The organism is Rhodovulum marinum, from assembly GCF_004343075.1.
Lineage (GTDB): Bacteria > Pseudomonadota > Alphaproteobacteria > Rhodobacterales > Rhodobacteraceae > Rhodovulum > Rhodovulum marinum.
Genome location: NZ_SLXP01000008.1, coordinates 111,832 through 168,256 on the forward strand (window position 1 = coordinate 111,832; position 56,425 = coordinate 168,256).

A 56,425-nucleotide genomic window follows, 5' to 3' on the forward strand; every position below is an offset into this window, starting at 1 on the left:
TCAACTGGTCGACGAACCCGGCCCGGCGGATCACCAGCTGCGCTGCGGGTGTCTCGAGATAGGCCAGGAACTCGCGCGCGAACAGCGGCAGCCGGCGCGCCGGCGTATACAGGAAAAGCGGCGCGACGAACGGGTAATCCTCGGTCTTGACCGACTGCCGCGTGGCGATCAGGCGCATGCCGCAGCCGCCGATCAACGGCAGCTGCTGCGCCGCGCCCAAGGCCGAAAGCCGGGTGAGACCCAAGCCCAGCGGGTCGCGCGCCACCGCTTGGGAAAGGTCGGTGGCATCTGCGTGGCGGCGGGCCGCCGGGCTGGGCGGCACGCCCCGCAGGACGCGCGCCGCCACCGCCTGTTGCAGCCCGTCGCGCCGGTCAAGAAGGTGCACGGAAACGGGCGCCTGCGGGCCGCCGAGCACCGACCAGTCGCCGATCTGGCCGATCAGGATCGCCACCATGTCATCGATCGCAAGAGCCTGCACCGGCTGCCCCGGCGCGACCACCGGAACGATCGCGTCCAGCGCGACCACGTGGCGTCGTGCCGGGTCGCCCAGATCGCCGAAGCCCGCATCGCGGACGCGCCGCACCTCGTCGGGCAGCGGTTCGCGCGCGGCCATGACGATATCGGTCTCGTCGGCCAGAAGGTCGGCGAACCCCTCGTCGGTGCTGCCGATCCGCAAGGCGATCTCGGCCGCGACGTGACCGGTATCACGATCACTCAGCACGAAAATCCGGTCCACGCCGTCGGCTTGCCGCACCACCTCGAACCCACGCTTGTCGGCATAGGCTTCGATCAGCGCCGGGATCAGAAGCCGCCCAAGGGCCGGTGCCCCCGACAGCCGAAAGCGCGCGACATAGGCCTCCATTTCCGGACAGCCGGGCCCCGTGCATATCACGCCCTGGCCGTCGAGCGTCAGCGGCCCGTAAACCGTTTCGACCCGGTAAAACTCGCCATCGAAACTGATAAGAGTGCCGCTGATCTCGACCGATCCGTCTCGCGAGGTCAGCGTGACATCCTGCGCGCGGGCGGGCAGGGGCACAGCCATGAGAAACAGCGCGGCGAGGAGCGCCGCGCATCCAAAAAACCGCATCTGTGCAAAGCCCGGACCACCTTAGTTCGTGGCGAGTTTCCGGTCTTGGGGCAGGTTTTTCAACACCAGAAATTCGCCCACGGCATCACAGCCCGGCAAGACAAAGCTGACGACTCCCGACGTCATGCTGCCGGCCCTGTCGGGCAGTACGGTCTGCGCCTCGATCTCGCGGCCGCAGTTGGCCGGCGTCACCTGGGCCTCAACCGACAGGCGCAGATCCTGCGCCCCGGCCGGTGCGGTATAGACCTGCGCAATTCGGCCCCCGGGCAGCCCGGGATCGCCCAGAACACGCAGTGTTCCCCGTGCGCCGATCCCCTGCGGCGCCGCAGCCCAGACATGGCCAGCCCCGCCAAAGCGCGCGCCGGCCTCATAGGCGTGCAGTTGCATTCCGCCTGCGCCCACGGTGACCAGCGCGGCATGGCGGCGTCCCGCGGCCGCGGGCAGGGACAGGGCATGGGCCACGGTCGCACCATCGTCGAATTCGGCCACGAAGGCGGCGGCGGGCACCATGACCGGCACCTCGACACTCAGCAGGCCAAGCTGGTCGGTCACCTCGGTGAAGCTGATAAGGTCATGGTGCAGCGTGACGCGCCGACCCGGCCGGCAAGGCGCCGAGAGGATCAGACGCACCGTCGCCTCATCCGTGGCTTCGGCGGTCATCTCGGGGCCGCAGGGCAAGCCGGACACACCAAGGGCGGGCATTTTCAGCCCGCGGATGGCCGGGCCATCGGCGGGCCGCTGGGCCGGGGTGGCCACCAGGCGAACCGGGCCGGGATGCAAACCTTCGGGGGTGGCAGGATCATCGGGCAAGGCGGGTATCGCCGAGACACCACCGGAAGCGGGCGCCACCGGCCCGCGGGCGGCCAACAGCGTGATGTCGGCCAGGGCGATTTCGGCCATCTCGGCTTGGTGGTGCGGCTGGCTGCGTTCCATGTACTGGCCCGAGGCCACCACGGTTGCAACGCTCAGCCCAATCGCCAACAATCGCTGTTTTCGTTTCTTCATGCCACCCTCTTGGCACACCAAGCCTGCAACTTGGTTAAAGGCCAAAAGCGGCGAAGACGTGGCATGTCTGCGGGCATTTGGCGACCGGCATCGGACCGAATCCGGTCATCCGTTCACACGATCTGGCCGTGGCAATGCTTGAATTTGCGCCCAGACCCGCACGGGCAGGGATCGTTCCGCCCCGGGCTGCCCCAGGTTTCGGGGCGCGTCTCGTCAAAGCCCTCGGTCGCGCCCGCGTTGGGCTGCGGCGCCTGTCCGGGCGCGGCGGCATGCTGGGCGGTGCTTTGGGCCGCGGCGGCGGCCATCCGATCCTGCTGTTCGGCCAGTTGACGCAACATGGCGCCGCGCTCTTCCTCGGTCAGCGGGCGGATCTGGCCAAGCTTCTTGCTGACATCTTCGCGCAGCGCGTTCAGCATCGACTCGAACAAAGTGAACGATTCCGTCTTGTACTCGTTCAGCGGGTCGCGCTGCGCATAGCCGCGGAATGCCACGACCGACCGCAGATGTTCCAGCGTCAACAGATGTTCGCGCCACTTTGCATCGATGGTCTGCAACAGCACCTGCTTTTCGATGCCACGCATCGCCTCGGGGCCGAATTGCGCGGCCTTGACGGCCATCGCCTCGTCGGAGGCATCGCAGATCCGCTCGCGGATATCCTCGTCGTCGACACCCTCTTCGTCTGCCCAGGCCGCGACCGGCACGTCAAGGTTGAGTTCCTCGATCAGCGCCTCGCGCAGGCCGTCGGTGTCCCACTGGTCGGCATAGGATTTGGGCGGCATGTAGGTTTCCACCAGGTCGTCGATCACCTGGTGGCGCATGTCCTGAACGATCTCGGAAAGGTCGTCGGACTCCATGATTTCCATGCGCTGGCCAAAGATGACCTTGCGCTGGTCGTTCATCACGTCGTCGAACTTCAGCAACTGCTTGCGGATGTCGAAGTTGCGGCCCTCGACCTTGGCCTGGGCCTTTTCAAGGCTCTTGTTCACCCAGGGATGGACGATCGCCTCGCCCTCTTTCATCCCCAGCGTCGACAGCACCTTGTCCAGCCGGTCGGACCCGAAGATGCGCATCAGGTCATCTTCCAGCGACAGGAAGAACGCCGACCGCCCCGGGTCGCCCTGGCGGCCGGAACGGCCACGCAACTGGTTGTCGATACGGCGGGATTCGTGGCGTTCGGTGCCCAGAACGAACAGGCCACCGGCATCGAGAACCTTCTGTTTCTCGTCGGCGTGCTCGGCCTCGATACGGGCGCGGATTTCGTCGGGATGGGCCTCGGGGTCGGCGGCCAGCGCCTCCATCACCTGCATCTCGACATTGCCGCCCAGCTGGATGTCGGTGCCGCGGCCGGCCATGTTGGTGGCGATGGTCACCGCGCCCAGCCGGCCCGCATCTGCCACGATCTTGGCCTCTTGCTCGTGGTGGCGCGCGTTCAGCACGTTGTGCGGAACCTTCGCCTTCTTGAGCATCTCGGACAGCATCTCGGACTTTTCGATCGAGGTGGTACCGACAAGAACCGGTTGGCCCTTGGCATTCGCCTCCTTGATCGTTTCGACGATGGCCGCGTATTTCTCGGCCGCGGTTCGATAGACGGCGTCGTGTTCGTCCTGGCGGGCGATGGGGCGGTTGGTCGGGATCTCGACCACACCCAACCCGTAGATCTGCATGAACTCTTCGGCCTCGGTGGCCGCGGTGCCGGTCATGCCCGCCAGCTTGTCGTACAGACGGAAATAGTTCTGGAAGGTGACCGAGGCCAGCGTCACGTTCTCGGGCTGGATCTTGACGCCCTCCTTGGCCTCGATGGCCTGGTGCAGACCCTCGGACAGGCGCCGACCGCGCATCATGCGCCCGGTGAATTCGTCGATCAGCATCACCTCGCCGTCGCGGACGATGTAATCCTTGTCCTTGAGGAACAGCTTGTGCGCCTTGAGCGCCTGCGTCGCGTGGTGGACGATGGTCGTGCTTTCGGGGTCATACATCGACTGACCCTCGGGGAGGATGCCCAACTCATGCAGGCGCTCCTCCATGAACTCGTTGCCTTCCTCGGTGAAGGTGACGTTCCGGGTCTTTTCGTCCAGCTTGTAATGCTCTTCCGACAGGTCGGGCACCACCTTGTCGAGCGTCGTGTACAGCTCTGACCGATCCTGGGACGGGCCGGAGATGATCAGCGGCGTCCGCGCCTCGTCGATCAGGATCGAGTCGACCTCGTCGACGATGGCGAAGTGGTGGCCGCGCTGCGACATGTCGGCCAGTTCCGACTTCATGTTGTCGCGCAGATAATCGAAACCCAACTCGTTGTTGGTGGCATAGGTGATGTCGGCGCGATACGCGGCGCGCTTTTCGTCGTCGGGCTGCCACGGATAGACGACGCCGCAGGTCATACCCAACGCGCCATAGACCTTGCCCATCCATTCCGAGTCGCGCTTGGCCAGGTAGTCGTTGACGGTGACGATATGCACGCCCTTGCCGGTCAGCGCGTTCAGATAGGCCGGGAAGGTCGCGACCAGCGTCTTGCCCTCGCCGGTCTTCATCTCGGCGATGTTGCCACGGTGCAGGAAGATACCCCCCACCAGCTGCACGTCGAACGCCCGCAGGCCCAGCGCCCGGCGCGCGCCCTCACGGCAGTTGGCAAAGGCTTCGGGCAGCAGATCATCAAGGCTTTCACCCCCGGCGATGCGGCGGCGGAATTCCTCGGTCTTGGCGATCAGGCCCTCGTCGCTCAGCGCCTGGAACTCGGGTTCCAACTCGTTGATACGCGCCACAAGGGGGCGGACCTTCTTGACCTGACGGTCGTTCTTGGTGCCGAAGACCTTACGGCTGACTGTTCCGATGCCCAGCATGTTCACTCCGCGGCGGCTGCGTGTCTCAAGGGATGTTGTTCGACGGACGCCTTGCCCGCCTGACGATGCGGCAATAGAAGTGGCCTGAGACTGGAGACCGACCCCAAGGACCACAAGCGATGTAAGGGGCGGTCAGAATGGTGTCAACGTCGCCCACGCACGCGGCATTAAAGGAGTTGCCCCTATGCCCAAAGCCTCCATGCCGCTTTTTACAGGCGTATTCGTCGCGGGGCTTATGGTCCTACCCGCGCTGGCGCAGGACCAACCGGTGCCGCCCGCGACCGCCCAGACCGTGGTCGCCACGGTAAATGGCACCGATATCACCATGGGCCACATGATCCTGCTGCACAGCCGGCTGCCCGAGGAATATCGCCAGTTGCCCAAACCGGTGCTGTTCCGGGCCATGCTGGACCAGATGGTGCAGCAGACGCTCTTGGCGCAAAGCTTTGACGGAGAGATACCAGCCTTTGTCGAGATGTCTCTGGAAAACGAAAAGCGCGGAATGATCGCCAGCCAAGCCATGCAGCTTGTCATCGAAGAGGCCGTGTCCGAGGACGCGATCGCGGCGCGCTATGCCGCGTTCGTCGCCGGGATAGAGGGACAGCGCGAATTCAACGCCTCGCATATCCTCGTGGACAGCGAACAGGCCGCGCGCGAGGCGATCGCCGAACTGGAAGGCGGCAAGGAATTCGCCGACGTGGCGCGCGAACGGTCCACCGGCCCTTCGGCGCCCAATGGCGGCAATCTCGGCTGGTTCACAACCGGCCAGATGGTGGCGCCCTTCGAGGCGGCGGTTCTGGAGATGGAACCCGGCAAGGTATCCGCACCGGTCGAAACACAATTCGGCTGGCACGTTATCCGCCTGAACGAGGTTCGGACCGCAACAGCACCCACCCTTGACGAGGCGCGCGGGCAAATCGTCGACGAATTGCGATCAAACGCAATCGAGACGCGGCTGCGCGATTTGACCGAATCCGCCCAGATCACCCGCGTGGAACCTGACGAGATCGACACCGACGCCATCGCGGATACCTCACTGCTTCTGGAGTGACGTCCGGCACGCCATGTCCGATGCCGAAGATTCACCTATCCCGAAAGGAGTTTCCATGACCTCATTCGCCCCCAAGGCCATCCTGGCCCTGGCCCTGGCCGCAACCCTTGCCGCCCCGATCTCGGCCGAGGAAGTCGGCCCGGATACCGTCGTGGCGCGGGTCGGCGAAACCGAGATCACGTTGGGCCACATGATCGTGATGCGCGCGCAGTTGCCCCCGGAATACCAGCAACTGGATGACGAGGTGCTGTATCGTGCGGTGCTGGATCAGCTGATCCGGCAAAGCGCGGTGGCCGAAAGCCTTGGCGACAGGCTGTCGCTGGGCGCCCGGCTTGCGCTTGAGAACGAACGGCGGTCCTACGTGGCCGGAGAGGCGTTGGCCCGCATCGCCGAAGAGGCGGTAACCGACGAGGCCGTGCAAAGCGCCTATGAGGCCGCTTATGCCAATGCCGAACCGACCACCGAATATCACGCGGCGCACATCCTGGTCGAAAGCGAGGAAGAGGCGCAGACCATTCTTGCGGAACTGGAGGACGGTGCCGATTTCGCAGAGCTGGCCAAGGAACGGTCGATCGGGCCATCCGGGCCGAATGGCGGCGATCTGGGCTGGTTCTCGACCGGCATGATGGTCAAGCCGTTCGAAGACGTTGTCGTCGGGATGGAGCCCGGCGAGATTTCGGGACCGGTCGAGACCGGGTTCGGCTGGCATGTCATCAAGTTGCACGAAGCTCGGCTGAAGGGGGCGCCGCCGCTTGGGGACGTACGCGACGATCTGGTGCAGCAAATCCAGCGCGACGCGATGGAACAAGCCTTGACGAAATACACAGAAGAGGCCGAGGTCACCGAAACAGAGGTCGAGATCGACCCCGCGATCCTCAAGAATATCGACATGCTCGGGGACTAGGGCACAAGCGGCGGAGTGGCGGATGGCCAAGGCGAAGAAACAGAAGAAGATCGAGAAAAAGGTCGTCAAGGCCCAGGTCAAACCGCTAAAGCGCGAGGTCGCGCGTCTACAGCGGGAACTGGACGCGGCGTCCGCCCTCCTGCCCGACACGCCCGTGAAACCCGTCGGTCCCGCTATCTCGCCGCTGGCGCCGGCAGGCGGGTTCCCGGACCTTCCGGTGATCGCCGGGGCCGAGTTCGCCGCCGCGCAGGCCGGCGTGCGCTACAAGGGCCGGACCGACGTGATGATGGCCCGCCTTGCGCCCGGCAGCGTGGTCGCGGGGGTGTTCACCCGGTCGGCCACTCGATCGGCGCCGGTCCTGGACTGCGAGGCCAAGATCGGGGCCGAGGCCGGGCCACAGCAGGGCGCCGCGATCGTGGTCAATTCGGGCAATTCCAACGCCTTTACCGGCACCGCCGGCGCCGAGGCCGTCGCCGCGATCTGCGCGGCCACCGCCAAGGCCGCGGGCGTGCCCGAGGCGCGGGTCTTTACCAGTTCGACCGGGGTGATCGGGGAACCCTTGCCGCATGAGCGGATCACCGCGGTTCTGGGCGACCTGGCCGCCGATCTGTCGGCCAACGCATTGCCGCAGGCGGCGCGGGCGATCATGACGACCGACACCTTTCCCAAGGGCGCCGGCGCCACGATCGAGATCGACGGCCAGCCGATCCGCATCGCCGGCATCGCCAAGGGCTCGGGGATGATCGCGCCCGACATGGCGACGATGCTGGTCTACATCTTCACCGATGCAAGGATTGCCCGTGCGCCGCTGCAACGCATGCTGGCGCGGCTGACCGACGAAACGTTCAACTGCATCACCGTCGACGGCGATACCTCAACATCGGACACGCTTCTGATCGCCGCCACCGGCAAGTCGAAGGCGCCCGAGATCGCCGATCTGCGCAGCGCCCCGGCCAAGGCGTTCCAGGATGCGCTGCGCGGCGTGATGCTGAACCTCGCCCACCAGGTCGTCCGCGACGGCGAGGGCGCGACGAAATTCGTCGAGATCCGGGTGACCGGCGCGGCAAGCAAGGCCGACGCGCGGACCGTGGCCATGGCCATCGCGAATTCGCCGCTGGTCAAAACGGCCATCGCGGGCGAGGATCCGAACTGGGGCCGGATCGTGATGGCGGTCGGCAAGTCCGGGGCCAAGGCCGACCGTGACACGCTGTCGATCCGGTTCGGCGATATCCTGGTGGCGGAAAAGGGCTGGGTCGCCGAAAGCTATGCCGAGGAAGCGGGCGCGGCCTATATGCGGCGCGACGAACTGGTGATCGGGGTCGACCTGGGCCTGGGTCGGGATGCGGCGACGGTCTGGACCTGTGATCTGACCCACCGCTACATCGACATCAACGCCGATTACCGCTCATGAAGATCGTCCTGGTCGCGGCGGTCGCGCTGGTCGACCCGGACGGGCGTGTGCTGTTGGCCCAGCGCCCCGAGGGCAAGTCGATGGCCGGTCTGTGGGAGTTTCCCGGTGGCAAGGTCGAGCCCGGCGAGACGCCCGAAATCGCGTTGATGCGCGAGCTGAAGGAAGAGCTGGGAATCGACACGTGGTCCAGTTGCCTCGCCCCGCTGACCTTTGCCAGCCATACCTACGACGACTTTCACCTGTTGATGCCGCTGTTCGCCTGCCGCAAATGGCAGGGCCAGCCGCATGGCCACGAAGGACAGGCGCTGAGCTGGGTGCATGTGCGGGAGCTGCGCAAATACCCGATGCCGCCCGCCGATCTGCCGCTGATTCCGGTCCTGCAGGACTGGCTGTAACGGCGGCCGGCGGGGCGGAATTTCGCTTCGGGCATCAGCATTAGGCAAGCTTCCGCTCATGAGTACCCCCTACGGCGAAATTAAATTTCGCGTTGAGCCCTGTGCGCATTACAAAGCCACTGTTTCCAAGCGAGGTACAAACCGATGATCCAGACCATCGTCCTGGGATCCTGCGTATCAGTCCAAGGCGCCTTCGTCGGGCGCCGGCCGGACGGCCGGATCGTCGTGCGCGTGGGCGACCGGCTTTACGAAGGGCTTCCGGTCAATCGGGCTGCCTGACCGGACGACCGGCACTGAAGACTTCAGCCCCCCACCCCGGAAAGACAAAGGGGCGCCAAAAGGGCGCCCCTTGCATTTTTTCACTGGACCCAGCGATCAGTCGAGCGTGCGCTCGACCTCCTGGCGTTCGAAAATCTCGATCACATCGCCCGGGCGAATGTCGTCGTAGTTTTCGAAGGCCATGCCGCATTCCTGGCCCGACTGGACCTCGGCGACCTCGTCCTTGAAGCGTTTCAGTGTCTTCAGGGTGCCCTCGTGGATCACCACGTCGTCGCGCAGCAGACGCACACCCGCCGACCGGCGTGCCACACCTTCGGTGACCAGGCAGCCCGCGACCTTGCCGACACCCGAGACCTTGAAGACCTCCTTGATCTGAGCGTAGCCGATGAAGGTTTCGCGAATTTCCGCCGACAGCAGGCCCGAAGCCGCCGCCTTCACGTCATCCACCAAGTCATAGATCACGCTGTAATAGCGAATCTCGACGCCCTTCTGGTTGGCCGCGTTCCGCGCCGGCGCGTTGGCCCGCACGTTGAAGCCCATGATCGGCGCGCCCGATGCCTCGGCCAGGCCCACGTCGGTTTCGGTAATCGCACCGACACCGGCATGCAGCACGCGCACGCGCACCTCTTCGTTGCCGATCTTTTCCATGGCCTGAACGATCGCCTCGGCAGAACCCTGCACGTCGGCCTTGACCAGGATCGGAAGCTCGGCGACGTTCTCGTCCTCCTTGGCCTTGGCCATCAGCTGTTCCAGCGTGGTGGCGGCGCCGGCGGCGGCACGTTTCTCTTTCGCCTTCGCCTCGCGGTATTCGGCGATCTCGCGGGCCTGCGCCTCGGTCTCGACCACGTTCAGAACGTCGCCCGCTTCGGGCGTGCCATTCAGGCCCAGCACTTCGACCGGGACGGAGGGTCCCGCCTCGTCGACACGGTCGCCCTTGTCGTTGATCAGCGCGCGGACCTTGCCCCACTGTTCGCCGACGACGAAGATGTCGCCCTTTTTCAGGGTGCCCTTCTGCACGAGGACGGTGGCGACGGGGCCGCGGCCCACGTCAAGCTGTGCCTCGATCACCGCGCCTTCGGCGGCCCGGTTCGGGTTCGTCTTGAGTTCCAGGATCTCGGCCTGAAGCGCGATCGCCTCCAGCAACTCGTCCAGGCCCTGGCCGGTGACGGCCGACACCTCGACATCCTGCACATCGCCGGACATCTTCTCGACGACGATCTCGTGGTGCAGCAGGTCGGTGCGCACCTTGTCGGGATTCGCCGCCGGCTTGTCGATCTTGTTGATCGCCACGATCATCGGCACGCCGGCCGCCTTGGCATGGTTGATCGCCTCGACCGTCTGCGGCATCACAGCGTCGTCCGCGGCCACCACAAGCACCACGATGTCAGTGACATGGGCACCGCGCGCCCGCATCGAAGTAAAGGCCGCGTGGCCCGGCGTGTCCAGGAAGGTCAGCGTCGTACCACTATCGGTTCTGACCTGGTAGGCGCCGATATGCTGGGTGATACCGCCGGCTTCGCCCGCGACGACCTTGGCGTCTCGGATCGCATCCAGCAACGAGGTCTTGCCGTGGTCGACATGGCCCATGATCGTGATGACCGGCGGGCGCGGTTCCAAGTCTTCGGCCTTGTCCTCGACGGTGGCGATCACGTCCTCGACATCGGCATCGGACACGCGCTGCACGCGGTGACCGAATTCCTCGATGATCAGTTCCGCGGTGTCGGCATCGATGGTCTGGTTCTGGGTGACCATCATGCCGTTCTGCATAAGCGCCTTGACCACGTCGGCCACGCGCTCGGCCATCCGGTTGGCGAGTTCGGACACGACGATCTGTTCCGGCAGCTGCACGTCACGTACGACCTTTTCGCGCGCTTCGCCCCCGCCCATCGCCTTTTGGCGCATGCGCTCCTGCTTGCGCTTCATCGCGGCAAGCGAACGCTGCCGGCCACCTTCGCCGCCGGTCAGCGCCTGGCTGACGGTCAGCTTGCCGGACCGGCGGTTGTCGGTCTTTCCCTTGCTCCGGGTCTGGCGCTCTTCGGGGCGATCACGCTCGCGGTCGACCTTGCGCGGCGCCGGCTTGGCACCGCCCTTGGCGGCCTCGGGGTCCGCCGGCGCGGCGGGCGCCTCGGCGGCCTTGTCGGCCTCGGCGGCTTCCTTGCGCTTGCGCTCTTCCTCGGCGGCCTTGCGCTTGGCGGCCTCCTCGATCTCGCGCTGCTCGCGCTCCTTGGCCTCGGCTTCCTCGCGGCGGCGCTGGCGCTCTTCCTCGCGCTGGCGTTCCTCGGCCTCGCGCTGCGCAGCCTCGTCGGCCTCACGTGCCTTGGCGGCCTGCAAAGCCTTGAGGCGGCGTTCCATCTCGGCATCGGAAATCCCGGCCGGACGTCTGGACGGATCGCCGCCCGACACGCCTGCAGAGGCGCCCCCGCCGGATTTCGCGGCACCGGGTTTGGGCACGACGACGCGCTTGCGCTTCGTCTCGACCACGACGTTCTTGGTACGGCCATGGCTGAAGCTCTGCTTCACCTGGCCGGACCGAGAGCCGCCACGCAAACCCAGTGTCTTCTTGCCGTCAGTATCGCTCATTCGGTCTTCAACCCTTTCCGGGGGTCTCTCCCCCGATCTTCTTGCGGACGCCCGAAAGCTTGGCGGCATCCTCTACTACACGTTCCGTGAGTCCGCCAGCCGCAAGCGCGCCATGTATCACATGTTCCCGGCCGAAAGCCAAACCCAATTCCCGGGCGGTCAGAAAGCCGATATAGGCATCCGGTTCATCCGGCGGGCGCAGCTTGGTCTTGCCCCGCGCCGACCCGTCGACAGCCTGAATCAAAACCCGGGCCTCGCCGCTGTCCAGCCAGCCCCGCACCTTTTCATAGCCCGCGACGGCCTGACCCGCCTTACGGGCCAGCGAAAGCCCCTCGACCACCCGGCGCAAAAGCCCCGCCTCGACCTGGTCCACCAGGTCCGCGGGCACCGTCACCGCGCGTTTCGCAGCGCGAGCGAACAACCTCTTGCGAACCGCCAGCTCCAGCGCGTCACGATCGGCGGCCACCCAGATGCCGCGGCCCGGCAGCTTGCCCAGCAGGTCGGGCACGATCCGGTCGTCCGGCCCGACCACGAAACGGATCAGGCCCGCCTTGGGCTGCACCTCCCCCGTGGCGATGCAGCGCCGCTCGGGGTCGGTCGCGGGGTTTCGGGCTCCACCTCGGGCCATGACCATCGCCCGGGCCTGGCGATCAGGCCCCGGCCTCCTCTTCACCCTCGGCGGCGTCTTCGGCCTCGTCTTTCGCCGCTTCATCCTCCAGCTCCGACGGGTCGACCCAGCCCAACAACACACGCGCGGTCATCACCAGGGTCTGCGCCTCTTCCAGCGAGACGTCGAACTTCTCGAGAATGCCCTCGTCCTTGACGCGCTCGCCGTCGACCGTGGTCCAGCCGCCAGCCAGCTCCCAGTCGGCGCAGGTGGCGAAGTCTTCCAGCGTCTTGACGCCATCCTCGGCCAGCGCCTCGATCATTTGGGGCGTCAGACCCTCGAATTCAACCAGGCTGTCCTCGACACCCAGTTCGCGGGCATGTTCCAGGGCCTTGCGGTTCATCTCTTCAAGGCAATCGCGGGCACGCGCCTGAAGTTCGTTCGCGGTGTCCTCGTCCACCCCGTCGATCACCAAAAGCTCGTCGACGTCGACATAGGCGACCTCTTCGAGATTGGTGAAGCCTTCGGACACCAGCAGCTGGGCGAAGAACTCGTCCAGGTCCAGCGTGTCCATGAACAGCTTGGTGCGTTCCTCGAACTCGGCCTGGCGGCGCGCGCTTTCCTCGGCCTCTGTCATGATGTCGATATCGAGCCCGGTCAACTGGCTGGCCAACCGCACGTTCTGCCCGCGCCGCCCGATTGCCAGAGAAAGCTGATCGTCTGGCACAACCACCTCGATCTTGCCGGCCTCTTCGTCGATGACGACCTTGGACACCTCGGCGGGTTGCAGCGCATTGACCAGGAAGGTGGCCTGATCCTCGTTCCACGGGATGATGTCGATCTTTTCGCCCTGCAGTTCGTTCACCACGGCCTGCACGCGGCTGCCGCGCATGCCGACGCAGGCGCCGACGGGGTCGATCGAATTGTCATAGGAAATGACCCCGATCTTGGCGCGCGAGCCCGGGTCGCGGGCCACGGCCTTGATCTCGATGATGCCGTCGTAGATTTCCGGCACTTCCATCTTGAAGAGTTCCGCCATGAACTCGGGCGCGGTGCGCGACAGGAACACCTGCGGGCCGCGCGTCTCGCGGCGGACATCCTTGATATAACAGCGGATGCGGTCGTTCGGGCGATAGCTTTCGCGGCCGATCTTCTCGTTGCGGCGCAGGATGCCCTCGCCCCGGCCGATATCGACGATGACGTTGCCGTATTCCTCGCGCTTGACCTGGCCGTTGATGATCGTGCCGACGCGGTCCTTGAATTCCTCGAACTGGCGGTCGCGCTCGGCCTCGCGGACCTTCTGCAGGATCACCTGCTTGGCCGATTGCGCGGCGATCCGGCCCATCTCGACGGGCGGCACCTCGTCGACGATGGTATCGCCGACCTTGGGTTCGGCCAGATACTGTTTCGCCTGCTCGACGGTCAGTTCGGCCTGATAGTTTTCCAGTTCGTCATCCGGCACGACCGTGCGCACGCGGGTAAAGGTGGCCCGCCCCGTCTTGCGGTCGATGGACACCCGGATGTCCATTTCCGAGCCATAACGCGACTTGGCGGCCCGAGCGAGGGACTCTTCCATCGCCTGCACGACCAGGTCGGGGTCGATCATCTTTTCCCGCGCCACCGCCTCGGCGGTCTGCAGCAGTTCCAGCTGGTTGGCAGAGGTAATCGCCATGTCTCAGTCCTCCTGGTCGACGGAACACTCGTCCGTCTCGATCTGGTCAAATTCGGTCTCGTCGATCAGGCCCGCATCCTTGCGCGCCTTCAGCATCTCGCGGATCAGCTCGTCGGTCAGCACCAGCTTGGCATCCGACAGCCAGTCGAAGTCCAGCCCGATGGTGACCGGCTTTCCATCCGGCCCCTCGATCTCGATCAGCACCTCGCCATCCTCGACACCCGCCAGCGCGCCCTTGAACCGGCGCCGGCCGTCGATCAGTTCGGTGGTCTCCAGCTTCGCCTCGTGGCCGTTCCAGGTCTCGAAGTCCTTGAGCCGGGTCAAGGGCCGGTCGATGCCCGGGCTGGACACTTCCAGCGTATAGGCGTCCTCGATCGGATCCTCGACATCCAGAACGGCCGAGATCGCCGTGGAAATCTCGGCGCATTCGTCGACCTCGATCCCGCCCTCGGGGCGTTCGGCCATGACCTGCAGCGTCTTGGTCTTGCCACCCATCAGCCGGACGCGCACCAGTTCATAGCCCAGCCCCTCGATCACGGGGGTCAGGATCTCGGCCAGGCGGCGGTCGATGGCGGTTTTGGCGACAAGGTCGGACATGGGCGTTCCAGACACAAAAAAACGGGCCAACGGCCCGTGCGAAATTCACCGGTGGAGGCTCGGGGGTGGAGGCCGAACCGCCGCTGTTGAACGCGATATAGGGGGATGCGCCCGAATCTGCAAGGAGATTGTGCCGCGCGCCCGTTACTCGCCTTTTCGGGCGATCAGGAACAACGCGGATTTTCCGCCGGATGGCAGCCATTCGTGTTCGATAGTGAATCCGGCGGCCCGGATCTCGGACTTCAGCCGATCCTCGGTCAGGAAATGGAACAACGGCAACAGGCGCAAGGCATGGCCGGTCTTGAGGATCGCGCGGAACAGCCAGGGCGCCCGCGCCGCGCATGCCGTCGAGGACACGAAGGCACCGCCCGGCCGCAACATGTCATGGACGCGGGCCAGCGCCGCGTGGCGGTCCCTGAGCAGGTGCAGGACATTATGCGCCATCACCATGTCATAAGGGCCGTCCGCCTCGGGCATATCCTCCAGGTTGGCCACGTCGAAACGCACATTGGTCACGCCCTCGGCCGCGGCCTTCTCGCGCGCGATCTCGATCATGTTCACGGAACAGTCGATGGCGGTGACGTGCCCCGCGTCGGCGGCATGCCGCAACGCGGTCGTCCCGGTGCCGCAGCCGAATTCGAACACCCGCGCATCGGGCGTCAGGTAGTCCTTGGTCAGGCGCAACTTGCGTTCATAGGCCTCGGGGTCGCGCACAGGCATTCGCGAATAGCGCCGTGCGAGGCGGTCCCAGAAACGAACGTTCACACTCATCTATCACAGCCCCAATGCGCTTGCCTGCCGCTGCACGCCCCGCATGGTGCGCACCAGTTCGGCACTGATCCCCGGCTCGGACAGGGCGTGCCCGGCCAACGGCACCATCTTCAATTCGGCCCGGCTCCAGCGCTCGGCCAACCGCCACGCCGAGGCGGGCGGACAAACCATGTCATAGCGGCCCTGCACGATGGTCGCCGGGATATGCGAGATCAGCGGCACGTCCTGCAGGATCTGGCCGTCGCGATCCAGGAAACCCGCGTTCTGGAAATAGTGGTTTTCCAGCCGTGCAAAGGCGCGGGCATAATCGGCAGGCGCCTCGCCCATCGGGCCATCATGGTCGATCGAGGCCAGCGCGTTTTCCCACGCGGCCCAGGCGCGGGCATAGCGGGTCTCCAGCATCAGATCGCCCGAGAACAACCGCCGGTGATAAGCCCCGATCATGTCGTGGCGTTCGTCCTGCGGGACCAGGTCGGCGAACCGGCCCCAGAGATCGGGCCAGAACTGCCCGGCGCCACCGCCATAGAACCAGTCAAGCTCGGCCTGGGTCATCAGGAACACGCCGCGCAACGCCAGATAGGCCACCCGGTCGGGATGCGCCTGGGCGTAAACCAGCGCCAGAGTCGCGCCCCAGCTGCCACCGAACAGCACCCAGCGGTCGATGCCCAGCGCTTTGCGGATCAGCTCGATATCGCTGACGAGGTGCCAGGTCGTGTTGGCCGATACGCTGGCATGGGGCCGCGACCGCCCGCAGCCGCGCTGATCGAACAGCACCACGCGGAATTCCTCGGGGTCGAAATAGCGCCGCATCGCCGGGCTGCAGCCGCCGCCGGGGCCACCATGCAGCACCACCACGGGGATACCCTTGGGGTGACCACATTGTTCGACATAGATCCGGTGGCCATCGCCCACGTCCAGCATCCGCTGGTCAAACGGATCGACCGGCGGGTAAAGAAGTTGCGATGCGCGCTTTTGGCCTGCGGATTTGTCCATGAGCCGCCTATATAACGCGTGAGCGTCACACCCCAAGGGTGTGCAGACAGAAGACAGGAACGGAGCGCCCGATGCAAGCTGCCGAGACGACCGTAGACCCTTCCGAAGTGGCGAAATTCGAGGCGATGGCCGCCGAATGGTGGGATCCGAACGGCAAGTTCAAGCCGCTGCACATGCTGAACCCGTGCCGCCTGGACTATATCACGCGGCAGATCGCCGCGGAATTCGACCGCGACCTGTCCGACGAAGCACCCTTTGCGGGGCTGCGTTTGCTGGATATCGGCTGCGGCGGCGGCTTGCTGGCCGAGCCGATGGCACGGCTTGGCGCCGAAGTGGTCGGCGCGGACGCCGCCCCGCGCAATATTCCCGTGGCCCGCATCCATGCCGAACAATCGGGTCTGAACATCGATTATCGCCACACCACCGCCGAGGCGCTGGCCGCGGCGGGCGAACAGTTCGACGTCGTGTTGAACATGGAGGTGGTCGAGCACGTGTCCGACCCGTTGAGCTATCTGACCGCATGCCGCCAGTTGCTGAAACCCGGCGGGCTGCACATCTGTTCGACCATTAACCGCAACGCCAAAAGCTTTGCCATGGCGATCGTGGGGGCGGAGTACGTGATGCGCTGGCTGCCCAAGGGCACGCATGAATGGTCGAAATTCATCACGCCCGACGAACTGTGCCACCTGATGGAACAGGCCGGGCTCAAACCGGTGGACCGCACGGGTTTCGTGTTCAACCCGCTGACCTGGGGTTGGTCACTGTCCAGCCGCGATTTGTCGGTGAACTATGTCACCGCATCGGTGAAGCCCGCCTAGCGGCGGCCCTCCAGCTTTTGCCGCAGCAACCGCAGAACCGGCAGCGCCGCACGCAGCCGGTCCTCGCCGATATCGGCGACGGCCTCTGCCAGCACCGGGGCGATGGCCTGTATCGCCACCTCGCGCGCCGACCGGCCCGAGGGGCTGATGGAGACCATCTTGCGCCGCGCATCGTCCCAGTCGGGGCGGATATGCACATGCCCCGCCCAGTCCAGCCGATTCAGCGTGTTGGTCATCGCGCCGCGCGTGACATGGAAGGTCGCGGCCAGTTGGGCCGGCGTGCGTTCCTCGTTGATCCGCGCCAGATGGTTCAGAACCGAGAAGTGGCTAAGTTCCATTCCCTTGGGCAACGCGCGGGCAATCCGGTTTCGCGCCAGCTGATCGGCCATGAAGATCTCGCTGAACAACGTCACGGCCAGGCTGTCGCCGATCTCGGTCACGTGGGCGGCGCGAAGGGCCGGTCATGGGTGATCGAAGGCACGCGGGCCCGGGCGCGCGCCACCTCTTCGCGGTCGATGTCGACATAGGTGATGCCGGGGCCGTCGCCGCCATCGGCCAACACCTCGCCCCAGGGCGCGATCGCCAACGAATGGCCATGGGTGCGGCGCGGGCGCCCCTCGGTCGCGGGATGCAACCCGCATTGTGCCGGCGCCAGCACGTAACAACCGGTTTCGATCGCGCGAGCCCGCAACAGCGTTTCCCAATGCGCCTTTCCCGTAACCGGCGAGAACGCGGCCGGCACGGTCAGGATCTCGGCCCCGGCATGGGCGAGCGCGCGGTAAAGATGTGGAAACCGCAGGTCATAGCAGATCGAAAGCCCAAGCGTTCCGAACGGCGTGTCAGCCACGACCGCGCGGTCGCCGGGCCGGTAGCCTTCCGACTCGCGGTAGCTTTCGGTCTCGGTGATCTGGACGTCGAACATGTGGATCTTGTCATAACGCGCCGCGATGGACCCGTCCGGCGCAACCAGGAACGACCGATTGGCGAACCGCCCGTCCGGGTCGTGGGTTTTTAGCCCCAGCGACCCGATCAACAGCCAGATACGCGCAGTCACCGCCTCTTGCCGCAGGGCCGACAGCATGGCGTCGTCTTCCTCGTAAGAAAGCAGTTCCTGCTGCCGGGACCGGCTTGAGGACAGGCAATTCGTCACCTCGGGCGTCAGGATGAACTGCGCTCCGCTCGCCGCCGCCTCGCGCACCATCTCGCAGGCGGGGGCGATATTGTCCGCGGGGGTGTCGCCCGATGTCATCTGGATCAGGGCCGCGCGCATCGTCCCCTAATCCGCCAGCAGGGGATCGAGCTTGCCCGACCGTTCCAACGCATACAATTCGTCGCAGCCGCCGACATGGGTTTCACCGATGAAGATTTGCGGCACCGTGTGGCGGCCATGGGCGCGCGCCATCATCTGCTGGCGCAATTTCGGCTGCGTCCCGACATCGATTTCCGAATAGCTGACGCCCTTCTGGTCCAGCAGCCGCTTGGCCGCGTGGCAATAGCCGCAAAAGGGCGATGTATAGATTTCTACCGCTTGCATGATCCTTCTTCCTTGGCTCGCGCGCACTATAGGCGATCACGACGCTTTCGCAACGCGGGCCAGGACCAGCACGCGCACCTCTTCGGCTCCGGCGGCCAGGCAGGCTTCGGCCGCGGTGGACAGTGTCGCGCCCGAGGTCATCACGTCGTCGATCAACAGCACCGTCCGGCCCCGCAGCCTTTCGCGATAACGGGCCTGGACGGCGATGGCACCGGCCAGATTGGCAAAGCGTTCCTCGGGCCCCATGCCGTCCTGCACCTTGGTCTTGCGGATACGCACCAGAAGGTCGGGCCAATGTGCGAAACCCGCGCGTTCCGCCACGCCCTGCGACAACAGGGCCGACTGGTTGAACCGGCGCGAAACCAGGCGCCAGCGGTGCAGGGGAATCGGCGCGACCACCATGCCCGGCGACAGGATCGGACGGCCCGCACGCAGCATCCAGTCGGCGGCAGGGCGGGCCAGTTCGGTTCGATCGCCATGTTTGAAGGCCAGCACCATCGAGCGCGCCTTTTCGCGATACAACATCGCGGCCCGCCCCCGCGCCCAGGGGCGCGGCCTTGCCAGGCAGTCGTCGCAATATTCCGGTTCGCCCGCGTCCTCGCCCGGCAGGGGCGTGCCACAACAATCGCAGACCAGCCCCGCGATGAAATCCATCTGGCCCCAGCAACTTGCGCAAAGCGCGAAGTCGCGGTCCACCATGTCCCCGCAAGAGACGCAGCGCGGCGGGTAGATCAAACGCAGCGCGCTTTGAAACATGCCCATGCACCCCCTACATTGCCCAAGCCAAGTGCCGGAGACCCGATGCAACGCCCACCCGACCTGACCGACCGCCCGGCGCTGACGCGCCATCGTGCCCGCGCCCGCCGGGCCCCGGAACCGTTCCTGCACAGGCTGGCGGCGGACGAGATTAAGGAAAGGGTCACCGAGGTTAACAGAACCTTTACGGCACCCGCCGTGGTCACCGGTTTTCCTGACCCGTGGCGCCAATGCTTTTCGGGCGCAAAGATCGTTGCTGATTCCGAAACATTGGACCTGGCACCCGGAGCACACGATCTTGTGATCCACGGGCTGTGCCTGCATTGGGCCAACGACCCGGTGGGCCAGTTGGTCCAGTGCCGCCGGGCGCTGCGCCCCGACGGGCTTTTCCTGGGCGTTCTGTTTGGCGGGCGAAGCCTGCATGAACTGCGCACAGCCCTGGCCGAGGCAGAGGCGGCGTTGACCGGCGGGCTGTCACCGCGGGTGTTGCCGATGGGCGAGATCCGCGATCTTGGCAGTTTGCTTCAACGCGCCGGATTCGCCCTGCCGGTGGCCGATTCCGTAACCCAGACAATCAGCTATCAGACCCCGTTCCACCTGATGCGCGACCTGCGCGCCATGGGCGAGACCAATGCGCTGGCCGCGCGCCATCGCCGCACCCCGCCCCGCGCGCTTTTTGCCGAGGCAGCGCGGCGCTATGCCGAAAGCCATGCCGGGCCGGATGGCCGCATCCCGGCAACCGCCGAGATGATCTACCTTGCAGGGTGGAGCCCGTCGGACACGCAACCCAGGGCCCTGCGCCCCGGGTCGGCCCGCACCCGGTTGGCCGAGGCGCTGGGCACAACCGAGCGCGGATTTTCCGACCGAAACGGTCGGGGAGTTGATTGACCCCCGGCGAAATCTGTTTATGTCCTTGAGGAATTCTAAGTTGCAGTCCGACAGAAACCCCGGAAAAGACGCGATGTTCGACTCCAATCAAGACGGGAGCAAGGCCGGCTCGTCCCTTGCCGCCGCCCAGCGCCCGGCGCACGCCCCGGACGACCACCCGAAGATTCCGCCCGAACGGGTAGGGGTTCTGCTTGCCAACCTCGGTACGCCGGACAACTACGACTACTGGTCGATGCGGCGTTACCTGAACGAATTCCTGTCGGACAAGCGGGTGATCGACTATTCGCCCTGGATCTGGCAACCGATCCTGCAACTCGTGGTGCTGACCAAGCGACCGTTCGCGTCTGGCGAAGCCTACAAGTCGATCTGGAACCACGAGGCGGGCGAAAGCCCCCTGATGACGATCACGAAGTCGCAGACCGCCAAGATCCGCGAGACTTTGGCCGAGGCGTTCGGCGACCGGGTCGAAGTGGATTTCTGCATGCGCTACGGCAACCCCTCGACCCAGTCGAAGGTGCGCGAGATGGCGGACAAGGGCTGTCGAAAGATCCTGTTCTTCCCGCTTTATCCGCAATATTCGGGCACCACGTCGGCCACGGCAAACGACCACTTCTTCCGCGCCCTGATGGAAGAGAAGTGGCAGCCGCAGGTGCGCACGGTACCCGCCTATTTCGACAACCCGGCCTATGTCGAGGCGCTGGCCGCCTCGGTCGAGCGCGCCTATGCCGCGATGGAAAACAAACCCGACGTGCTGGTCTGTTCCTACCACGGCGTACCCACGCGCTATCTGATGGAGGGCGACCCCTATCATTGCCAGTGCGTCAAGACGACCCGACTGTTGAAAGAGAAGCTGGGCTGGGCCGATGACCGGATCACGACCACCTTCCAGTCGCGGTTCGGCCCCGAGGAATGGCTTCAGCCCTATACGGTGGAAGAGGTCGCCCGTCTTGCCGAACAGGGCATGAAGCGGATTGCGGTGATCGCCCCCGCATTCTCGGCCGACTGCATCGAGACGCTGGAAGAGATCAACGAGGAAATCCGCGAAAGCTTTGAAGAGGCCGGCGGCGAAGAGTTCACCTATATCCCCTGCCTCAACGACGACGAAGGCCATATCGGGGCGTTGTGCGACGTGATCCGAACCCATCTCAAGGGGTGGGTGGATTGACGCCTGCCGACGGGGCACATCGACAAAAGAAAAAGGCGGTGGGTGACCACCGCCTTTTTCGTTTCAAGCCTGTCGAAGCTTAGTCCGCAACGGCGGCCGCGATCAGGATCAGCGCCAGGAGCGGAACGAGGATGCCACCGGCCGAGGACGAGGTGTCTTCGACGATGATTTCCGGCTCCATCATCGGCTCCGAGTAGCCACCGGCGAAAGCGGCGGACGCGGCGACCGAAACGGCGGCGGCAAGGGCGATCTTCTTCATGTGTCTCTCCTAATAACAGCACGGGACGGATTCTCCCGCCCGTCGCATGCATGTTAAACATGTAGTTCCTGTCTAATCCACGATTTCGGAAATTTTCAATCGTGGCGAACGCCTTGCCCCCATCCTGGCGGCAAATGTCGTCAAATAAGCAACACCTGCGCGCCCACTCCGGCAAGGCCATACAGTTCGGCGATATGCTCGTTATAGAGACCGATGCAGCCGTTCGACGACCGCCGCCCGATCTTGCGCGTGTCGTGGGTGCCGTGGATGCGGTAATAGGTCCAGTCCAGGTAAAGCGCGTGTGTGCCCAGCGGATTGTCCGGCCCCGGCGGCACATAGTCCGGCCATTCGGGGTTGCGCAGCTTCATCGCGGGCGTCGGCCGCCATTCGGGGCCCTCGACCTTGCGCACCACCGACGTGCGGCCACGCCGGGTCAGGTCCTCGGAAATCGGAACCGAGGTCGGGTAAAGCTTGTAGACCGATCCGTCCTCGGACCAGAAATGCAGCGCGCGCGAAGTCGTGTCGACAAGGATCGCGCCGCCGCGCAGGTCGGCGAAATAGGGCTGCCAGTCCAGCGCACGGAAACTGGACATGTTGCGACGCACCATCTGCGAAAGATCGGGTTCGATCTCGACCGTCTGGCCGATCGCGGCCGGCGCGGCCAGACCGCCGAACGCCAACGCCGATGCGCCGAGGAAATGGCGGCGTGTCAGGGGGCGGGTGGGTCGGGTGCTCATCTTGTGATCCGTCTCGTGATGTTCCAGCCACGTTCGGGCCAACATATACGCAGCGAACCATGCCCCGGCAATTCAAACAGCCGTCAACGGGCGCGGGAAGCGTTTGAACCGCCGTGAAACTGCGGCTAGAGAGAGGCCGAACTCTCGAAGGACTTGCCCATGAAACGCCTGGTTCCGGCTTTTGCGGTCGCCCTTGTCGCGCTGTCGGCCTGCACCCCGACGACCCCGATACGGCTGGGTCCCGACGGCAAGCCCCTGCCGCAGGTCTACCGCATTTCGCAAGCAGATAGCGGCGAGATCCAGTATCGCATGCTGGACGCGGTGAACGCCCTGCGCCGGGCCCGTGGCACGCAGCCGCTGGACCTTGACGCGCGCCTGAACGCCGCCGCCGCAACCCATTCGCGCGACATGTCGGTGCAGAACCGGCCCTGGCATTTCGGTTCGGATGGCTCGTCCCCGCTTGACCGGGTGCAGCGCGCAGGTTTCGAAGGGGCTATGCTGGGCGAAAACATCTCGGAGACCTACGAGACCGAGCTTGAAACCCTTGCCGCCTGGATGGACGTGGCCGACACGCGCAGCGTGGTCCTCGACCCGCAGGCGACCCATATGGGCTTTGCCTTCTACCAGGAGGAAAACGGAAAAATCTGGTGGACCCTGGTCACCGGGCGGCGCGCCGACCGGGTTGCCTCGGCGTTCTGAGGCCGATCACGGAAGGATGTCGATCACGGTGCCGTCGCGCACCATGGCGTAGATGTCCTCGATTTCGCGGTCGGAAACCGAGATACAGCCCGCAGTCCAGTCCGGCCCCTTGCCGCGGTTCCTGCGTGCCCGCCCGTGGATGAAGATGTCGCCCCCCGGCGACCGGCCCATTCCGCGCGCCACCTCGACGTCGCGCGCATTGGGATAGCTGATCCCCAGCGACAGGTGAAACTCGCTGTTGGGATTGCGCCGGTCGATCCAGTAACGCCCCTCGGGCGTGCGCCCGTCGCCCTCGTGGACCTTGTGGCCGTTCGGTTCGAAACCAAGGTCGATGCGATAGGCCTTCAGCACCTGGTCATGGTGCAGCAGATACATCTGCCTGCGGCCCTTCATCACGACGACCCGTGTGACCTCGGGGCCGTCATAGCTCTTGAATTTGGAACTGCATGCCGACAGCGCAAGGCACGCGCCCGCTGCAACAAACGCCCGTCGTCCGATCATTCTATGGCCTGCTCGTTATCGGTGTCTTGCCTAAGGCCGATCATACGCGATCTTGCGGGCGGTTTCATCCCTGGACAGCGGCTTGGGCGCGTCTTCGCGGGCCACCAACCGGGCCTCGATCGCCTCGAGCCGGGCCAGAACCTCGTCACGATAGGCATCGGTGCGCTGGACGTCCTCTTCGTGGTGGGCGTCCTGCATGGAATTGACGATCAAACCCACCAAAAGGTTCACCACCGCGAAGGTCGTCACCATGATGAACGGCACGAAGAACGCCCAGGCGTAGGGATAAACCTCCATCACCGGCCGCACGATGCCCATGGACCAGCTTTCCAGCGTCATGATCTGGAACAGCGAATAGGCCGACTGGCCGAGCGTGCCGAACCAGTCTGGAAAGCTGTCCCCGAACAGCTTGGTCGCCATCACCGCACCGATATAGAAGATCATCCCCATCAGCAGGAATACCGAGCCCATGCCGGGCAGGGCGGTGATGAATCCCTCGACCACCCGGCGCAGCCGCGGCGCGACCGAGATCACGCGCAACAGCCGCAGGATACGCAGCGCCCGCAGTACGCTGAGGGTCTGCGCGCCGGGAACCAGCGAGATCCCGACGATCAGGAAATCGAAGATGTTCCAGCCCGACCGGAAAAAACCGAACCGGTAGGCGATCAGCTTGGCGCCGATCTCGGTCACGAAGATCGCGAGGCACAGCTTGTCCAACGAGACGATCACATCGCCCGCCTGCGCCATCAGCCTGTCGGACGTTTCCATCCCCAGCAGAACGGCGTTCACCAGGATGACGCCCATGATCGTGTTGCGTGTCGCGGCCCGCTCCAGCAGCCGCGCCAGTCTGTCCCTCATCGTCCCACCCGTGTTTCCGAACCGGTTCGTCAGCCGATATGGGTCCGGCTCAGCACGGCGGCAAGTTCGACATGGGCCGACCACCGGAACTGGTCCACCACCTCGATCCAATCGAGGCGAAAGCCGGCGGAACAGAGCCGTTTCGCGTCGCGGGCAAAGGTCACGGGGTTGCACGACACATAGGCAAGGCGCGGAAGGCGCGAATCGGCAATCGCGGCGACCTGGGCCTCTGCCCCCGCACGCGGCGGGTCGATCACCGCGGCGTCGAACCCAGCCAGATCGTCGGGCCGCAGGGGGCGGCGGAACAGGTCGCGGGCCTCGTGTGTCACCCGTTTCAGCCCCGGCGCGCCGCGCCATCCGGCATCCAGCGCCGCCACCATCGCGGCGTCGCCCTCGACCGCATGCACCTCGGCGGTTTCGGCCAGGGGCAGGGCAAAGGTACCGCACCCCGCGAACAGGTCGGCCACCCGGCGTGACGAGCCAACCGCCTTGCGCACCGCGGCGGTCAGCGCGGCCTGCCCCGCCTCTGTCGCCTGCAGGAACGCACCCGGCGGGGGCACCACCAGCGCACGGCCCATGCGCTGGCGCGGCGGGCGGCGGGCCGCCACGATCTCTCCATTCCACGACAGCCGCGCCAGGTCGTGATGGTCGGACAGGTCGCCCAGCGCAGCCCGCAACGCCCCGTCCAGCGGCTTGACCCCGCTGACGGCGACGTCGACCCCATCCTCGGACCGGGTCAGCGCAAGCGCCACCTCGCCCTTGCGCGAAGCGCCCAGCGCGGTCAGCGCCTCGCAGGCGGGCAGGCAAGCCATTAGGTCGGGATGCAGCAGCCTGCAATCGGCAATCCCCACGATCTGGTCCGAGGCGCGCGCATGGAAGCCGACCAGAACGCCTTTTTTCGTGCGCCGCCCGGCCAGTGTCGCGCGCCGGCGCGATGCGCCCGGCGAGGTGTGCAGCGCCCGGATCGGCGCCTCCAGCCCCTGCGCGGCCAGGGCCCTTTCGACGACCTGCCGCTTCCATGCTGCAACGAAGCCGTCTGCCGCATGTTGCAGCGTGCAGCCGCCGCAATTCTGAAAATGAGGGCAGGGGGCGCGGACACGGTCCGGCGATGGGGTCAGGATGCGCGGGCGGGCAATCCGGCCCTCGACCGCGTCACCCTCTACCGTTTCACCGGGTAGCGACAGGGCCACGGTCAACCCGTCCGAGGCGACGCCTTCTCCGCGCAGGTTCAGCCGCTCGATCAGGTGACTCACTCGGCCGCCTCCGTCCCGATGAACCCGCCCGACTGCCGCGCCCAGAACTGGGCATATAGTCCGTTCCGCGCCAAAAGCGCCGCATGTGTTCCTTCCTCGGCGATCCGGCCGTCATCCAGCACCACGATCCGGTCCATATGCGCGATGGTCGACAAGCGATGCGCGATGGCGATTACCGTCTTGCCCTCCATCACGCCGTATAGGGTCTCCTGGATCGCCGCCTCGACCTCGGAATCCAGCGCCGAGGTCGCTTCGTCCAGCACGAGAATAGGCGCATCCTTCAGGATCACACGTGCCAGCGCGACCCGCTGGCGCTGCCCACCCGACAGCTTGACCCCGCGCTCGCCGACCCGCGCGTCATAGCCTGTCAGTCCCTCGGGATCCTGCAGGTCGAGGATGAACTCATGCGCCTCGGCACGCCTGGCCGCGGCGATCATCTCGGCCTCGCTCGCCTCGGGCCGGCCGTACAGGATGTTCTCGCGCACGGACCGGTGCATCAGGCTGGCATCCTGGCTTACCATCCCGACATGGCGACGCAGGCTTTCCTGTGTCACGTCCGAGATGTCCTGCCCGTCGATCAGGATGCGTCCGCCCTCGACGTCGTAGAACCGCAGCAGCAGTTTCACCAATGTCGATTTTCCCGCGCCCGAACGGCCGACAAGCCCCACCTTTTCACCCGGCCGGATCACCAGATCGACGCGGTTCAGGCCGCCCGATCCACGCCCGTAATGGTGGGAAAGCGACTGAATCGCGATCTCGCCTGCCCGCAATTGCAAAGGTTTGGCGCCCACCGCGTCGGTCAGGGTGATCGGCTGGGCAATGGTCTCCATCCCCTCGGCGACCACGCCCAGCGAGCGGAAGAAGCTGGACAGCGCCCACATGATCCAGCCGGTCATCGCGTTCAGCCGCAGCGTCAACGCCGTGGCCGCCGCGACCACACCCACGCTTGCGGTACCTTGCATCCACAACAGGATCGCCCAGCCCACGACGCCGACAATCAGGAACCCGTTCAGCGCGGTCAGCGCGACGTCCATCTTGGTGAAGATGCGCATTTCGGCCGCGAAGGTCCGGCGCGCCTTGTCGATGGCCTCTTTCGCATAGGCCAGTTCCCGGTCGTGATGGGCAAAAAGCTTGACCGCGTGGATGTTGGTATAGGCATCGACCACCCGGCCGGTCACCGCGCTGCGGGCATCCGACGCCGCCTTGGATGCCGGCCCGACACGCTTCATCGTCCAGCGCACCAAGAATCCGTATAGCAGCAGCCACACCACCAGCGGGAGCGCCAGCCGCGGATCGGCATCGCCCAGCAGGATCAGCGCCCCGACCGCATAGGCAATGGCAAAGGTGATCGCATCGAAGACCTGGAACACCGCCTCGCCCGCGGCGGGGGGGGTCTGCATGATCCGGTTGGCGATGCGGCCCGCGAAATCGTTCTCGAACCAGCCGACCGACTGGCGCAGAACCTGGGCATGCGCGCGCCAGCGGATCAGCGTACCGAAATTCGGCATCACCCCGTTGTTCAGGATTGCCGCATCCAACCCCTGGAGCAGCGACCGGACCACAAGGATAAAGAGCGCAAGACCGATCAACCAAAGACCATGATCCTGCCAGACCTGCGCCGGTGTGCCCTTCGACAGGATGTCGACCACCTGGCCCAGCGCATGGATCAGCCAGACCTCGACCGCGGCGACGACGATCTTGAGCAGGATCGCCGCGACGAAGACCCGCCTGAACGGGCGGGCATAACCCCACAGGAACGGGATGAGCCGTTGCGGCGGCAGGTCGGTCTGCTCGTAGGCCGTGTAGGGGTCGACGAGATTTTCGAAGAAACGGAACACGGGGCGGGGCGCTCTCGGACTGACTGCGGCAGGACTATAGACCGGCGCAGGTCACAGGACCACCATCCCCGCCGAGGCCGCAAGCGCCAGAGCCATGCCGGCCATGAAAATCCGCCAGGCGCGTTCGCTGGTCAGCAAGAAGGTAAGAAGCGACCCGGCATACGACCAGAACAGACAGACGAACAGGTTCAGCCCCGCAAAGGCCGTCGCCAGCCGCAGCGCCTCGCCCCACGGGCCCAGCCCCGCGCCATAACCCGAGGCCGCCGCCAGCGCGATCGCCCAGACCTTGGGATTGACCCACTGGAACAGCACTGCCTCGACGACGGTGAAAGGACGATGGCCCGCCTCGGTCCGCGGGCGGCGTGCAGCGGTCAGAAGAGACCAGGCCATCCACAGGATCCAGCCCGCAGCGGCCAGCCGCAACAGCATCGAAAGCGTCGGCTGGGCAAGCAGCAGGGCGCCGACGCCCAACCCCGTCAGCCCCGACGTGATGCCGACACCGATCACAACACCCGCGACATGGGGCAGGGTCCTGCGAAACCCGAAGCGCGCCCCCGAGGCGGTCAGCAGGATCACGTTCGGCCCCGGCGAGAACAGCCCGGCGAACACGAAAAGGTAAAGGGGATCAAGCGTCATGCGTCTCTGTTCCGGCCCGAAAGGATGCCTTGGCTAGCCAAGCAACTGCTCCCGGGTCAGGCGGAATCCCGACGCGATCCAACGCGCCTCAAGCTCTTTCAACCGGGCGCCAAGCGCCGGGCCAGTATGATCGGGCATCAGGTCGCTTGCGGTCAGCGGGAATTCGGCCGCAGCCCCTTCGGCGATCTGGTCGCGTGCATCTTCGGACGGGGGTGCCCCGGTCGCGGTGGCCCGCAAAAGAACAACGTCGCACGCCGCTTCGGACCCCAGCCGGTAGCCCAGTTCGGCCGCCCCGGCGGATCCCCCCACCGCGTCTCGCAGCCGGTCCAGTTTTCGCGCCTCCGCCTTGCTGAGGCGCAATCGCTCGGCGTGGTCCTCGCCGCCCAGAGCGGCAAGGCGGCGCATCGGATCAGGCGCCATGCCCCAACCCTTTTCCAGGTGCACCAGGACCGGCAGCAGGCGCGAGACAGCACCGGGCAGGCTATGGGAAAGAACGCCGCTTTGGTCCATGGCCGCAACGCTCTGACCCGGATCAGGCGCCGACAGCAGTTTCTTGATTTCGACCCCGACACGTTCCCGCGACAGCTTTTCCAAGCCGCCAACATTCGCCGCGCAGGCGGCCAGCCCCGACGCATCAAGCCCGCCCTCCGGGTCGCCATACCACGCATGAAACCGGAAAAAGCGCAGGATGCGCAGGTAGTCCTCGCGGATGCGCGCATCGGCATCGTCGATGAACCTCACCCGCCGCGCGACAAGGTCGGGCAACCCGCCCAAGGGGTCGATCACCTCGCCCCCGGGCGTGGCGTAGAGCGCGTTCATCGTGAAATCACGGCGATGGGCGTCTTCCTCGGCGGTGTCGGCAAAGGCCACGACCGCGTGGCGGCCGAACGTCTCGACATCGCGCCGGAAGGTGGTCACCTCGTGCGGCAGATGGCCCGCGACCACGGTCACGGTGCCGTGCTCGAACCCGGTCGGTACCGGCTTCAGCCCGGCCGCCGCGGCAAGGTTCATCACCTGTTCGGGGCGGGCATCGGTCGCGATGTCGATATCGGTGACCGGCGCCCCCAACAACGCATTGCGCACACATCCGCCCACGAACAACGCCTGGTGGCCGGCGCCAGTCAGCGCCCGGCACACCGCCTGGGTGTGGTCGGCAAAGAACCAGTCTCCGTGGACGCGCATCATCACGCGACCCGGTCGGCCAGCGCGCGCAGGATGCGGGCGGTCGCACCCCAGATATAGTAGGGGCCGTAGGGCACCGTGTAGTAATGCCGCCGCTGGCCGCGCCAGAACCGCGACTGCACGATATAGCGCGTTCGGTTCATCACGTGGTCGAATGGTACCTCGAACACCTCGTCCACCTCTCCGGCCTCGGGCACGGGGTCGAACCCGCCCCGAACATGGCCCAGAACCGGGGTCACGGTGAAGCCCGTGACGGTTTCGTGCGGCGGCATCGTACCAAGGATGTCGACAATCGCGGGCGGAAGCCCGATTTCCTCGTGCGACTCTCGCAGGGCGGCCGCGACGGGGCCATCGTCGCCGTCATCAAGCTTGCCGCCCGGAAACGCAATCTGCCCGGGGTGATGTTTCAACCGTGAGGACCGCTTGGTCAGGATCACCCGCAGGCCGGTTTCGGCAATCCGGATGGGCACCAGGACAGCGGCGGGGCGCAGCACGCGACCCTCGGGCAAAACGAAATCCGGGTTCAGGTCGTGATCCGAGGTTTCCGCCCCCAGCCGGGTCAGTGCCGCGCGCAACCCGGCCAGCGGATCACGCGTCGGCATCGGGGTCCTTCTCGGACTCGAAGCCCAGCGTGGCGGGGTCGAGTTCGTAATGCGCCCCGCAGAATTGGCAGTCGGCGGTCACGATGCCCTCATCGGTGGTCATGTGGCCGATATCCTTGGCCGAATAGATCGACAGGCTTTGCCGTACGCGATCCTCGGAACAGGTGCACCCGAATTGAACCGGCTGGGCATCGAAAACGCGCGGCTGTTCTTCGTGGAACAAACGCACCAGCAATTCGGTCGGCTGCACCGAGGGGCCGATCAGTTCCATGTCCTCGACCGTATCGAGCAGGGTGTTGGCTCGGGTCCAGTCCTCGGCCTCAGCACCCTCGAGGATGTCATCGGCCTGCAGCAGGCCGTCATCACCGCTGCCGCCCTCGGTGACCGAGGGCGTTGACGCCTCGGGCATCAGCTGCAGCATAACGCCACCCGCACGCCAATGCTCGGCCTGCCCCGGTACACGGGTGCGCCCGAAGGTAAGCGCGAATCGGGTCGGCAATTGTTCGGACTGGGCGAAATAGGTCTCTGCGCAGGCCGAAAGCGACCCCCCGGCAAGCGGCGTGATCCCCTGATAGGGCACCATGTCCCGACCCTGGTCGATCAAAAGGGCGAAATATCCCTGCCCGATTTGGCCGAACGGTTCGGCGCCCTGCACCAGGCGATCGGCGTCAAAGCTGGCATAGGCGCGGATCAGGGCCGGTGCGCCATCCTCGCCCGGTGCATAGTAATCGGTCGCGATCAACCGCGCCGGACCGTCACCCCGGATCTGCATCGACAATTTCCAGCGCAGCTTGATCGCCTGGCCGATCAGCGCGGTCAGCAGGGCCGCCTCGGCGACCAGCGCCTCGATCTCGGGCGGATAGTTGTGCTGCGCCAGGACCTGGTCCAGCACGCCATCCAGGCGTGCGACCCGCCCGCGGACGGCGCTGCGGTCAAGCTGAAAGGGCAGGACGGTGTCGTCCCAGGCGATCTTCGATCCGAGTGACATGGGGTTCCCTTGGCTCTGGGCCTTGGCTCACGCGCCTTATATAGAGGCTGCGTTCCGAGCACAAAGGGGGGGTGGTCATGATCAGGCGATTCGGTGAACCGGTCCGCCCGGGCCAACGCTACCGCATCCGGCCCGGGGCATATGCCGTCCTGGAACGCGACGGCGCGCTGCTGGTCACGCACCAAGCCGAACCGATCCCGGAATACCAGCTGCCGGGCGGCGGGATCGATCGCGGCGAATCGCCCCTGGCCGCATTGCACCGTGAGGTATTCGAGGAAACCGGCTGGCGGATCGACATTCGGCGCCGGCTGGGGGCGTTTCGCCGGTTCACCTTCATGCCGGAATACGACCTTTGGGCCGAAAAGCTGTGTACGATCTACCTGGCGCGTCCGGTTCGGGCCCATGGCGATCCGCACGAACCCGGCCATACCGCGCTCTGGTTGCCCGCCGAAGAGGCCGTTCACCGGCTGGACAATGCCGGCGACCGGCATTTCGTAGCGCGGTTCCTGGGTCTGGCGCGCTAACCGAACTCGAACAGAACGCCCGAAATATCGTCGGGCAGATCCGGCCCACCGGCAAAGCCGATGACATCGGCCAACAAAGCCTCGAAAAACGCCTCGCCACGAATGGCGGCATTCTTGACCATCAGCTGGCACAGTCCGTCCTCGCCCAACTGCTCATCCGTTGGCGAGGGGCATTCCGTGATCCCGTCCGAAGCAAGCAGTACCCGGTCACCGGGCGCAAGGCGGGCCGTGCCGGCCTCGAAGCTGGCACCGGGAATCAGCCCGACCGGCAGCCCCCCCCCGCCCAGGTATTCCACGCTGCCATCGGCGCGCTGGATCGCAGGATAGGGGTGCCCGGCCTGTACGAAGCTGATTTCGCCGGTTTCCAGCGTGACCATGGCAAGCAGGATCGTGAAGTAATGTTCGGTCTCCAGCTCTTCCAGGAACAGCCGGTTCAAATGCTCGACGACCTCCTCGGGCGGGCGGGCGTGGATGCGGCCATCGGAATCTTCCTCAAGCGCAAGGTTCTGTTCCGCCGAGGAAGAAGCCAGAAGCCCGGCAAGCCGCGCCGTCACCATGGCAGAGCTGATTCCGTGGCCCGAAACGTCGACCGAGAACAGGCCCAGCTTTCCGTCGCCCGCCGGGAAAAAGCCGACCAGATCGCCGCCGACATGGCCACAGGGACGCAGCAAAAGCGATACCTCGGACGCGCCGAACCGGCGCGAACGTTCACGCACCAGCGATTGTTGCAGCTTGCGCGCCTCGACCAGGTCGCGGTCGATCGCATCGTACAGCGTGCGCAGTTCGCCCAGCGTCGAACTCAGCAGCCTGTTCTGTTCGCGCAGTTGGTATTCCATGCGCAGGATACGTTCGCCCGAGGCGATCCGCGCACGCAATTCATTGGCGTTCACCGGCTTGGTCAGGAATTCGTCGGCGCCGACATCGAGACCATGCACCATCTCGCCGGTTTCCGATTTCGAGGTCAGCAGGATGAAATAGCCGTAGCTGTCACGCGGGAGCGCGCGAAAGGCGCGGCAGAATTCCGGCCCGTTCATTCCGGGCATCATCCAGTCGCTGATGATCAGGTCGACCGGGCGATCGCGGCAGATTTCCAGCGCCTCTTCGGCAGAGCCGCATTCCACCACCTCATACCCCCAGCGTTCCAGCGAAACGCGCAGGATTCGCCTTTGCAGGCGGCTGTCGTCCACCAGCAGGACCAACCGCACCAGGGCGTGTGGTTCGTGCCGGAACTCTGGCTGATCGGTCTCGACGTTCACGGGCGTCCTTGCACTTGTCCGCACCCGGCTTAGGCCGGACCGCCTTAACGCCGGGTGAAAGATCGCTTTCGAGCTATTTTGCCCTTCGGAATTACGTACCGTTAAATCCCCGACCCTAGGGTAGGCGACGAGGTGGGGGCCTGTCAGAGGTGAAAAGTGCGATGATCGACTGGACCAGAGTTGAAGAGTTGCGCAGCGAAGTTGGCGAAGACGCCTTCGACGAGGTGCTCGACCTGTTCCTGGAAGAGGTGGACGAGGTCATGAACCGGCTGCGCGAAACCCCCGATCCGGAATGTCTGCCCGCAGACCTGCATTTCGTGCGCGGCTCGGCGCTGAACCTGGGGCTCAAGGACTTCTGTGCGATCTGCCAGGGGATCGAACACCGGCTGGCACGTGGCGAATCCGTCGAACTGGGCAAGTTGCTGGATTGCTATGCCGAATCGAAATCGCTGTTGATGGCGCAGGGCCGGGCGGGCACGAAAGTGGCCTAGATCAGGAATTCCGACAGCACGACGTCATCGGTGATATCGCGGTGGACCAGGCCCTGCGCGTCCATCCGGGCGAACAGCGCGGGGAAGTTGTCCGCACGCGACGTCTCGATCCCGATCAGAACGGTGCCGAAGTTGCGCGCCGATTTCTTGAGGTATTCAAAGCGCGCGATGTCGTCATCCGGCCCCAGAAGATCAAGGAAATCGCGCAACGCCCCCGGCCGCTGGGGCAGGCGCAGGATGAAATATTTCTTCACCCCCGAATAGCGCTGGGCGCGCTCCTTGACCTCGGGCAAGCGCTCGAAATCGAAATTGCCACCCGAGGTGACGCAGACAACACGCTTGCCCCTTATCTGGTCGGCCAGCACGGGAAGCACGTCGACCGCCAGGGCACCCGCCGGTTCCAGCACGATACCCTCGACGTTCAGCATCTCCAGCATGGTGGCACAGATCCGATCCTCGGGGGCCGCCAGAACGGACGCGGGGTCGATCCCGGCCAGCGCGGCGAACGTCTTTTCGCCGATACGGGCCACCGCCGCGCCATCCACGAAACTGTTCACCTTCGGCAGCGTGACCGGCCCACCCGCCGCGACCGCCGCGGCCAGCGAGGCGCCGCCCGCCGGCTCGACGAAAATCGCCTTCGTTTCGGGCGCGGCAGCCTTAAGGACCGATACGACACCGGCCGCCAGCCCGCCCCCGCCCACCGGCAGGATCACCATGTCGGGCGGCGCATCCAGGGCATCCATAAATTCCACCGCGACCGAGGCCTGCCCCTCGATCACGTCCGAATCGTCGAACGGGGCCAGAAAGTGCCCGCCCGCCTCGGCGCAATAAGCCTGGGCGGAACTGAGCGTATCGTCGAAGTAATCGCCGATCAGCCGGATCTCGATATTGTCACCGCCAAAGGTGCGGGTCTTGTCGATCTTCTGGCGCGGCGTCGTTACCGGCATGAACACGACACCATTCACCCCGAAATGACGGCAGACATAGGCCACGCCCTGGGCATGGTTGCCCGCGCTTGCGCAGACGAACAGACGTTGGTCCGGCCGTTCGGCCAGCACCTTGCGCATGGCGTTGAAGGCACCGCGCAGCTTGTAGGACCGCACCGGGGTCAAGTCCTCGCGTTTCAGCAGGATGTCTGCGCCGAATCGTTCGGACAGGTGCAGGTTGGACTGCAGCGGGGTCGGCGGGAACAACTCGCGCAGGGCGGATTCGGCCGCGCGTGCCCTGGAAATAAAGTCTTGCATGACTTCCTGTCGCGCGAAACCCGCCCGGGATGCAAGCTTTTGCGCGCGAATGAGGCATGCGGCCCCTATTGTTTCCTTGTCTTTTTTACCTTGCGTCAAAAATTTGCCCCGATGGCCCCCTAGGTTCGAGTTCAAGAAAAGTTGCTGCCCCACTGGGACGCACGGAGGTGACCATGAAGAAAGTTCTTACCCATACGTTGTCCGCGCTTGCGATCGCGGCGCTGACGGCCACCCCGCTCTCCCTGGCGATGGTGACGCTATCGGCCGACCTTGCCTTCGCGAAAAGCGATAATGGTGGCGGCAACGGCGGGGGCAACGGTGGCGGCAACGGCGGGGGCAACGGTGGCGGCAACGGTGGCGGCAACGGTGGCGGCAACGGTGGCGGCAACGGAAACGCTGGGGGCAATTCCGGCGGTAACGGCAAGAGCGCCGACAAAGGGAACAACGGCAAGAGCCATTCCTTCGGTTTGAGCTTCAGCAATGGCAAGGCGCTCGGCAAGGAAAAGGCAGCCGCGAACGGCAAAGCCAACGGCAAGGCCAATCAGAACCGGGCGACCAAGACGCAAGCCAGACGCGCGGCGCCCAAAGCACCGTCGATCAACTCGGTACTGAAGGGGCTGAATGCCATGCACGCCAGTGCGACGGCCCGTGCGAACGCTGCGCCTAACAGTCAGGTGGGTCGGATCGAGAACTATCGCGTCACCAGCGTCGCGGCGCAGGCCGCGACCGCCACCCTTACCGAAGCGCAGGCCGAACTTGAATCGTTTAAGACCGCGAATCCCGATCTCTTCGACATCGAGACCGGCGCCTATCTGGGCGGCACCACCACGGACCTGACCGCCGCGATCGCGGAACTCGAAGGTACCAGCGCGCTGGCATCGGACTACGAAGCGCTGGCCGACGCCTTGGCCGCGGCCGAACCAGATACGCCGGAGGCGAAGCTCGCGCAGGCCGACCTGGATTCGTTCAAGGCGGCCAATGCCGATCTCTTCGATGCCGAGACCGGTGCCTATTCCGGGCCGGCGAGCGGCGATATCGCCGGCGAACTGGCCGAACTCGAAGCCGCGCGCGACGCCGCGGCTGAATACGAGGCCGTGGCCGAAACGGTAACCGCTGCGCAGGCTGAGCTCGCCGAGGCCAAGACCACCCAGACGTCGGCCTTCTTCGAAGCCTCGAACGGCCGCGAGATCACCCGTGAGGCGATGGTCGCGTTCCACGAGGCGCTTGACCTGGACCCGCCGGCCGAAGACGGCTGATCGGGCATCACCCGGCTTTAGGAAACAGAAGGGCGGTCCCAGAAGGGGCCGCCCTTGCTCCTTTGGGCGAAACGAAATAAACGCCGCCGGAAGCCACCCAAACCGGAGCGATCCCCATGTCCGCGCCCAAGAAAGTCGTCCTGGCCTATTCCGGCGGTCTCGACACCTCGATCATCCTGAAATGGCTGCAAACCGAATACGGCTGCGAGGTGGTGACCTTTACCGCCGACCTTGGCCAGGGCGAAGAACTGGAGCCCGCCCGCCAGAAAGCCGAGATGATGGGCGTCAAGGAAATCTACATCGAGGACCTTCGCGAGGAATTCGTCCGCGACTTCGTCTTCCCGATGTTCCGGGCCAACGCCGTCTATGAGGGCCTTTACCTCTTGGGCACCTCGATCGCGCGTCCGCTGATCTCCAAACGGCTGATCGAGATCGCCGCCGAAACGGGCGCCGACGCGGTAGCCCATGGCGCCACCGGCAAGGGCAACGACCAGGTGCGTTTCGAACTGGCGGCTTATGCGCTGAACCCGGACATCAAGGTGATCGCCCCTTGGCGGGAATGGGACCTGACCAGCAGGACCAAGTTGATCGATTTCGCCGAAAAGAACCAGATCCCGATCGCCAAGGACAAGCGGGGCGAAGCGCCGTTCAGCGTGGACGCGAACCTGTTGCACACCTCGTCCGAGGGCAAGGTTCTGGAAAACCCCGCCGAAGAGGCGCCCGATTACGTCTATCAACGAACGGTGCATCCCGAAGATGCGCCCAATACGCCCGAATATATCGAGGTCACCTTCGAGAAGGGCGATGCGGTCGCGATCGACGGCCAGGCGATGTCGCCGGCCACGATCCTTACCCGGTTGAACGAGATGGGCGGCAAGCACGGGATCGGCCGGCTCGACCTGGTCGAGGGCCGCTTTGTCGGGATGAAATCGCGCGGCATCTACGAAACGCCCGGCGGCACCATCCTGCTCGAGGCGCATCGCGGCATCGAACAGATCACGCTGGATCGCGGCGCGGCGCATCTGAAGGATGAACTGATGCCGCGCTATGCGGAACTCATCTATAACGGCTTCTGGTTCAGCCCCGAACGCGAAATGCTGCAGGCGGCCATCGACAAAAGCCAGGAGCATGTCACCGGCACCGTACGCCTGAAACTCTACAAGGGTTCAGTGCGCACGGTCGGCCGCTGGTCGGATCACTCGCTGTATTCCGAGGAACACGTCACCTTCGAAGACGATGCGGGCGCCTATGACCAGAAGGATGCCGCGGGCTTCATCAAGCTGAACGCGCTGCGCCTTCGGCTGATCGCGATGCGGAACCGGCGGCTGAGGGGCTAGGCGTCAGAGGACAAGGCGATGCGGATAGAGGCGCTGGTAATAGGCCAGCGCCTTTTCCGTCATGGCGGCATGTGAACCCGTCAGCACGGGCAATGGCCCCTCGGGTCCGGCGAACCCCGTGCTGCGATGCACCGCCGCGTACCAGACCGGCGCCCATACGCCATCCTGCGCGTTCCCGCCCTTGGGCCAGGACAGCATCGCGGGCGTGAACCCGATCCCCAGCGCCGCGCACAGCTTGCGCAGCATACCCTCGGGGTCGTTGCGGATATCGGCGCTGTCCACCACCACAGGCGCACGGCCCGTGCGCTGCGCCACGCGGTCGAACAATTCGGCCTGCTGGGCAAAACCGATATCGTCCAGCGTCGGGTTTTCGTATTTCGCGGCGAAACTGGCCAGAACGCGGGCGGGGTGCCGGATCAGGAAGACGTTGGTCACCTGGTCCATCCAGTCCCGCGGGATACCGGCGATCATGTGCTGGCACATGTGTTTCTGGTAGAAATGCGTCTTTCCCCCGGGCACCGGCCCTGTCAGCCGCCCCGCGACCTTGTCCGGGTCGATCTCGCCCGTGGCGATGATCTGGTCGTGCATCGGATGGGCAAGGCCGGTCATCGCCAGGTAGGCGGCATAGAACGGTTCGTCCCAGACTGCGCAATCGCCCCGCGCCGCAAAGGCATACATCATCGCCGTCGACAGGTTGCGGGGTCCCGACCACATCGCGATCCGCATCAGCGGAAGGCTCCGACACCGATGTTGGCATGGCACATGGTCAGGCTCCTTTCGCCGCCAGCCTATCCGTCGCGGCGGATGTTACAAGCGGTCCCGCCTGCGTGAGGTCACGGGCTTGTGCCTTCCCCACGGTTTTCGGGCAGGCGTATCTTTGACCGAAAAAGGAAACACGCCATGATGATGTCGCTCAAGAATACCAAGCCGATGCTTCTGGCCATCGCGATCGCCCTGGGGATCGTCGCGGAATGCGAGCAGGCCCGCGCCGCCGACTTGCAGACCGCGGTGGTCGCCGGGGGATGCTTCTGGTGCGTCGAGGCCGATTTCGAAAAGGTCAAAGGCGTGCGTGAGGTCGTCTCTGGCTATACCGGCGGAACGGTGGCGAACCCCAGCTACAAACAGGTGGTGCGCGGCGGCACCGGCCATTACGAGGCAGTGCAGATCACCTATGACGCGGATGTCATAAGCTACGATCAGATCCTCTCGTTGTTTTTCCGATCGGTCGACCCGACCGACGCAGGCGGGCAGTTCTGCGACCGGGGCGACAGCTATCGCACCGCGGTTTTCGTCTCTGACCCGGCCGAAAAGCAGGCGGCCGAGGCCGCCAAGGCGCAGGCACAATCGGCACTGGGCCGCGCGGTGGTCACGCCGGTCCTCCCCGCCAAGCCATTCTACAAGGCCGAGGACTATCACCAGGATTATTACAAGAAGGGCGATCTCGTGATCACCCGCTTCGGCCCGAAATCGAAGTCCGAAGCCTATAAACGCTACCGCGAGGCCTGCGGGCGCGATGCCCGCGTGCGCCAGCTTTGGGGAGACGCCGCGCCGTTTACCGGGTCCTAGGCGCGTTCGGTGAGGAAGGCCCTGACCTCGGCAAGCGTGGGCATGGCGTCTGTCGTGCCCGGCCGGGTCACCTGAATCGCGGCGGCGGCGGTGGCGTAACGCAGCGCACCGGTACGGTCTTTTCCTAGATCGAGCGCCGCGACCAGCGACCCGATGAAACAATCCCCCGCGCCGGTGGTATCCATGGGTTTCACGGGAAAGGCCGGCGCGGCAATACATTGCCCGTCGAAATACCAAGTGGCGCCATTGGCACCGTCGGTCACGATCACCTCGGGTCCTGTAACCTCGCCCAGGGCAGAACGCATTTGCGCGGCCTCGACCGCGTTCAACACCAACAGCGACAGCCGCGGCAACACCGCGCCCAACGCGACCAGATCGAAAGGCGCCGCCGAGTAGACCACGTGCATCCCACGCCCGACGGCCAGCGCCGCCGCCTCAGCCTGATGCGATGTCTCGTTCTGCATCAGCAGCGTGTCGCCCGGCCCCGCATCGGCCAGCGCCGCCTCGATCCGCACCCCATCCTGCCGGGCATTGGCGCCGGGAAAGATCACGATGGCGTTTTCACCGTCCGGGGCAACGTTGATGATGGCGTGGCCCGTTGGGTGGTCGGATTGCACGACATGCGCGGTGTCGACCCCGAATTCCGCCAGACGATCCACCGCCCAGCGCCCATCGGGACCGACCGCACCGATATGCACGACCCGCGCACCCCCCAGGGCTGCGGCAACCGACTGGTTCGCGCCCTTGCCGCCAAGTCCGCGGAACAGCCCGGTCGCGGCAAGGGTTTCGCCTGGCGCCGGCAGATGCGGAACCGAATAGACGTTGTCCGCATTGATCGAGCCCAGGCAATAGACGGTCACTAACCGACCTCGCAGGCCGCAAGCAGCGCCATGTTCAGGATGTCGTTGACGGTCGAGACCGTGGAACAGACCTGGATCGGCTTGTCGACGCCGGCGAGGATCGGACCGATGACCGTGGCGCCGGCCATTTCCTGCATCAGTTTCACCGAGATCGACGCGGAATGACGCGCGGGCACCACCAGGATGTTGGCCGGACCCGACAAACGGCAGAACGGGTATTTCGCCATTGCCGCGGGGTTCAGGGCGACCTCGACGGTCATCTCGCCGTCATACTCGAAATCCACCCCGCGGCGGTCCAGCACCTGCGGTGCCATGTGCATCTTGGTCGCCCGTTCCGAGACCGGGTAGCCGAAGGTCGAAAACGACAGGAACGCGACCCGCGGTTCCAGCCCCAGGCTGCGGGCCACGTCCGCCGCGCGCTCGGCGATGGTCGCCAGGTCCTCGGGTTCCGGCCATTCATGCACCAGCGTATCGGCGATGAATACGATCTTGCCCTTGTGCAGCAGGGCCGTCACGCCGACCGCGCCATCCTCGGCGCGGGCGTCGAAGACGTGGTTGATCAGTTCCAGCACATGCGCAGATTTCCGTGTTGCGCCCGTCACCAGAGCATCGCCATGGCCGTGCGCCAGCATCAGCGACGCGAAGACGTGCCGATCGCGGGTGGCCAGCCGGTGGATATCGTGGGTGTCGTACCCCTTGCGCTGCAACCGCTGGTAGAGGAACGACCGATAGGCCTCCAGGTGGCGGGTATTGGCGGCGTTCACGATTTCCAGCTCGCGATAGGCGTCGGCCAGCCCGGCCTGTTCCAGCTTTTCCTTCACGTCGGCCTCGCGGCCCACGACCAGCGCCTTGCCGTAACCCGACCGCTGGTAGCTGACGGCGGCGCGCAGCACGCGCTCGTCATCGCCTTCGGCAAAGATCATCCGGGCCTGTGCCGCCTTGGCGCGGGCCGCGATACCCGAGAGGACCGAGGCCGTGGGGTCCATCCGTGCCTTCAGGTTGTGGCGGTAGGTGTCCATGTCGACGATCGGCCGGCGGGCGACGCCGGTATCCATCCCGGCCCGCGCCACGGCAGGCGGAATCGTGTAAATCAACCGCGGATCGAAGGGCGTCGGGATGATATAATCCCGCCCGAAGCTCAGTTTCTTGCCATAGGCCATGGCGACCTCGTCGGGCACGTCCTCGCGGGCCAGTTCGGCCAACGCCTCGGCACATGCGATCTTCATCTCGTCGTTGATGGCGCGGGCATGGATATCCAGCGCCCCACGGAAGAGATAGGGAAAACCCAGGACGTTGTTCACCTGGTTGGGATAGTCCGACCGTCCGGTGGCCACGATGGCGTCGGGCCGGATCGCGTGGGCCTCTTCCGGCGTGATTTCCGGATCGGGGTTCGCCATCGCGAAGATCACCGGGTTGTCGGCCATGCTGGCGACCATCTCGGGCGTAACCGCGCCCTTGACGCTGACGCCCAGGAACACGTCGGCATCCTTCATGGCGTCTTCCAGCGTGCGCGCGTCGGTATTGGCCGCGTGGGCCGACTTCCACTGGTTCATGCCCTCTGTGCGGCCCTGGTAGATCACGCCCTTGGTGTCGCAAGCGATGCAGTTGTCATGCTTCGCCCCCATCGCCTTGATCAGTTCCAGACAGGCGATCCCGGCCGCCCCCGCGCCGTTCAGCACGATCCGGCAATCCTCGATCTTCTTGCCCGAAATGTGCAGGGCGTTGATCAACCCGGCGGCACAGATCACGGCGGTGCCGTGCTGGTCGTCGTGAAAGACGGGAATGTCCATCTCTTCCTTGAGCCGCTGCTCGATGATGAAACACTCCGGCGCCTTGATGTCCTCGAGGTTGATCCCACCGAAGGTCGGCCCCATCAGCTTGACCGCCTTGATGATGTCCTCGGGGTCTTCGCTGTCCAGCTCGATGTCGATGGCGTTCACGTCGGCGAACCGCTTGAACAGCACCGACTTGCCCTCCATCACCGGCTTGGAGGCCAGTGCGCCCAGATTGCCCATGCCCAGGATTGCGGTGCCGTTCGACACCACCGCCACCATGTTCCCCTTGGTGGTGTAGTCATAGGCCGTCTCGGGCGCATCCGCGATGGCCTGAACCGGCACCGCCACGCCGGGCGAATAAGCCAGGCTCAGGTCGCGCTGGGTCGTCATCGGCTTGGTCGCCACGATTTCGTATTTCCCGGGGACGGGGTCGATGTGGTAGCCCAGCGCTTCTTCGGGGGTGATCTTCGAATTGTCGGCCATGGGGCGGGTCTCCTCCTGCACGAGGTGCCTCTTAACCCTACGGCGGGCGGGTCTCAATACGCTGGATTTGCCGCTTTTCCGCAGGGGGCGAGGTTTGTAAGGTCCGGGCGCAGGACAGCGGGGGGCAAAGTGAACGGGCAGGCCGCATCCGTCACGCCGATGATGGCGCAATATCTGGAGATCAAGGAGGCGCATCCCGGCGCGCTCTTGTTCTACCGGATGGGCGATTTCTACGAGATGTTCTTCGAGGACGCGGTCGCAGCCGCCGAGGCGCTGGACATCGCGCTGACCAAGCGCGGCAAGCATCTGGGCGAGGACATTCCGATGTGCGGCGTGCCGGTGCATTCGGCCGAAGGGTACTTGCTGACCCTGATCCGCAAGGGGTTCCGCGTCGCCGTGTGCGAACAACTGGAGGATCCGGCCGAGGCGAAGAAGCGCGGGTCCAAGGCGGTCGTGAAACGCGATGTTGTTCGGTTGGTGACACCCGGCACCCTGACCGAGGATTCCCTGCTCGAGGCGCGGCGGCACAATTTCCTGGCCGCCTTCGCCGAGGTGCGGGGCGCCGCGGCCTTGGCCTGGGTCGACATTTCGACCGGCGCGTTTCGCGTGATCGAATGCCCACCCGTCCGGTTGGGTCCCGAACTGGCGCGCCTTGCTCCGCGCGAGGTACTGCTAAGCGAGGCGACAGAGGCCGGTTGGGCCGGAACAGTCACGGAATCGGGCGCCGCCCTCACGCCGTTGTCGCGCGGCAGTTTCGACAGTACCTCCGCCGAAAAACGGCTTGCCGGGCTATTCGGTGTCGACACGCTGGACGGGTTCGGCAGCTTTGGCCGGGCCGAACTGTCAGCCATGGGCGCGATCGTCGACTATCTGGAGATCACGCAGAAAGGCAAACTGCCACTGCTGCGCCCGCCGGTGCGCGAGGCCACCGGCGGCAGCGTCCAGATCGACGCCGCCACCCGGCGCAACCTGGAACTGACCGCCGCCCTGTCCGGCGGCCGTGACGGCAGCCTTTTGGCAGCCATCGACCGCACGGTGACCGCACCGGGTGCGCGGCTGCTGGAACGGCGCATTTCCAGCCCGTCCCGCGACCTCGCCACGATCCACGGTCGTTTGGAGGCGGTGCGCGCGCTGGTCGACGACAGCCGCCTTTGCGACACCCTGCGCGAAGAGCTGCGCAAATGTCCCGACATGGACCGTGCCCTGTCGCGCCTGGCACTCGACCGCGGCGGGCCGCGCGACCTCGCCGCGATCCGCAATGGTCTCGCCCAGGCCGGCGCGGTGGCCGAACGGTTTTCGGGCGACCACCCCAAACTGCTGGCCGAGGCGCGGCAGGCGCTGGTCGGCCATCACGCGCTTTGCGGCCTGTTGGACGCCGCACTTGTCGCCGAACCGCCGCTTCTGGCGCGAGATGGCGGGTTCATCGCCCCAGGCCACGACGCCGATCTCGACGAGGCGCGCAAGTTGCGCGACGAGGGGCGCGGCGTCATCGCCGCGATGCAGGCAGAGTTCGTGAAACTGACGGGGATCGGGTCGCTCAAGGTCAAGCACAACAACGTGCTGGGCTATTTCATCGAGGTGACCGCGACCCACGCCGACAAGATGCTGTCGCCGCCCCTGTCCGAGCGGTTCATTCACCGGCAGACAACGGCCAATGCGGTTCGGTTCACAACGGTCGAGCTGTCCGAACTGGAAACCCGTATTCTGAACGCGGGAAACCGGGCGCTTGAAATCGAAAAACGGCTCTATGACAGCCTGAAAGGGGCTGTTCTGGATCAGGCCGGCCCCGTGGGACAGGCCGCCGCGGCCCTTGCCGAAATCGACCTGACCGCCGCACTGGCCGACCTGGCCCGGGGCGAAGACTGGTGCGAGCCCAAGGTCGACGACAGCCGCGCCTTTTCCATCGTCGGTGGCCGCCACCCGGTCGTGGAACGGGCGTTGCGCCGGCAGGGTGGCGCCCCCTTCATAGCCAATGATTGCGACCTGTCCGAAGGCGAAGATGGCGCTTCGATCTGGCTGTTGACCGGACCGAACATGGCAGGCAAGTCGACCTTTCTGCGGCAGAATGCGCTGATCGCGCTGCTGGCGCAAGCCGGCAGTTTCGTGCCCGCGCGCCGTGCCCATATCGGGCTTGTGTCGCAATTGTTCAGCCGGGTGGGCGCGTCCGACGATCTGGCACGGGGGCGATCGACCTTCATGGTCGAGATGGTGGAAACCGCGGCGATCCTCAACCAGGCCGATGACCGCGCGCTGGTGATCCTGGATGAGATCGGTCGCGGCACGGCCACCTATGACGGGCTGTCGATCGCTTGGGCCACGCTTGAACATCTGCACGACGTGAACCGCTGCCGCGCGCTTTTCGCGACCCATTACCACGAACTGACCGCACTGGCGCACAAATTGGCGGGGGTCGAGAACGCGACCGTCGCCGTCAAGGAATGGGAAGGCGACGTGATTTTCCTGCACGAGGTCAGGAAAGGCGCGGCGGACCGGTCCTACGGGGTGCAGGTCGCACGCCTGGCGGGACTGCCCGACGCGGTGGTCGAACGCGCACGCGTCGTGCTGGAGGCGCTGGAACAGGGCGAACGCGAAGGCGGTCGGCCGCAAAAGACGCTGATCGACGATCTGCCGCTATTCTCGGCGGCGCAGTCCCTCGTGCCGAAGCCAGCGGAAAAAGGCCCCTCGCCCATCGAGGAAAAGCTCGCCGGGATACATCCCGACGAGCTTACGCCGAAACAGGCTCTGGAACTGGTCTATGCGTTGAAGGCCCTGACCCAGCCCGACTAGGAGGCCGGGGTCGAGGATACGCCCACCTGCGCCGGGCGCAGCAACCGGTCATGCAGCATGAAACCGACCGCCATTACCTGGATGATGTCCCCGGCCTTGGTGTTGGGCACCGGCGCCTCGAACATCGCCTGGTGCAACTGCGGATCGAATGTATCGCCCACCTCGGGCACCACGCGTTCGATCCCGTGCTTGGCGAAAACGTTCAGCAATTCGCGAAGCGTGAGTTCCACGCCCTCGATAAGCGCCTTGTTCGCCTCGCGCTGTTCGTCGGTCACGACCTCAAGCGCGCGCGACAGGTTGTCGTAAACCGGCAGCATGTCGCGCGAAAGCTTCGAGCCGCCGTATTGCTCGGCCTCGCGCCGGTCGCGGTCCGCCCGCTTGCGCGAATTCTCGGCATCGGCCAACGCCCGCATGAACCTGTCGCGCAGCTCGTCCCGTTCGGCGCGCAGGGCTTTCAGCTCGTCCTCGACGGCGCTTGCCTGGCTTTCCTCGGCAGGAGCGTCCGCGGGGGCGTCTTCGATCTCGATTTCGGTCTTCTCAGGTTCTGCCATGCCTTATCCCTTACCCCGGTCGGAGATCAGCTTTCCGACCAGTTGAGCCGTGTAGTCGACGATGGGCACGATCCGCCCGTAATTCAGTCGGGTCGGCCCGATCACGCCCACGGCGCCAATGATCTTTCGGTCAGCGTTCATATATGGAGAGACCACCAGAGAGGAACCCGAAAGTGAAAAAAGCTTGTTTTCGGATCCGATGAAGATCCGCACCCCCTCGCCTTCTTCGGCGAGTTCAAGAAATTCGACGATGTCGCGCTTGCGTTCCAGGTCGTCGAACAGGGTGCGGATGCGGTCCAGCTCCTCGGCCTCGGCGCTGTCGGCCAAAAGGTTCGCCCTGCCGCGCACGATCAGGCGGGCATGGGGCTCGCCCTCGTTCTCCCAGACTGCCAGCCCGGCCTCGACCATCACGCGCGCGAGCTCGTTCAGCTCCTGTCGGCGACGCGCGATCTCGACCTGCATCACCTCGCGCAGCTCGCTCAGCGTCTTGCCCGCAGCCAGGGCATTCAGGAAATTGGCGGCCTCTCGCATCGAGGACGGGGTCTGCCCCGGTGCGGGCTGGAACAACCGGTTCTCGACATGCCCATCGGCGAAGACCAACACCGTCAGCGCCCGGTCCGGGGCGAGGCTGACGAACTCGATATGCTTGATCGGCGCCTCGTGCTTGGGAGCAAGCACCAAACTCGCACCGTGGGTCACACCCGACAGGGCCGACCCGATCCGGTCCAGCATCGCGCCCACATCGCGTTCGTTGCTGCCCAGCGTGGCGTCGATCTTCTGACGGTCGTCATTCTCAAGCTCGCGCACTTCCAGCAGACCGTCGACGAACATCCGAAGCCCCAACTGGGTCGGCACGCGGCCGGCGGACACGTGGGGGCTGTCCAGAAGGCCCAGGAATTCCAGGTCCTGCATCACGTTGCGGATCGTCGCCGCGCTGACCTTCTCGCTCATCGTGCGGGTCAGCGTTCGCGACCCGACCGGGTCTCCGGTTTCCAGATAGCCTTCGACCACGCGGCGAAACACTTCGCGCGAGCGGTCGTTCATCTCTTCGAGAAGGCTCTGGGTTTCGGTCACCTTGGCATGTCTCCAGCGAAGCGATGCAATTAAAGGACAGCGCGACGGTCCGTCAATCGGGCTTGCATCAAGTCCCCTCTCGTGGGAGCAAAGCGCCGAATGCGAGAGAGGATTTGCGATGCGCCCGTCTGGCCGTGATGTAAGTGAAATGCGCCCGGTTTCAATCGAGACCGGGGTAACGAAACACGCCGAGGGCTCGTGCCTGATCCGGGTGGGCGACACCCATGTGCTGTGCACCGCCTCGCTAGAAGAGAGGGTTCCGCCATTTCTCAAGAACTCTGGCCTCGGGTGGGTGACGGCCGAATACGGGATGCTGCCGCGGGCCACGACGACGCGCATGCGGCGCGAGGCGTCCGCGGGCAAACAGGGCGGGCGCACCGTTGAGATCCAGCGGCTGATCGGGCGCAGCCTGCGCGCCGGCGTCGACCGCGTGGCGCTGGGCGAACGCCAGATCACCGTCGATTGCGATGTTATCCAGGCCGATGGCGGCACCCGTTGTGCGGCCATTACCGGCGGTTGGGTCGCACTGCGTCTGGCGGTGAACAAGCTGATGAAGACCGGCGACGTGATCTCGGATCCGATGACCGATCCGGTGGCGGCCGTATCCTGCGGCATCTATGCCGGCCAGCCGGTTCTTGACCTCGATTATCCCGAAGACAGCGAGGCCGGTGTCGACGGCAACTTCGTGATGACCGGTTCGGGCCGCCTGATCGAGGTTCAGATGTCGGCCGAGGGGTCGACCTTCTCACGCGAACAGATGGATCACCTGCTGGGGCTTGCCGACAAGGGCGTGGCCGAACTGGTCGCGGCGCAAAAGGCCGCGGTCGGAGCCTGACCCATGCGCCGTTTCACGGGCGACAGGTTGCTGGTGGCGACGCATAACCGCGGAAAGCTGGAAGAGATCGCGCATCTTCTGGAACCTTACGGGGTTTCCGTCGTCGGCGCAGCAGAGTTGAACCTGCCAGAACCCGAGGAAACCGAAGATACCTTCGTCGGCAATGCCCGCATCAAGGCACATGCCGCCGCCCGTGCGACCGGCCTGCCGGCACTGGCCGACGACAGCGGATTGTCGGTGGACGCCTTGGGCGGCGATCCGGGCGTTTACACCGCCGACTGGGCCGAAACAGGGTCTGGTCGCGACTTTGCGATGGCGATGGAAAAGGTTTGGACCAAGCTCGAGGAGGCGAACGCACCCGAACCGCGCACCGCACGGTTCCGTTGCACCTTCGTGCTGGCCTGGCCGGATGGTCAGGACGAAGTGTTCGAGGGAGAGATTCCCGGCCGGATCGTCTGGCCGATGCGCGGCGACCAGGGGCATGGCTATGATCCGATCTTTCAGCCCGACGGGTTCGATCTGACCTTTGCCGAGATGGACCGCTGGGAAAAGAACCGGATCAGCCACCGCGGCCGCGCCTTCGAGAAACTGGTCACAGCCTTTGACCGCTGAAGACTGGCAAGCAGGCGGCTTCGGCCTGTATATCCACTGGCCGTTCTGCCTGGCCAAGTGTCCCTATTGCGACTTCAACAGCCATGTCGCGGCGACCTTCGACACGGCTGCCTGGAAATCGGCTTACCTGTCTGAAATTCAACGGATCGGCCAGGAAACCGGGCCCCGCACTCTGAATACCGTGTTCTTCGGCGGCGGCACACCCAGCCTGATGGATCCTGATCTCGTGGCCGCGATTCTCCAGGCGATACGCAAGACGTGGCCCTGCGCCAACGACATGGAGGTCACGCTCGAGGCAAACCCGACGTCTGTCGAGGCCGGCCGCTTTGCGGGCTTTCGCGATGCCGGCGTGAACCGGGTGTCTCTTGGGGTGCAGGCGCTGAACGACGCGGATCTGCGCAGGCTGGGCCGTTTGCACGATACCGCCGAGGCCCGCGCGGCCTTTGACATTGCTCGCGCCGCGTTCGACAGGGTCAGCTTCGATCTGATCTATGCCCGGCAAGGTCAGACACCCGAAGAGTGGCGCGCGGAGCTGGACGAGGCGCTGGCGATGGCCGTCGACCACCTTTCGCTGTATCAGTTGACCATCGAACCGGGGACGGCATTCGGCGACCGCCATGCCCGTGGTCTGTTGCGGGATTTGCCCGATGACGACCGCGCGGCGGACATGTATGCCTTGACGCAAGAGGTTTGCGCCAAGGCCGGTCTGCCCGCCTATGAGGTGTCGAACCACGCCCGGCCGGGGGCGGAATCCCGGCACAACCTGATCTATTGGCGATATGGCGATTATGCCGGGATCGGTCCCGGCGCCCATGGTCGGCTGACCCTTGGCAGGCGGCGCTGGGCGATCGAAACGCCGTTGTCGCCTTCGGACTGGCTGGCCCGTGTCAGCCAGCGGGGCACGGGCGAGACGGAAAGAACGCCGCTCAGCCCTGCGGATCAATCAACCGAATACCTGTTGATGGGACTGCGCCTTGCCGAGGGGATTTCGCTGACCCGCTATGCCCGTCTTGCAGGAGCACCTTTAAATCGCAACAATATCAATGCTCTAAAGGATATGAATCTGATTGTTCAGGACGGCGATAGGTTGCGGGCCACGACCACGGGCCGTGCATTGCTCAACAGTGTCCTCCGCGAACTTCTGTCCGGCTGACGTCGGTCAGTCGAATATATTCTCGCGTGCCGAGCTGAGCGCAGCGCACAACGTATCCAGTTCTTCAAGCGTCTTGTACTCGACGATCAGCCGCCCGGATCCATCAGCCAAATGCTCGATCCCGACTTTCATTCCCAGGTTCGCCGAGAGATCCTGTTCCAACGCCCGGGTGTCGGCATCTTTCTCCGGCGATGCCGCGCGTTTGCGCGGCTTGGCATCTGATGCGGACGAACGTTTCGCGAGCTTTTCGGTTTCCCGAACCGACAACTGCCCCTTGATAACTTCCCGTGCCAACCGCCCCGGTTCGTCGGTCGTGATCAATGCGCGCGCGTGCCCGGCGCTTATCCGGCCTTGCCGAACATGGTCCAGTACCTCCTCGGGCAACTGAAGCAACCGCAGCAGGTTCGCGATATGACTGCGGCTTTTGCCCAGCGCCTCGGCCACCTTGTCCTGGGTGTGTCCGAACCGGTCCATCAGCTGGCGGTAACCCATCGCCTCTTCGACCGCGTTCAGGTCCGCACGCTGGATGTTTTCGATGATCGCGATCTCGAGCACCTCGATATCGTCCAATTCGCGAACGATCACCGGCACGTCGTGGCGTTGCGCGATCTGGCAGGCACGCCAGCGACGTTCCCCCGCCACGATTTCGAATCGGCCCGCGCTGCGCTTGCTTGGCCTCACGATCAGCGGCTGGATGACCCCCTTTTCGCGGATCGACGCCGCCAGTTCCTGCAGCGCCTCGTCCGAAAACTGCCGCCGCGGCTGGTCCGGGTTCGGTTCGACCAGATCGAGCGGGACCACCTGATCGGCTTTGGTCCGGGGCGCCTCGCCTGCTTCGGGTGCCGGGTCAATCTGCACATCGGCCATCAAGGCCGAAAGGCCACGGCCCAGACCGCGCTTGGCGGTTTTCTTCGTTGTCATCGCCCTACCCCCATATCATGCGGTTTCTGGCGTCATAATACCCAACATCTCGCGTGCCAAGGCGCGATAGGCTTGGGCCCCTTTGGAAAGCGGATCATAGTCGAGAACCGGCATCGCGAAAGACGGCGCCTCGCTGACACGGACGTTGCGCGGAATCACTGTCCGGAAGACCAGGTCACCCAGATAGGCTCGCGCATCGCTTTCGACCTGCTGGGCCAGGTTGTTACGCTTGTCCGACATCGTCATCACCACACCCTCGATCCGAAGCTCGGGATTGGCGGTCTGACGCAGGTCGCGAATCGTCAACATCAGTTGCGACAGCCCTTCAAGCGCAAAGAATTCGCTTTGGAGCGGGACAAGAACCGAATGCGCGGCCACCATGGCGTTCACCGTCAAAAGGTTCAGGGACGGCGGACAGTCGATCAGAATGAACTCAAGGCGATACCGGTCGATCTCGGGCTGACGCAGCGCATCATGCAGCAGAAAGCTGCGCTTTTCGTTTGACACCATCTCGATATCCGCCGAGCTGAGATCGGTCGTCGCAGGCGCAATCAAAAGTCCGTCGATCTCAGTCTCCTGGATGATTTCAGACAGCGGCGCCTCATCCAGAAGAAGGTCATATGTTGTCTTGTCTCGCTGCTCGGCTTCGACGCCCAGCCCCGTCGACGCATTACCCTGCGGGTCGATATCGACGATCAGGACGCGCTTTCCTTCCTCAACCAGGGCGGCGGCAACGTTGATCGTCGTGGTCGTTTTTCCGACGCCACCCTTCTGATTCGCCACGGCGATGATCTTGGGCCCCTTGGGGCGCGTGGGGTCAGACACGGGCGATGCCTCCGAGTTTCAGGATGACGGCCTGGGGATCGGTCTTGCTGGGAAATTTCTGAACGTCGAATGTCCAGGATGCAAGCGCGTGGTCGAGTTCGCGCACATGCTGGGCACCTTTTAGAAACAGGGCGATCCCATCATGGGCAAGATGGCGATACGACAAACCGATAAGCGTATCCAGCGGCGCAAGGGCGCGGGCAGACACGACATCCGCGCCGCGCGGCGGAACATCCTCGATTCGCTTGGCGAACACGCTAATATTGCCTAATCCCAGCTCGCGTGCGGCGGTCTGCAGGAACGCGGCCTTTCGCTTGTCGCTTTCAATCAAGTCTACCTCGAGCAGCGGCGCATGCTCGGCCGCTAGAATAGCCACGACGAGTCCCGGAAATCCTCCGCCGCTGCCCAAATCCGTCCAGCGCCGGGCGCCTTTAGGCGAATGATCGAAAACCTGCATGGAATCAATTACGTGGCGATTCTCAAGATCATCCAGGCTGCCCTTGGACACCAGATTGATCGCCGGATTCCATTTGCGAATCAGGTCTTTTAGTCGAGACAGGCGGTCTGATGTTTCACGTGAAACATCGCTCGCTGGCAACGGCGCGACACTCATGCCGACTGACGCTCCATCTGGCGAAGCCGCGCCAGGACCAATGTCAGGGCAGCCGGCGTCATCCCGTCGATTCGCGCCGCCTGCGCCAAGGTTTCGGGGCGCGCAACGGACAGCTTGGATTTCAACTCGTTGGACAACCCCTCTATCCGCTCGTAAGGAAAATCCGATGGAAGGGCCTGCGCCTCGTCGCGGCGCATGGCTTCCACATCCTGTGCCTGCCGCCTTATGTAGTTGGCATACAAGGCATCGCGTTCGATCTGGGCGCGAATCTCCGGCGCTGTCCGTTCCAACGCGGGATCTAGTGGAACAAGATCGGCAAAACCCACATCTGGAAAGGCCAGAACATCCAGACCGCTCCGCCGCGCTCCATCCGCATTCACCTTAATACCCGCTTCCGAGATCTGCTTTGGCGTCAGGGACATCGCCTCGAGGCGGCTTCGCGCCTTATCCATCTGCTCCATCTTGGTGTCGAACACCCTTGCCCGGTCCGGCCCAACACATCCGATTTCCATCCCCAAAGGCGTCAAACGCTGATCAGCGTTGTCGGCGCGCAGCGAAAGACGGAACTCGGCTCGCGACGTGAACATCCGGTAAGGTTCGCTGACCCCCCTCGTCACAAGGTCATCAATCATGACCCCGATATAGCTGTTGGTTCGGGTAAACGGCACAGGCGCGTTCCCTTTGGCCTGGCAAGCGGCGTTCAGACCGGCGACGAGCCCCTGTGCAGCCGCCTCCTCATATCCGGTCGTTCCATTGATCTGCCCAGCCAGGTAAAGCCCCGGCACATCCCGCAGTTCCAGTGTCGCGCGCAACGCCCGCGGATCAATGTAATCATACTCGATCGCATAACCCGGCTGCAGAATTCTTGCTTGCTCAAGCCCCAAGATTGACCGGACATAGGCCTCCTGCACCTCTTCCGGCAAGGACGTCGATATTCCGTTGGGATAAACCGTCGGGTCGTCAAGTCCTTCTGGTTCCAGGAAAATCTGGTGCGAGTCCTTATCGGCAAAGCGCACCACCTTGTCCTCGATGGACGGGCAATAGCGGGGCCCCACGCCTTCGATATGGCCCCCATACATCGCGGAACGACCAAGATTTTCGCGAATGATCTCATGGGTCCGCGCGTTTGTGTGCGTGATTCCGCAAGAAATCTGTGGCACTGCAACCGTCTGCGATAGAAAGGAAAACAAGACCGGTTCATCGTCACCTGGCTGAGATCCAAGCCGGTGCCAGTCGATGCTACGCCCATCCAGTCGTGGCGGGGTTCCCGTCTTGAGACGACCGAGTGGTAGTCCAAAGGCGTCGATCCTCTGGGCCAATGGCACCGAAGGGCGATCACCCATTCGTCCGCCGTCCATCCGCCGGTCTCCGATATGGATCACGCCGCGCAGGAACGTTCCCGTTGTCAGAACAACGGCGTGCGCATGGATTTCGGACGAGTCGGCCAGCCGAACACCGGTGATCCGGCCTCGATCCTCCAGCAAGTCGACCACTTCGCCCTCGATGATCGACAGGCATTCGATGCCGGACAACGCGGCCTGCACCGCCTCGCGGTACAATTTCCGGTCGGCCTGGGCCCGGGGGCCTTGCACTGCCGGCCCCTTGCGGCGGTTGAGCAGGCGAAACTGGATTCCGGCGCGGTCGGCGGCCAAACCCATCACGCCATCCAACGCATCCACTTCCCGCACCAGGTGCCCCTTGCCCAAGCCACCTATCGCCGGGTTGCAGGACATCACCCCGATTGCGTCGCGCCGCAACGTGACGAGGGCAACGCGAGCGCCCAGGCGCGCGGCGGCATGGGCGGCCTCGGCCCCTGCATGGCCACCCCCTACGACGATGATATCGAAGTCGAGATGTTTCACGTGAAACACTCCTTACTTCCCAAGACAGAACCGTGCGAAAATCTCGTCCAGCACGTGTTCAACATCGATACGCCCCACAAGCGAATCAAGAGCCCGGATCGCTGTCCGCAACTCCTCGGCGGCAAGTTCCGCGGCCTCCATCCCCTCAGATAACCGATTCCCCGCCTCGACGATAGAATTGAGCGCCCGAATCATCGCCAGACGATGCCGTTCCCGTGTCGCCGTCACCGCCCGTGCCGCACGACCCTCCAGAATTCCGGTAACACGCGCGACAAGTTCGGCGACACCTTCGCCTGTCTTCCCGGATACGGCGAGGTCAGAACTGCCCCGAAGATCCGCCTTCCCTTGCACAACGATATCCTCCGGCAAAGGCGCCAGACCCTCGAGTCGGCCTGTCGCATCCAGCAGGAATATCCTCAGATCCGCAGCCCGCGCCCGGGTAATCGCACGCTCGATTCCGATCGTTTCCACCGTGTCGTCGCTGTCACGCAAACCGGCAGTGTCCAGTATCGTCACCGGCAACCCGTGCAGATCCATCCGCACCTCGATCACGTCCCGCGTCGTACCCGCCTTTTCCGACGTTATGGCAGCGTCGCGACCCGCCAAGTAATTCAAAAGAGTGGATTTTCCAGAGTTAGGCGGCCCCACGATGGCGACCTCGAACCCTTCGCGAATTCGTTCGGCCACCTGAACACCGGCGATTTCCTCGCGAAGCGATCGCGCGACATCGTCCAGCAATCTCGAAACTTCCGGCGTCACGTCGACAGGCACGTCTTCGTCGGCAAAATCGATCGTCGCTTCCAGCAAGGCCGCCGCGCGGATAAGCGCCGTGCGCCACGACTCTGCGCGCTGACCCAAGGCACCTGACAGCACACGCAAAGCCTGACGGCGTTGTGCCTCGGTTTCGGCCTCGAGGAGATCGCCCAAGCCTTCAACCTGGGCAAGGTCCAGCACACCGTTTTCAAGCGCGCGCCGCGTGAATTCACCCGGTTCGGCCAGCCGCAAACCATCCAGATCACCCAGAACCCGAAGCACCGCAGCGACCGTGGCGGCACTGCCATGACAGTGGAACTCGACCATGTCTTCGCCGGTAAAACTTGCGCCCTTGTCGAACCGAAGCACAAGGGCCTCGTCAATAAGCTCGCCATCCGGATCCTTCAGGCGACGCAAACCAGCGTTGCGCGCCGGCGGCAGAGCACCGGCCAAAGCGCGGCCGGCGTCATGGGCGCAGGGCCCCGACACCCGGATGACCGCCACACCGGCTTTGCCGCGCGCAGTCGCGAGGGCGAAGATCGTGTCCACCGATCACCTCTGGACAGGGCCGTCAGGTGTTCATCGAATCAAAGAATTCGGAATTGGTCTTGGTCTGCTTGAGCTTGGAAATCAGGAACTCGATCGCATCGGTTGTACCCATCGGGTTCAGGATCCGCCGCAGGACAAAGGTCTTTTGCAGATCGCCCTTGTCCACAAGAAGGTCCTCTTTCCGGGTGCCCGATTTCAGGATGTCCATCGCCGGGAATACGCGCTTGTCGGCGACCTTGCGGTCCAGAACGATTTCCGAATTACCGGTACCCTTGAACTCTTCGAAAATAACTTCGTCCATCCGGCTGCCAGTGTCGATCAGCGCGGTCGCGATGATGGTCAGCGACCCACCCTCTTCGATGTTCCGGGCAGCGCCGAAGAACCGTTTCGGACGTTGCAGCGCGTTGGCATCAACACCACCGGTCAACACTTTGCCCGACGATGGCACTACAGTGTTATAGGCCCTACCCAGTCTTGTGATCGAGTCGAGCAGAATAACAACATCTCGCTTATGTTCGACCAGCCGCTTGGCCTTTTCGATCACCATCTCGGCCACCGCAACGTGCCGCGTCGCGGGTTCGTCAAAGGTCGAGGAAATCACCTCACCCTTCACGCTACGCTGCATGTCGGTCACCTCTTCCGGGCGTTCGTCGATCAACAGCACGATCAGATAGCACTCGGGGTGGTTCCGTTCGATCGAATGGGCAATGTTCTGCAGCAGAACCGTCTTGCCGGTCCGCGGCGGCGCCACGATCAGCGATCGCTGCCCCTTCCCGATCGGCGCCACCAGGTCGATGATCCGGGCCGAGCGGTCCCTGATCGTCGGATCCTCGATCTCCATCTTCAGCCGCTCATCAGGGTACAGCGGCGTCAGGTTGTCGAAATTGATCTTGTGCCGGGCCTGCTCCGGATCCTGGAAATTGATCTGCGTCACCTTGGTGATCGCAAAGTACCGTTCGTTTTCCCGCGGGGCCTGCATCACGCCTTCGACCGTATCCCCGGTGCGCAGGGAATGCTGGCGGATCATGTCGGGCGACACGTAGATGTCGTCAGGACCCGGCAGATAGTTTGCCTCGGGCGACCGCAAGAAACCGAACCCGTCCTGCAAAACCTCCAGCACCCCATCCCCGGAGATTTCCCAGCCTTCCTCGGCCCGCTCCTTGAGGATGGCGAACATCATGTCGCCCTTGCGCATGGTCGAAGCGTTCTCGATCTCCAGCTCCTCGGCCATCGCGAGAAGGTCCTTGGGGCTTTTTGCCTTGAGATCGGCGAGGTTTAGGCTGTCCTGGGTCATGGGAGGATATCGCTGCAGGGGCGCCAGGTAGGGCGCAGCTTGCGTAAAAAGGGAAGGTGGCGTGGCCGGACGGCCCGCCTGACGCGCTCTTAGTCCGCCTGTAGCGCTAAGTCAATCTCTCAGAACTTCAGCACCACAGCGAAGACGATCACCAGCATAAGCAGCGTGGGCAGTTCGTTCATCATCCGGTAGGTGCGCCCGGTACGGGTATTGGCCCCTGCCAGGAATTCCTTGCGCCGCGCTCCCAGCCACATGTGGAACCAGGTCATCGCGATCACTGCCGCGCCCTTGGCATAGGGCCAGACCGACCCCCAATCGACGATCCCCGGCGTGAACACCAGTGCCAGCCCGAAGATCCAGACCGCGATGATCGACGGGTTCATGATGTAGCGATACAGCTTCATCTCCATGACCTTGAAGATCTCGTCCGTCTCGCTGCCAACGGTGGCGCGTTCGACATGATAGACGAAGATCCGGGGCAGGTAGAAAATACCTGCCATCCAGGTCAGCACCGCGATGATGTGCAGCGACTTCGTCCAAAGATAGAAGGACGCGAGGAACTCACCCATTCTTTCCACTCCAACGCTGGGAACTGCCCGGCCCCTTCTAGAGGAATAAGTAAAGAAAAGAAAAGATGATGATTTTGTAGGGGCTGTGGGCGATGGGGATTATTGGTCCCTCCCCGGATTAACCCACAGGCAAGGTTCTGTTGAAAAAGATGTTGGTATCTCCTGGATGCGGGCCTTATCAGATTTTTGTATTTTTATACCAATGGCTTACGCTTCCACGAAATTCGGCTTGCTTGTGGATGTTCGGGGATGATTTGCCGCAGTCCGATTCGCCCACAGCGGTGCGCGGGGAAACTCCACCGTGGATGGAAGGACCTGGCCGCTTGACTTTT

At 64.6% G+C, this 56,425-nt stretch carries 55 protein-coding genes (1 of these 55 cut by a window edge); 18 read left to right on the forward strand and 37 right to left on the reverse strand.

Annotated features, from left to right (window positions below; genetic code table 11):
• The 3 genes from EV662_RS13095 to secA all read right to left on the reverse strand — a co-directional run.
• Positions 1-1,087, reverse strand: partial view of a substrate-binding domain-containing protein gene (locus EV662_RS13095; RefSeq protein WP_132463196.1) — the 5' portion only. The gene continues 470 nt to the left of window position 1, outside the view; the window shows 1,087 of its 1,557 coding nt (coding positions 1-1,087); the start codon lies at positions 1,085-1,087; its stop codon lies off the left edge, out of view.
• Positions 1,088-1,108: 21 nt separating this feature from the next.
• Positions 1,109-2,092, reverse strand: coding sequence for a hypothetical protein (locus tag EV662_RS13100; protein WP_132463199.1), 984 nt, complete (start codon positions 2,090-2,092; stop codon positions 1,109-1,111).
• 113 nt (positions 2,093-2,205) lie between these two features.
• Positions 2,206-4,929 carry a preprotein translocase subunit SecA gene (gene secA / locus EV662_RS13105; RefSeq protein WP_132463202.1) on the reverse strand — a complete coding sequence of 908 codons (2,724 nt, stop codon included), beginning with the start codon at positions 4,927-4,929 and terminating at the stop codon, positions 2,206-2,208.
• 184 nt (positions 4,930-5,113) lie between these two features.
• On the opposite strand from secA, the gene EV662_RS13110 reads away from it, so the two are divergent.
• The 5 genes from EV662_RS13110 to EV662_RS20055 all read left to right on the forward strand — a co-directional run bounded on the left by EV662_RS13110 (position 5,114) and on the right by EV662_RS20055 (position 8,969).
• The gene (locus EV662_RS13110; protein ID WP_243695851.1) at positions 5,114-5,980 is read left to right on the forward strand and encodes a peptidylprolyl isomerase; all 867 of its coding nucleotides are present in this window, start codon (positions 5,114-5,116) and stop codon (positions 5,978-5,980) included.
• Positions 5,981-6,035: 55 nt separating this feature from the next.
• Positions 6,036-6,884, forward strand: coding sequence for a peptidylprolyl isomerase (locus EV662_RS13115; protein WP_132463205.1), 849 nt, complete (start codon positions 6,036-6,038; stop codon positions 6,882-6,884).
• A gap of 22 nt (positions 6,885-6,906) precedes the next feature.
• Positions 6,907-8,295 carry a bifunctional glutamate N-acetyltransferase/amino-acid acetyltransferase ArgJ gene (gene argJ, locus EV662_RS13120; RefSeq protein ID WP_132463208.1) on the forward strand — a complete coding sequence of 463 codons (1,389 nt, stop codon included), beginning with the start codon at positions 6,907-6,909 and terminating at the stop codon, positions 8,293-8,295.
• A complete protein-coding gene (mutT, locus tag EV662_RS13125; RefSeq protein ID WP_132463211.1) occupies positions 8,292-8,690 on the forward strand; it encodes an 8-oxo-dGTP diphosphatase MutT in 399 nt (132 codons plus the stop codon). Before argJ ends, mutT begins: the two co-directional genes overlap by 4 nt.
• 144 nt (positions 8,691-8,834) lie before the next feature.
• Positions 8,835-8,969: a hypothetical protein gene (locus EV662_RS20055; protein WP_279533254.1), complete on the forward strand. Its 135-nt coding sequence runs from the start codon at positions 8,835-8,837 to the stop codon at positions 8,967-8,969.
• A gap of 96 nt (positions 8,970-9,065) precedes the next feature.
• Here EV662_RS20055 and infB read toward each other — a convergent pair whose 3' ends face one another.
• The 6 genes from infB to pip form a co-directional block, all read right to left on the reverse strand.
• Complete coding sequence (gene infB, locus EV662_RS13130) at positions 9,066-11,549, reverse strand: translation initiation factor IF-2 (RefSeq protein ID WP_132463214.1); 2,484 nt, start codon at positions 11,547-11,549, stop codon at positions 9,066-9,068.
• Positions 11,550-11,556: 7 nt separating this feature from the next.
• Positions 11,557-12,177: an RNA-binding protein gene (locus EV662_RS13135; RefSeq protein WP_132463217.1), complete on the reverse strand. Its 621-nt coding sequence runs from the start codon at positions 12,175-12,177 to the stop codon at positions 11,557-11,559.
• A gap of 22 nt (positions 12,178-12,199) precedes the next feature.
• The gene (gene nusA / locus EV662_RS13140) at positions 12,200-13,828 is read right to left on the reverse strand and encodes a transcription termination factor NusA (protein ID WP_132463220.1); all 1,629 of its coding nucleotides are present in this window, start codon (positions 13,826-13,828) and stop codon (positions 12,200-12,202) included.
• A 3-nt stretch (positions 13,829-13,831) separates the two neighbouring features.
• Positions 13,832-14,425, reverse strand: a complete 594-nt coding sequence (rimP, locus tag EV662_RS13145) for a ribosome maturation factor RimP (RefSeq protein WP_132463223.1) — start codon at positions 14,423-14,425, stop codon at positions 13,832-13,834.
• 144 nt (positions 14,426-14,569) lie between these two features.
• Positions 14,570-15,196, reverse strand: coding sequence for a class I SAM-dependent methyltransferase (locus tag EV662_RS13150; protein ID WP_132463226.1), 627 nt, complete (start codon positions 15,194-15,196; stop codon positions 14,570-14,572).
• 3 nt (positions 15,197-15,199) lie between these two features.
• Positions 15,200-16,189, reverse strand: coding sequence for a prolyl aminopeptidase (gene pip, locus EV662_RS13155; RefSeq protein ID WP_132463229.1), 990 nt, complete (start codon positions 16,187-16,189; stop codon positions 15,200-15,202).
• 71 nt (positions 16,190-16,260) lie between these two features.
• Between pip and ubiG the strand changes: the two genes are divergently transcribed.
• On the forward strand, positions 16,261-17,007 hold the full coding sequence (gene ubiG / locus EV662_RS13160) for a bifunctional 2-polyprenyl-6-hydroxyphenol methylase/3-demethylubiquinol 3-O-methyltransferase UbiG (RefSeq protein ID WP_132463232.1): 747 nt from the start codon (positions 16,261-16,263) through the stop codon (positions 17,005-17,007).
• Here the strand turns inward: ubiG and EV662_RS13165 are convergent.
• The 4 genes from EV662_RS13165 to EV662_RS13180 are packed head-to-tail and all read right to left on the reverse strand — an operon-like array spanning position 17,004 to position 19,303.
• Positions 17,004-17,396: a MarR family winged helix-turn-helix transcriptional regulator gene (locus EV662_RS13165; RefSeq protein ID WP_425057028.1), complete on the reverse strand. Its 393-nt coding sequence runs from the start codon at positions 17,394-17,396 to the stop codon at positions 17,004-17,006. The two genes, ubiG and EV662_RS13165, sit on opposite strands and share 4 nt — an antisense overlap.
• Positions 17,397-17,443: 47 nt before the next feature.
• Complete coding sequence (locus tag EV662_RS13170) at positions 17,444-18,277, reverse strand: carbon-nitrogen hydrolase family protein (protein WP_132463238.1); 834 nt, start codon at positions 18,275-18,277, stop codon at positions 17,444-17,446.
• A 6-nt stretch (positions 18,278-18,283) separates the two neighbouring features.
• Positions 18,284-18,541 carry a glutaredoxin 3 gene (gene grxC / locus EV662_RS13175; RefSeq protein WP_132463241.1) on the reverse strand — a complete coding sequence of 86 codons (258 nt, stop codon included), beginning with the start codon at positions 18,539-18,541 and terminating at the stop codon, positions 18,284-18,286.
• A gap of 36 nt (positions 18,542-18,577) precedes the next feature.
• Positions 18,578-19,303, reverse strand: coding sequence for a ComF family protein (locus EV662_RS13180; RefSeq protein ID WP_132463244.1), 726 nt, complete (start codon positions 19,301-19,303; stop codon positions 18,578-18,580).
• 39 nt (positions 19,304-19,342) lie between these two features.
• On the opposite strand from EV662_RS13180, the gene EV662_RS13185 reads away from it, so the two are divergent.
• Both EV662_RS13185 and hemH read left to right on the forward strand, forming a co-directional pair.
• A complete protein-coding gene (locus tag EV662_RS13185) occupies positions 19,343-20,185 on the forward strand; it encodes a methyltransferase domain-containing protein (RefSeq protein WP_132463247.1) in 843 nt (280 codons plus the stop codon).
• Between the two features lie 73 nt (positions 20,186-20,258).
• Complete coding sequence (hemH, locus tag EV662_RS13190; RefSeq protein ID WP_132463250.1) at positions 20,259-21,350, forward strand: ferrochelatase; 1,092 nt, start codon at positions 20,259-20,261, stop codon at positions 21,348-21,350.
• A 79-nt stretch (positions 21,351-21,429) separates the two neighbouring features.
• On the opposite strand, the gene EV662_RS13195 is transcribed toward hemH, so the two are convergent.
• Complete coding sequence (locus EV662_RS13195) at positions 21,430-21,609, reverse strand: hypothetical protein (protein WP_132463253.1); 180 nt, start codon at positions 21,607-21,609, stop codon at positions 21,430-21,432.
• A gap of 140 nt (positions 21,610-21,749) precedes the next feature.
• Positions 21,750-22,346 (reverse strand): L,D-transpeptidase, encoded by a 597-nt coding sequence (locus EV662_RS13200; protein WP_132463256.1) that lies wholly within the window; start codon positions 22,344-22,346, stop codon positions 21,750-21,752.
• Positions 22,347-22,505: 159 nt separating this feature from the next.
• On the opposite strand from EV662_RS13200, the gene dalA reads away from it, so the two are divergent.
• Positions 22,506-23,045: a divisome-associated lipoprotein DalA gene (gene dalA / locus EV662_RS13205; protein WP_132463259.1), complete on the forward strand. Its 540-nt coding sequence runs from the start codon at positions 22,506-22,508 to the stop codon at positions 23,043-23,045.
• A 6-nt stretch (positions 23,046-23,051) separates the two neighbouring features.
• On the opposite strand, the gene EV662_RS13210 is transcribed toward dalA, so the two are convergent.
• Genes EV662_RS13210 through hslO form a run of 8 tightly spaced genes read right to left on the reverse strand, consistent with a single transcriptional unit; the run spans position 23,052 to position 30,903 of the window.
• A complete protein-coding gene (locus EV662_RS13210; RefSeq protein ID WP_132463262.1) occupies positions 23,052-23,546 on the reverse strand; it encodes a L,D-transpeptidase family protein in 495 nt (164 codons plus the stop codon).
• A 30-nt stretch (positions 23,547-23,576) separates the two neighbouring features.
• On the reverse strand, positions 23,577-24,404 hold the full coding sequence (locus EV662_RS13215; protein WP_132463265.1) for an ion transporter: 828 nt from the start codon (positions 24,402-24,404) through the stop codon (positions 23,577-23,579).
• Between the two features lie 29 nt (positions 24,405-24,433).
• A complete protein-coding gene (locus tag EV662_RS13220) occupies positions 24,434-25,657 on the reverse strand; it encodes a class I SAM-dependent RNA methyltransferase (protein WP_132463268.1) in 1,224 nt (407 codons plus the stop codon).
• Positions 25,654-27,495, reverse strand: coding sequence for an ABC transporter ATP-binding protein (locus EV662_RS13225; RefSeq protein WP_132463271.1), 1,842 nt, complete (start codon positions 27,493-27,495; stop codon positions 25,654-25,656). The genes EV662_RS13220 and EV662_RS13225 overlap by 4 nt, the downstream gene beginning before the upstream one ends.
• 51 nt (positions 27,496-27,546) lie before the next feature.
• A complete protein-coding gene (locus tag EV662_RS13230; RefSeq protein ID WP_132463274.1) occupies positions 27,547-28,131 on the reverse strand; it encodes a LysE family translocator in 585 nt (194 codons plus the stop codon).
• Between the two features lie 33 nt (positions 28,132-28,164).
• Positions 28,165-29,313, reverse strand: a complete 1,149-nt coding sequence (locus EV662_RS13235) for a CCA tRNA nucleotidyltransferase (RefSeq protein WP_132463463.1) — start codon at positions 29,311-29,313, stop codon at positions 28,165-28,167.
• A gap of 2 nt (positions 29,314-29,315) precedes the next feature.
• A complete protein-coding gene (locus tag EV662_RS13240; protein ID WP_132463277.1) occupies positions 29,316-29,915 on the reverse strand; it encodes a CoA pyrophosphatase in 600 nt (199 codons plus the stop codon).
• Positions 29,902-30,903 (reverse strand): Hsp33 family molecular chaperone HslO, encoded by a 1,002-nt coding sequence (hslO, locus tag EV662_RS13245; RefSeq protein ID WP_132463280.1) that lies wholly within the window; start codon positions 30,901-30,903, stop codon positions 29,902-29,904. The genes EV662_RS13240 and hslO overlap by 14 nt, the downstream gene beginning before the upstream one ends.
• A gap of 77 nt (positions 30,904-30,980) precedes the next feature.
• Between hslO and EV662_RS13250 the strand changes: the two genes are divergently transcribed.
• The gene (locus EV662_RS13250) at positions 30,981-31,427 is read left to right on the forward strand and encodes an NUDIX hydrolase (protein ID WP_132463283.1); all 447 of its coding nucleotides are present in this window, start codon (positions 30,981-30,983) and stop codon (positions 31,425-31,427) included.
• Here the strand turns inward: EV662_RS13250 and EV662_RS13255 are convergent.
• Positions 31,424-32,683 carry a PP2C family protein-serine/threonine phosphatase gene (locus tag EV662_RS13255; protein ID WP_243695852.1) on the reverse strand — a complete coding sequence of 420 codons (1,260 nt, stop codon included), beginning with the start codon at positions 32,681-32,683 and terminating at the stop codon, positions 31,424-31,426. The two genes, EV662_RS13250 and EV662_RS13255, sit on opposite strands and share 4 nt — an antisense overlap.
• Before the next feature lie 161 nt (positions 32,684-32,844).
• Here EV662_RS13255 and EV662_RS13260 point away from each other — a divergent pair, with 161 nt between their 5' ends.
• Positions 32,845-33,174, forward strand: coding sequence for an Hpt domain-containing protein (locus tag EV662_RS13260; RefSeq protein WP_132463286.1), 330 nt, complete (start codon positions 32,845-32,847; stop codon positions 33,172-33,174).
• Here EV662_RS13260 and ilvA read toward each other — a convergent pair.
• Positions 33,171-34,418 carry a threonine ammonia-lyase IlvA gene (gene ilvA, locus EV662_RS13265; RefSeq protein ID WP_132463289.1) on the reverse strand — a complete coding sequence of 416 codons (1,248 nt, stop codon included), beginning with the start codon at positions 34,416-34,418 and terminating at the stop codon, positions 33,171-33,173. The two genes, EV662_RS13260 and ilvA, sit on opposite strands and share 4 nt — an antisense overlap.
• A gap of 173 nt (positions 34,419-34,591) precedes the next feature.
• Here ilvA and EV662_RS13275 point away from each other — a divergent pair, with 173 nt between their 5' ends.
• Together EV662_RS13275 and EV662_RS13280 are read left to right on the forward strand one after the other, a co-directional pair.
• Positions 34,592-35,674, forward strand: coding sequence for a hypothetical protein (locus EV662_RS13275; RefSeq protein ID WP_165915594.1), 1,083 nt, complete (start codon positions 34,592-34,594; stop codon positions 35,672-35,674).
• A 116-nt stretch (positions 35,675-35,790) separates the two neighbouring features.
• Positions 35,791-37,011, forward strand: coding sequence for an argininosuccinate synthase (locus EV662_RS13280; protein WP_132463295.1), 1,221 nt, complete (start codon positions 35,791-35,793; stop codon positions 37,009-37,011).
• A gap of 3 nt (positions 37,012-37,014) precedes the next feature.
• On the opposite strand, the gene EV662_RS13285 is transcribed toward EV662_RS13280, so the two are convergent.
• Positions 37,015-37,737, reverse strand: coding sequence for a sulfotransferase-like domain-containing protein (locus tag EV662_RS13285; RefSeq protein ID WP_132463298.1), 723 nt, complete (start codon positions 37,735-37,737; stop codon positions 37,015-37,017).
• Between the two features lie 177 nt (positions 37,738-37,914).
• On the opposite strand from EV662_RS13285, the gene msrA reads away from it, so the two are divergent.
• Positions 37,915-38,577, forward strand: coding sequence for a peptide-methionine (S)-S-oxide reductase MsrA (gene msrA / locus EV662_RS13290; protein ID WP_132463469.1), 663 nt, complete (start codon positions 37,915-37,917; stop codon positions 38,575-38,577).
• Here the strand turns inward: msrA and EV662_RS13295 are convergent.
• Positions 38,574-39,437, reverse strand: coding sequence for a ribokinase (locus tag EV662_RS13295; RefSeq protein WP_132463301.1), 864 nt, complete (start codon positions 39,435-39,437; stop codon positions 38,574-38,576). The two genes, msrA and EV662_RS13295, sit on opposite strands and share 4 nt — an antisense overlap.
• A complete protein-coding gene (locus EV662_RS13300) occupies positions 39,437-41,695 on the reverse strand; it encodes an NADP-dependent malic enzyme (RefSeq protein ID WP_132463304.1) in 2,259 nt (752 codons plus the stop codon). The genes EV662_RS13295 and EV662_RS13300 overlap by 1 nt, the downstream gene beginning before the upstream one ends.
• Positions 41,696-41,854: 159 nt before the next feature.
• Here EV662_RS13300 and mutS point away from each other — a divergent pair, with 159 nt between their 5' ends.
• Complete coding sequence (mutS, locus tag EV662_RS13305; protein WP_132463472.1) at positions 41,855-44,482, forward strand: DNA mismatch repair protein MutS; 2,628 nt, start codon at positions 41,855-41,857, stop codon at positions 44,480-44,482.
• On the opposite strand, the gene EV662_RS13310 is transcribed toward mutS, so the two are convergent.
• Both EV662_RS13310 and hrcA read right to left on the reverse strand, forming a co-directional pair.
• The gene (locus tag EV662_RS13310) at positions 44,479-45,033 is read right to left on the reverse strand and encodes a nucleotide exchange factor GrpE (RefSeq protein WP_132463307.1); all 555 of its coding nucleotides are present in this window, start codon (positions 45,031-45,033) and stop codon (positions 44,479-44,481) included. The genes mutS and EV662_RS13310 overlap by 4 nt on opposite strands.
• A gap of 3 nt (positions 45,034-45,036) precedes the next feature.
• Entirely contained in the window at positions 45,037-46,077 is a 1,041-nt protein-coding gene (gene hrcA / locus EV662_RS13315) for a heat-inducible transcriptional repressor HrcA (protein WP_425057029.1), read from the reverse strand.
• A 148-nt stretch (positions 46,078-46,225) separates the two neighbouring features.
• On the opposite strand from hrcA, the gene rph reads away from it, so the two are divergent.
• From rph to hemW, 3 genes are read left to right on the forward strand one after another with little or no spacing between them, the layout of a single operon-like run.
• On the forward strand, positions 46,226-46,942 hold the full coding sequence (rph, locus tag EV662_RS13320; protein ID WP_132463313.1) for a ribonuclease PH: 717 nt from the start codon (positions 46,226-46,228) through the stop codon (positions 46,940-46,942).
• Between the two features lie 3 nt (positions 46,943-46,945).
• On the forward strand, positions 46,946-47,554 hold the full coding sequence (gene rdgB / locus EV662_RS13325; protein ID WP_132463316.1) for an RdgB/HAM1 family non-canonical purine NTP pyrophosphatase: 609 nt from the start codon (positions 46,946-46,948) through the stop codon (positions 47,552-47,554).
• A complete protein-coding gene (hemW, locus tag EV662_RS13330) occupies positions 47,544-48,707 on the forward strand; it encodes a radical SAM family heme chaperone HemW (RefSeq protein WP_132463475.1) in 1,164 nt (387 codons plus the stop codon). The genes rdgB and hemW overlap by 11 nt, the downstream gene beginning before the upstream one ends.
• A gap of 6 nt (positions 48,708-48,713) precedes the next feature.
• On the opposite strand, the gene EV662_RS13335 is transcribed toward hemW, so the two are convergent.
• The 7 genes from EV662_RS13335 to EV662_RS13365 all read right to left on the reverse strand — a co-directional run bounded on the left by EV662_RS13335 (position 48,714) and on the right by EV662_RS13365 (position 56,093).
• Positions 48,714-49,628, reverse strand: coding sequence for a ParB/RepB/Spo0J family partition protein (locus EV662_RS13335; RefSeq protein ID WP_132463319.1), 915 nt, complete (start codon positions 49,626-49,628; stop codon positions 48,714-48,716).
• A gap of 15 nt (positions 49,629-49,643) precedes the next feature.
• A complete protein-coding gene (locus tag EV662_RS13340; protein WP_132463322.1) occupies positions 49,644-50,453 on the reverse strand; it encodes a ParA family protein in 810 nt (269 codons plus the stop codon).
• On the reverse strand, positions 50,446-51,066 hold the full coding sequence (rsmG, locus tag EV662_RS13345; RefSeq protein ID WP_132463325.1) for a 16S rRNA (guanine(527)-N(7))-methyltransferase RsmG: 621 nt from the start codon (positions 51,064-51,066) through the stop codon (positions 50,446-50,448). Before rsmG ends, EV662_RS13340 begins: the two co-directional genes overlap by 8 nt.
• Complete coding sequence (mnmG, locus tag EV662_RS13350) at positions 51,063-52,928, reverse strand: tRNA uridine-5-carboxymethylaminomethyl(34) synthesis enzyme MnmG (RefSeq protein WP_132463328.1); 1,866 nt, start codon at positions 52,926-52,928, stop codon at positions 51,063-51,065. The genes rsmG and mnmG overlap by 4 nt, the downstream gene beginning before the upstream one ends.
• A 12-nt stretch (positions 52,929-52,940) precedes the next feature.
• Positions 52,941-54,230: a tRNA uridine-5-carboxymethylaminomethyl(34) synthesis GTPase MnmE gene (gene mnmE, locus EV662_RS13355; RefSeq protein WP_132463331.1), complete on the reverse strand. Its 1,290-nt coding sequence runs from the start codon at positions 54,228-54,230 to the stop codon at positions 52,941-52,943.
• 22 nt (positions 54,231-54,252) lie between these two features.
• Complete coding sequence (gene rho, locus EV662_RS13360) at positions 54,253-55,524, reverse strand: transcription termination factor Rho (protein ID WP_132463334.1); 1,272 nt, start codon at positions 55,522-55,524, stop codon at positions 54,253-54,255.
• 119 nt (positions 55,525-55,643) lie between these two features.
• Positions 55,644-56,093 (reverse strand): CopD family protein, encoded by a 450-nt coding sequence (locus EV662_RS13365; RefSeq protein ID WP_132463337.1) that lies wholly within the window; start codon positions 56,091-56,093, stop codon positions 55,644-55,646.
• Positions 56,094-56,425: the final 332 nt, after the last annotated feature.

Bases quoted from the DNA above. Each gene is read 5' to 3' on its own strand.
- EV662_RS13100 (WP_132463199.1), bottom strand. From the start codon at position 2,092: ATGAAGAAACGAAAACAGCGATTGTTGGCGATTGGGCTGAGCGTTGCA.
- secA (WP_132463202.1), bottom strand. From the start codon at position 4,929: ATGCTGGGCATCGGAACAGTCAGCCGTAAGGTCTTCGGCACCAAGAAC.
- EV662_RS13110 (WP_243695851.1), top strand. From the start codon at position 5,114: ATGCCCAAAGCCTCCATGCCGCTTTTTACAGGCGTATTCGTCGCGGGG.
- EV662_RS13115 (WP_132463205.1), top strand. From the start codon at position 6,036: ATGACCTCATTCGCCCCCAAGGCCATCCTGGCCCTGGCCCTGGCCGCA.
- argJ (WP_132463208.1), top strand. From the start codon at position 6,907: ATGGCCAAGGCGAAGAAACAGAAGAAGATCGAGAAAAAGGTCGTCAAG.
- mutT (WP_132463211.1), top strand. From the start codon at position 8,292: ATGAAGATCGTCCTGGTCGCGGCGGTCGCGCTGGTCGACCCGGACGGG.
- EV662_RS20055 (WP_279533254.1), top strand. From the start codon at position 8,835: ATGATCCAGACCATCGTCCTGGGATCCTGCGTATCAGTCCAAGGCGCC.
- infB (WP_132463214.1), bottom strand. From the start codon at position 11,549: ATGAGCGATACTGACGGCAAGAAGACACTGGGTTTGCGTGGCGGCTCT.
- EV662_RS13135 (WP_132463217.1), bottom strand. From the start codon at position 12,177: ATGGCCCGAGGTGGAGCCCGAAACCCCGCGACCGACCCCGAGCGGCGC.
- nusA (WP_132463220.1), bottom strand. From the start codon at position 13,828: ATGGCGATTACCTCTGCCAACCAGCTGGAACTGCTGCAGACCGCCGAG.
- rimP (WP_132463223.1), bottom strand. From the start codon at position 14,425: ATGTCCGACCTTGTCGCCAAAACCGCCATCGACCGCCGCCTGGCCGAG.
- EV662_RS13150 (WP_132463226.1), bottom strand. From the start codon at position 15,196: ATGAGTGTGAACGTTCGTTTCTGGGACCGCCTCGCACGGCGCTATTCG.
- pip (WP_132463229.1), bottom strand. From the start codon at position 16,189: ATGGACAAATCCGCAGGCCAAAAGCGCGCATCGCAACTTCTTTACCCG.
- ubiG (WP_132463232.1), top strand. From the start codon at position 16,261: ATGCAAGCTGCCGAGACGACCGTAGACCCTTCCGAAGTGGCGAAATTC.
- EV662_RS13165 (WP_425057028.1), bottom strand. From the start codon at position 17,396: ATGGCCGATCAGCTGGCGCGAAACCGGATTGCCCGCGCGTTGCCCAAG.
- EV662_RS13170 (WP_132463238.1), bottom strand. From the start codon at position 18,277: ATGCGCGCGGCCCTGATCCAGATGACATCGGGCGACACCCCCGCGGAC.
- grxC (WP_132463241.1), bottom strand. From the start codon at position 18,541: ATGCAAGCGGTAGAAATCTATACATCGCCCTTTTGCGGCTATTGCCAC.
- EV662_RS13180 (WP_132463244.1), bottom strand. From the start codon at position 19,303: ATGGGCATGTTTCAAAGCGCGCTGCGTTTGATCTACCCGCCGCGCTGC.
- EV662_RS13185 (WP_132463247.1), top strand. From the start codon at position 19,343: ATGCAACGCCCACCCGACCTGACCGACCGCCCGGCGCTGACGCGCCAT.
- hemH (WP_132463250.1), top strand. From the start codon at position 20,259: ATGTTCGACTCCAATCAAGACGGGAGCAAGGCCGGCTCGTCCCTTGCC.
- EV662_RS13195 (WP_132463253.1), bottom strand. From the start codon at position 21,609: ATGAAGAAGATCGCCCTTGCCGCCGCCGTTTCGGTCGCCGCGTCCGCC.
- EV662_RS13200 (WP_132463256.1), bottom strand. From the start codon at position 22,346: ATGAGCACCCGACCCACCCGCCCCCTGACACGCCGCCATTTCCTCGGC.
- dalA (WP_132463259.1), top strand. From the start codon at position 22,506: ATGAAACGCCTGGTTCCGGCTTTTGCGGTCGCCCTTGTCGCGCTGTCG.
- EV662_RS13210 (WP_132463262.1), bottom strand. From the start codon at position 23,546: ATGATCGGACGACGGGCGTTTGTTGCAGCGGGCGCGTGCCTTGCGCTG.
- EV662_RS13215 (WP_132463265.1), bottom strand. From the start codon at position 24,404: ATGAGGGACAGACTGGCGCGGCTGCTGGAGCGGGCCGCGACACGCAAC.
- EV662_RS13230 (WP_132463274.1), bottom strand. From the start codon at position 28,131: ATGACGCTTGATCCCCTTTACCTTTTCGTGTTCGCCGGGCTGTTCTCG.
- EV662_RS13235 (WP_132463463.1), bottom strand. From the start codon at position 29,313: ATGCGCGTCCACGGAGACTGGTTCTTTGCCGACCACACCCAGGCGGTG.
- EV662_RS13240 (WP_132463277.1), bottom strand. From the start codon at position 29,915: ATGCCGACGCGTGATCCGCTGGCCGGGTTGCGCGCGGCACTGACCCGG.
- hslO (WP_132463280.1), bottom strand. From the start codon at position 30,903: ATGTCACTCGGATCGAAGATCGCCTGGGACGACACCGTCCTGCCCTTT.
- EV662_RS13250 (WP_132463283.1), top strand. From the start codon at position 30,981: ATGATCAGGCGATTCGGTGAACCGGTCCGCCCGGGCCAACGCTACCGC.
- EV662_RS13260 (WP_132463286.1), top strand. From the start codon at position 32,845: ATGATCGACTGGACCAGAGTTGAAGAGTTGCGCAGCGAAGTTGGCGAA.
- ilvA (WP_132463289.1), bottom strand. From the start codon at position 34,418: ATGCAAGACTTTATTTCCAGGGCACGCGCGGCCGAATCCGCCCTGCGC.
- EV662_RS13275 (WP_165915594.1), top strand. From the start codon at position 34,592: ATGAAGAAAGTTCTTACCCATACGTTGTCCGCGCTTGCGATCGCGGCG.
- EV662_RS13280 (WP_132463295.1), top strand. From the start codon at position 35,791: ATGTCCGCGCCCAAGAAAGTCGTCCTGGCCTATTCCGGCGGTCTCGAC.
- EV662_RS13285 (WP_132463298.1), bottom strand. From the start codon at position 37,737: ATGCGGATCGCGATGTGGTCGGGACCCCGCAACCTGTCGACGGCGATG.
- msrA (WP_132463469.1), top strand. From the start codon at position 37,915: ATGATGTCGCTCAAGAATACCAAGCCGATGCTTCTGGCCATCGCGATC.
- EV662_RS13300 (WP_132463304.1), bottom strand. From the start codon at position 41,695: ATGGCCGACAATTCGAAGATCACCCCCGAAGAAGCGCTGGGCTACCAC.
- mutS (WP_132463472.1), top strand. From the start codon at position 41,855: ATGATGGCGCAATATCTGGAGATCAAGGAGGCGCATCCCGGCGCGCTC.
- EV662_RS13310 (WP_132463307.1), bottom strand. From the start codon at position 45,033: ATGGCAGAACCTGAGAAGACCGAAATCGAGATCGAAGACGCCCCCGCG.
- hrcA (WP_425057029.1), bottom strand. From the start codon at position 46,077: ATGAACGACCGCTCGCGCGAAGTGTTTCGCCGCGTGGTCGAAGGCTAT.
- rph (WP_132463313.1), top strand. From the start codon at position 46,226: ATGCGCCCGTCTGGCCGTGATGTAAGTGAAATGCGCCCGGTTTCAATC.
- rdgB (WP_132463316.1), top strand. From the start codon at position 46,946: ATGCGCCGTTTCACGGGCGACAGGTTGCTGGTGGCGACGCATAACCGC.
- EV662_RS13335 (WP_132463319.1), bottom strand. From the start codon at position 49,628: ATGACAACGAAGAAAACCGCCAAGCGCGGTCTGGGCCGTGGCCTTTCG.
- rsmG (WP_132463325.1), bottom strand. From the start codon at position 51,066: ATGAGTGTCGCGCCGTTGCCAGCGAGCGATGTTTCACGTGAAACATCA.
- rho (WP_132463334.1), bottom strand. From the start codon at position 55,524: ATGACCCAGGACAGCCTAAACCTCGCCGATCTCAAGGCAAAAAGCCCC.
- EV662_RS13365 (WP_132463337.1), bottom strand. From the start codon at position 56,093: ATGGGTGAGTTCCTCGCGTCCTTCTATCTTTGGACGAAGTCGCTGCAC.